This window comes from Thermoanaerobacter uzonensis DSM 18761 (assembly GCF_900129115.1).
GTDB classification, from domain to species: domain Bacteria; phylum Bacillota; class Thermoanaerobacteria; order Thermoanaerobacterales; family Thermoanaerobacteraceae; genus Thermoanaerobacter; species Thermoanaerobacter uzonensis.
On sequence record NZ_FQUR01000008.1, the window covers coordinates 115343 to 173013 of the forward strand.

A 57671-nucleotide genomic window follows, 5' to 3' on the forward strand; every position below is an offset into this window, starting at 1 on the left:
GAGGTCCCGGTAGAAGGGAAATTGGTCATGGAGCTTTAGCAGAAAGGGCTTTAGAACCGGTGATTCCTTCTGAAGAGGAATTTCCCTATACTATAAGATTAGTGTCAGAAGTTTTAAGTTCCAATGGTTCTACTTCTCAAGCTAGTGTTTGTGGAAGTACTTTAGCTTTAATGGATGCAGGAGTTCCAATAAAAGCTCCAGTTGCAGGAGTAGCTATGGGGCTTATCAAGGAAGGAGATGTAGTTTCTGTACTCACTGATATACAAGGAATTGAAGACTTTTTAGGGGATATGGACTTCAAAGTAGCAGGCACAGAATATGGGATCACAGCGATACAAATGGATATAAAAATTCCTGGAATTGACAAAGAAATTTTAAAAATGGCTTTAGAAAAGGCCCGAAATGGGAGACTATATATTCTTAGCAAAATGTTAGAAGTTATAAAAGAGCCAAGAAAACAGTTATCAGTATACGCACCTCGTGTTATAAGGATGATAGTTGACCCTGAAAAAATTAGAGAAATAATCGGACCTGGTGGCAAAACCATAAGTAAAATTATTGCAGAAACGGGAGTAAAAATTGATATTGAAGAAGACGGTAGGTTATATATTACTGCTTCTGATTTGAGATCTGGCGAAAGAGCTAAGCAAATGATTGAGGCTATAACAAAAGATATAGCAGTAGGAGAAATTTATTTAGGAAAAGTGCTTAGAATAACACCCTTTGGAGCTTTTGTAGAAATTGCTCCTGGTAAAGAAGGACTTGTCCACATTTCTAAGCTATCAAAAAAACGGGTACAAAAAGTAGAAGATGTAGTAAAGGTTGGCGATGACATATTGGTAAAAGTCACAGAAATAGATAAACTAGGAAGAATAAGCCTTTCAAGAAAAGACGCATTGCCTGATGAAGAGGAAGAAGAAAGAAACTAAAGGCATAAACCGACCCACGGTTTATGTTTTTTATTTTTTAGTAATATATTTGCCGCCTGTTTGAATAAAATTAAAGTGAGAATATCAACGGGTGGTGTTATAATGAAAATATTTTATATAAAATATCCTAAAAAAAGCTTTTGGATTATTTTTTCTTTAGCAATATTATTGCTCATCTTTTTAATTTACATAATTACACGCAGTGTTTCTGTTTTTAACAGCAATGAACCTATTTATAAAGGAGATACAAAGGAAAAAAAGATTGCCTTTGCTTGCAACGTCGCATGGGGAGATGAGTACATACCTAAAATGTTAGATATTTTTAAAGATAACAATATCCATATTACATTTTTTTTTGAAGGAAAATGGGCAGAAAAAAATCCTAATGTTGTAAAAGATATTTATCAAAAAGGCCATGAAATCGGAAGTCATGGATACACACATGTAAAATATACAAATTTAAGTAGGCAACAATATGAAGAAGATATTAAAAAAAGTAGTGAAATTTTAGAGAAAATTACAGGAACAAAGCCTACCCTTTTTGCACCACCGTATGGTGATTTCAATGATGAAGTAGTAAAAGTAGCAGAACAATTAGGATATAAAGTTATTCTATGGAGTTTGGACACCATAGATTGGAATAATCCAAGTCCTCAAACAATTGTAGATAGAGTTATGACTAAATATCACAACGGTGCTATTGTGTTAATGCACCCTACTCAAAATACTGTGGAAGCATTGCCCCAGATAATAAAACAACTTAAAGAAAAAGGTTATAAAATAACTAAAGTATCGGAAGTAATTGTAGATAACAATTAAATTTGCTATAATAATAATTAAATTTGCAAAGGAGGATAAAATGTACGAACAAAAGATTATTGAAGGAGTAAAAGTTGTAACTTGTAAGATTCCTCACGCATATTCTGTATACATAGGGATATGGATTAAAGCAGGCTCTATGTACGAACATAAAACTATAAATGGAATATCTCATTTTATAGAACACATGGTTTTTAAAGGTTCTAAGCTAAGAAGCGCAAAGCAAATTGCGGAAGAAACGGATAGTATTGGTGGACAGTTAAACGGCTTTACTGAAAAAGAAAGTACCTGTTTTTATATAAAAGTCTTAAATACTCACGTAAAACAAGGTCTTGATATACTTTTTGATATGGTATTTCACCCTGCCTTTAAGGAAGAAGACATAGAAAAGGAAAAGCAAGTCATCTTTGAAGAAATATTGACAGAATTAGATTCTCCTGAAGACGTAGCTTACAACCTTTTAGCGAAAACAATATGGAAGGGACATCCCTTGTCTTTTCCTGTACTTGGTACTTTTTCTACTGTTAAAAAGATAAACAAAAAACAAATTGTAGATTATTATAATTCTCATTATGACAAAGATAACATAGTCATCTCGATAGCTGGAAATTTTGACGATGATATCTATGAAATACTGCAAAAATATTTATCGAAAATTCAAAAAACTAATGTTATTTCTCAATTGACTTCTCCAATTTGGCATAGAAACAAAACTTTTTATGAAAAAGATTTTGAACAGGTAAATTTATGTATTGGTTTGCCTGGGATAACTTACGACTTAAGGAAAATATATGCTTTAGCTATCATTAATAATACTTTTGGTGGAGGAATGAGTTCAAGACTATTTCAAAAAATAAGAGAAGATAAGGGATTGGTTTACTCGATTTATTCTTATCCTTCTACCTATCACCATGCTGGGGTCTTTTCTATTTTTGCTAGTATGAACGCTAATAATTTTAAGAAGGTATATGACTTAATTTTAAAAGAAATGGAAGAAGTGCATTCAAAAGGTTTAGCAAAAGAAGAGATTAATAAATTTAAAGAACAACTTCGCATAAACGTGTTAATGGATTTAGACAGTATAAGCAGTAGAATGAGCACAATAGGAAAATCCATGCTTTTATTTAATAAAGTGCATACTGTAGAGGAAATACTTCAAACAATAGATAACTTAACTTACGAGGAAATAAATGACTTAGCTAAAAAAATTATAAATCCTGATGACATGAGCATAGCCGTGGTTGGAAAACTAAACAAAAGAGATAAAGGATGGTTAGAAAATGTCCATAATACTTAAGATTAAAAAAACTGATGATGCTAAAGACTTACCTTTGCCTGCTTATATGAGTGAAGGAGCCGCTGGCATGGATTTATATGCTAATGTTAAAGAGGAAGTCATATTACAACCTGGCGAAATAAAACTAATTCCAACAGGTATACAAATTGAACTTCCTCCAAATTTTGAGGCCCAAATAAGGCCAAGAAGCGGCCTAGCTTTAAACTACGGAATAACTCTTTTAAATACTCCTGGCACAATTGATTCTGATTACAGAGGAGAAATAAAATTGATAGTCATTAATTTAGGAAAAGAAGCAGTCAAAATCGCAAGGGGACAAAGAATTGCTCAAATGGTAATCAATCAAATAGTAAGACCAACAATAGTAGAGGCAGAAATCCTTTCAGAAACTAAAAGAGATGAAGGAGGATTTGGCCATACCGGTATATAAGGAGGGGTTCTATGCGGTTAAGCGAATTTGGAAGTAAAGAAATTGTAAATTTAACAGATGGGAGAAGATGGGGATTAGTAGAAGATTCAGATTTAGTTATTGATGAAGAAACAGGAAGGATTCATTCAATAATAGTATATGAATCAAAAGGTTTATTTAGAGGAAAGACAAACTATATTGAAATAAGTTGGGACTCTATAAGAAAAATTGGTGACGATATGATTATTGTGGAATTCGAAGAAAAGAAAAGACGGTTTTATTAAAAATATTACTTTTCTTTATCACTTTAATGAAGTATAATAATATAAAATGTCTCAACTTAGATACCTTCAAAAGGAAAGGATGAGAACGTGAAAATATTGGTACAAAAATTTGGTGGAACTTCTGTATCAACACCTGAGAGAAGAGAAATGGCTACATCAAAAGTAATTGAGGCAGTTAAAAACGGTTTTAGCGTTGTAGTAGTAGTTTCTGCAATGGGAAGAGATGGAGACCCTTATGCCACAGACACTCTAATAAACATGGTTAAATCAATAGATAGCAATATTTCAAAACGAGAATTAGATTTATTGATGAATTGTGGTGAAATAATCTCCAGTGTGACTTTTGCTGCAACCCTATCAAAGAAGGGTTATAAAGCAAAAGTATTTACCGGAGGACAAGCAGGCATTATAACAGATGATAATTTTGGCAATGCGGAAATTATAAAAGTAGAACCAACAAGGCTTTTAGAAAGTTTAAAAGAGGGAATTATTCCTGTAGTAGCAGGTTTTCAAGGTATCACAGAAGAAGGAGATTTAACTACGTTAGGACGAGGAGGCAGTGATACAACTGCTGCTCTTTTAGGTGAAGCTCTAAAAGCTTCTGCCGTAGAAATATATACAGATGTAGATGGAATAATGACAGCAGATCCTCGCATCGTTTCAAAAGCTCATATTTTGAAAAAAATAAGTTATAATGAGGTGTTCCAATTTGCAGAACAAGGAGCAAAGGTAGTACATCCTAGAGCGGTAGAAATAGCAATGAGAGGTAATATACCCCTTGTTATAAAAAATACCATGTCAGACAGTCCAGGTACTATTATAACTCAATATAATGAGGCTTACGATAATATTTACGATATAGATAAATTAGTCACTGGAGTTGCCAATATGGACCATAGAGTTCAAATCGTGCTAGAGAACAGCGAAAATACAGAAAGTATATTCGAAAAAATTGCAGAAGAAAAAATAAGCATTGACCTTATCAATATTTTTCCTGAAAAACAAGTTTTTACAATATCGGAGATGGATTTTAAAAAGTTACAAAGACTTCTTGAAGAAAACAATATAAAATATTCCTACAGAACTAATTGCTCAAAAGTCTCTATAATTGGTAATAGAATAAGAGGCGTTCCAGGAGTAATGGCAAGAGTAATAAAGGCATTATCAAGCCATAATATAGAAATTTATCAAACAGCTGACTCTCATAATACTATTTCTTGCCTTGTAAGTCAAGATAAAGCTGAAGAAGCAGTTAGAGTTTTGCATGACGAATTTAATCTTTAAAAAGGAAGCGTATACTATTGCGCTTCAGCTTGTTGACGAAGTCAAAAATTTTAAAAAAGGATATTTTGCATCGTCACTCCGATGTTCCAAAGCGACAAAACTAAAGCTCGACCTTCGGGCTCCGGCAGGGTACCGGGCACATTCGACATCCTTGTCTTAGTGCCCGCCTCCGCCATCCGTGGCTACGGCCCTGCCTCCACCCTCGGTCTTACTAAGTTTTGTTGCCGCTTTGTCACAAGTCGCACCGATTGCAAAATATCCTTTTTCTATAGTTTGTCTACAGTCTGAAGCGCATACTATTGCGCTTTTTTTTTATACTAATTATTAGGAGCGTGATAAAGATGAACAATTTTTTAAAAAATGAAGAAACAGAACAACCTCAGATTTTACCACCTGTTCAGGAGAATTTAAAAAATTTAGGACAGACAAACGTACCTAATTTTGAAAGCAATATTCATTGTCTTACTATAATAGGGCAAATTGAAGGACACATGATATTGCCTCCACAAAATAAAACCACAAAGTATGAACACATAATACCACAATTGGTAGCAATAGAAGAAAACCCTAATATAAAAGGAGTTTTGATTTTATTAAATACTGTAGGAGGAGATGTGGAAGCAGGTCTTGCTATTGCAGAAATGATAGCAAGCCTTTCTAAGCCTACTGTATCTATAGTATTAGGTGGAGGTCACAGTATAGGGGTTCCTTTAGCAGTTTCAGCAAATTATTCTTACATAGTGCCAAGTGCTACTATGACAATACACCCTATCAGAATGACAGGATTAATAGTAGGAGTTCCCCAAACTTTTGATTATTTCAACAAAATGCAAGATAGAATAGTAGAATTTATTGTGCGAAATTCAAAAATAAAAAGAGAAACTTTTATGGGGCTTATGCTTAAAACTGGAGAATTAGCCAACGATATAGGAACAATTTTAGTTGGAAAAGAAGCAGTAGATTACGGTTTGATTGACGAAATAGGGGGTATCAAAGAAGCTTTAAAGAGGTTACACAATATGATAGAAGAAAGAGAAAAAAAGAAAGGTGAAGAATAATGCTATATACAATAATTCCATATGAATTAATTTTTGAAAAAAGAGAAGATATACCCACCAATTACATAGAATTGAAGATGGGAAACAAGCAGTTAGTAGTAGAAAAACTCTCAAATGGAAATTATATAATTCAAAGAATGTATTCTACTAATCCTTTTGATTATCTAGACGCAAAATATTCTCCAGGAAGCATGATAAGTATTTATTAGAAAAATTTTTGTGTTATAATAGATGTGTTTAAAAAATTAGCACATCTATTTTTTTGTTGCTATTTTACATAATTAATACTAAAATTTTTATAGAAGAAATTATAAACAGGTGGTATATATGATTGATAAAAAACAAAATTCTCTCAAAAACGAAGTCATTGGAATTATATTTTTGGCTTTTACACTTATTTCTTTTTTAAGTCTTTATACAGATACAACTGGTGCTATAGGTAAAAACATAAGAATTTTTTTAAAAGGTTCTTTTGGGATAGGTTCTTATGTTGTATCTGCTTTACTTTTAGTATTTGCATTGATGTTTCTCTTTAATAATCGAGATTTTATAAAATTACATAAAGCTGCAGCACTTTTTGGACTTTTTCTAACCCTCATAAGTTTAGATCATTTGTATTATTTTCCTTCTAATGAGGGATTAAAAAATTATATTTTAGCCGCTTACACTCATGGTATAGACAATATGGGTGGAGGAGTTGTTGCTGCTTTACTGGTATATTTTTTAGTAAAACTTTTAGGTATCACAGGAAGCTACATATTATTATTTTCTTTTTTGGCAATTTTTATAGTGCTTATTACAAATGTATCTATCGTAAACCTGATGGAATCTTCCTATCAGAAGTTTAAGCAACGTAAAAAAAAGATAAAAAAAACAGACCATGAGAAGGAAGTAATTGCTACTTCTACTTTTCAAGAAGACTTCACACCTTTAGAAGAAAATATAATAGAAAAAAATAGAACAATTGATATAATTGAACAAGTAGAAGAAGAAAGAAAAATCTATGAAAAAGGTACAAAAGATAAAGAAGAGGTTATAGAAAGCGAGTATCTTCCTCCTCCTATAACTCTTTTAAAAGAGGCAATTCCCTCACCAAAAATAAAAAATGAAGTGTTAATGGAGAAAGTAAAAAAAATAGAAGACACCCTTAAAAACTTCGGAGTTGATGCAAAAGTTATCCAAGTGACAAAAGGTCCTGCAATTACTCGTTTTGAATTGCAACCTAGTGCAGGAGTCAAAGTTAGCAGAATCGTAAGCCTAACGGATGACATTGCTTTAAGTCTAGCTGCACCTTCTGTGAGAATAGAAGCGCCGATTCCTGGTAAATCTGCTATTGGAATAGAAGTCCCAAATGATAAAATAGCTCCAGTATATTTGAGAGAAGTAATAGATAGCAAAAAGTTTAGAAATTTTAAATCAGGCTTAGCAATTGGGTTAGGAAAGGATATCGCTGGTAATATTGTCATAGCAGATTTATCTAAAATGCCTCATTTGCTCATTGCAGGTGCGACAGGTTCTGGTAAAAGTGTTTGCATAAATTCTCTTATAGTCAGTTTGTTATACAAAGCCCCTCCACAACAGGTGAAAATGATATTGATAGATCCAAAAGTAGTAGAACTTAATATTTACAACGGCATTCCTCATCTCTTAACTCCTGTTGTCACAGACCCTAAAAAGGCAGCCGGTGTCTTAAATTGGGCAGTACAAGAAATGACCAGACGTTACAACTTATTTGCCCAATATGGAGTTAGAGATATAGACAGCTATAACGAAAAATACAAAGAAAACAACTTATACAAAATTGTAATCATAATTGATGAGCTTTCTGACTTAATGATGGTCTCTCCTGCAGAAGTAGAAGAATATATATTTAGGTTAGCTCAAATGGCAAGAGCGGCTGGCATTCATTTGGTCATTGCTACCCAAAGACCCTCTGTTGATGTAATAACGGGAGTTATTAAAGCTAATATTCCTTCAAGGATTTCTTTTGCTGTATCTTCTCAAATTGACTCAAGAACAATCTTGGATATGGCAGGTGCAGAAAAACTTTTAGGAAAAGGCGATATGCTTTTTAACCCTATAGGAGCAGCAAAACCTATGCGAATTCAAGGGGCTTTTATCTCTGAAGAAGAAGTAGAAGCTGTAGTAACTTTTTTAAAAAATCATTCTAAGCCTCAGTACGAAGAAATAGAAATTGAGGAAAAGACAAATGGAAAAATTTTTGAGCAACAAGAGGATGAATTATTAGAAGATGCTATTTCTGTAATTTTAGAAACAGGGCAGGCTTCTATTTCAATGTTACAAAGAAGATTAAGGATTGGGTATGCAAGAGCTGCTCGAATTATAGATCAATTAGAGCAAAAAGGTATTATAAGTGGTTATGATGGTTCTAAGCCAAGGCAAATTCTTGTATCAAAAGAGGAAATAAAAAAAATATTAGAAGAATCTTAAAATAGAAAGGAAATGCAGATGAAAAATGTAGGAATTATATCCCTTGGATGTCCCAAAAACACAATTGATTCAGAAAAAATGTTAGCAATTTTAAAAGAAAAAGGTTATAACATAGTAAATGATGAACATAAAGCTGACATACTCATTATAAATACTTGTGGCTTTATAGAGGATGCAAAAAGAGAGTCGATAGAGTACATCATTGAGATGGGAAAACTCAAAAACCGCAGGCTAAAATACCTTATTGCAACTGGTTGCTTGTCTGAAAGATATAATAAAGAATTATTAAAAGAACTTCCCGAATTAGATGCAGTAATTGGCACTGGAGATTTCCCCAAAATTGCAGAAGTAATAGAAGAAATAGAAAAAGGAAAAACTGTTTTAGAATATGGACACGCTAATTTACTAAATGATGAAGGAATACAGCGCATTTTAACTACGCCAAATTATTACGCTTATTTAAAAATCGCAGAAGGTTGCAGTAATGCTTGCTCTTTTTGCATAATTCCAAAGATTAGGGGAAGATACAGAAGTCGCAAAATGGAGGACATACTTAGAGAAGCCGAGGAACTCGTCAAAAAAGGTGCAAAAGAACTTATACTCATTGCTCAAGACACTACAAAATATGGAATAGACGTTTATAAAAAATTTATGCTGCCCCAACTTTTAAAAGGAATCTCTAAGATTGATGGTTTAAAGTGGATTAGGTTACTTTATGCATATCCTGATAGCGTAACAGAAGAACTTGTTGAAGAGATAAAAAACAATGAAAAAATAGTAAAATATATTGATATTCCCTTACAACATTCTCATGATGAAGTCCTAAAAAGAATGAATAGAAATACTAATAGACAAAAAATAGAAAAGGTTATAAGTAGGTTGCGTAGCATTCCAAACATGGTAATACGTACTACTTTTATGGTAGGTTTTCCTGGAGAGACGGAAGAAGAATTTGAGGATTTAAAACAGTTCATAAAAGAAAAAAGATTTGAGAGAGTAGGAGTTTTCACATATTCTCGAGAAGAGGGAACTAAATCGTATTATATGAAGCCTCAAATAAAAAAGAGTGTCAAAATTGAAAGACAACAAGAGCTGATGGAGATACAAAAAGAAATTTCTTACCAGCATAATCTTTCAAAAGTGGGGAAGCAGTTAGAGGTACTAATTGAAGGTTTTGAAGATGGAATATATTATGGCAGAAGTTATATGGATGCCCCTGAGATTGATGGTGTTGTTTATGTAAAAAGCAACAAAAAACTCAAAGCTGGAGATTTTGTGGTAGCAACTATAACAGATGCCTATGAGTACGATTTGGTGGGGGAATATTAATGAATTTAGCAAACAAACTTACAATGTTAAGACTTTTTTTAATACCTATTTTTATGTTTTTTATGTTTGTCAGAGGTCCCTACAACGATTTTATAGCTGCAGGAATATTTTCACTTGCAGCATTGACCGACAAATTTGATGGATATGTGGCAAGAAAGTTTAATCAAATAACTAATTTTGGGAAATTTATGGACCCACTGGTAGACAAAATAATGGTTTCTTCTGCTCTAATAGCCTTAGTGCAAATGGGACGCATTCAAAGTTGGATTGTAGTAGTTATATTAGCAAGGGAATTTTTAATAACAGGTATTAGGACAGTTGCTGCTGATAAGGGAATTGTCATTGCTGCCAGCAATTACGGTAAATACAAAACTACTTTTCAAATGATAGCAGTAATTGCACTGATGCTTAATAATTACCCTTTTAGCCTTATAAATTTTCCTTTTGACACTATAATGGTGTATATAGCTTTAATTTTGACAATTTATTCGGGTGTAGATTATATCATAAAATCTAAAAATTTATTCAAAGATTAAAGAGGTGTTTTAATTGAGAGGAGAAATTATTTCTGTTGGCACAGAGCTTTTATTAGGACAAATTTTAAATACTAACGCTAAATATTTATCTGAAAAATTGGCTCTTTTAGGTATAGATATATATTTCCATACTAACGTTGGAGATAACGAAGAAAGATTAAAAGAATGTTTAAATATCGCTTTTAACCGCTCTGACCTTATAATAACAACAGGTGGATTAGGTCCTACTGTTGATGACATTACAAAAGAGACAGTGGCTTCTTTTTTAGGTCTTCCTCTTGTAGAAAACATAGAAGCAAAAGAAGAGATAATAAGATTTTTTGAAAAAATAGGACAAACACCTACTATGAACAATTTCAAACAAGCTTTTTTCCCAGAAGGCGCAAAGATTATACCAAATAAAAATGGAACAGCTCCTGGCTGTATAATAGAAAAAAATAACAAAACCATCATAATTTTGCCTGGTCCACCTTCTGAGCTAATTCCGATGTTTGAGGAATCTGTATATTCTTATCTTAAAAGCAAAACTAATGAAACTATAAAATCACGCGTAATCAAAATATTTGGCCTAGGTGAATCAAAAGTAGAGGAAATGGTAAAACCTCTTTTATTTAATTCTAATCCTACTGTTGCTCCTTTAGTAGGTGATGGATACGTAACTTTGAGAATAACTGCAAAAGGACATGATGACAAAGAAATTTTAGAAATGATTGAGGATATGGAATCAAGGATTAGGGGTATCATAGGTGACTATATATACGCTGTAGATGAGGAAGAAATGGAAGAAGTCGTGATAAAATTACTACAGAAAAACAAATTAACTCTTGCTGTCTCTGAATCTTGTACAGGTGGTTTATTGGCAAAAAAGATAACAGATGTATCAGGGGCTTCAAAAGTCTTTAATTTAGGTGTTGTTTCTTACAGTAATGAAGCCAAAGAAAAAATTTTAGGGGTTAGAAAATCTACTTTAGAGTCTTATGGAGCAGTAAGCCATGAGACAGCAAAAGAAATGGCAGAAAATATAAGAAAATTGGCCAATGCTGATTTTGGTTTGTCTACTACTGGAATTGCAGGACCTACAGGTGGAACGCCTGAAAAGCCCGTAGGATTAGTGTATGTGGGTTTTGCTACCAATGAAAAAGTCTATGTAAAAAAACTAATGTTAAGTGGTGATAGAAGTAAAATAAGGACAAGGACAGTACTACATGCTTTAGACATTGTAAGAAGATATCTTCTGGGAATAAAAATTGACTAGTTATGTCCATTAATATATAATTAATTTAATACAATACCTTGTATCCTTGGGAGGTAAATAATAAATGATAGAAAAACAAAAGGCTTTAGAAATGGCTATAAGTCAGATAGAGAGGCAGTTTGGCAAGGGCTCTATCATGAGATTGGGAGATACTGCAAAATTGAATGTAGAAGTAATACCTACAGGTTCTCTTGAATTAGACATTGCTTTAGGTGTCGGAGGAGTTCCAAGGGGAAGAATAATAGAAATTTTTGGCCCTGAGTCTTCAGGAAAAACCACCTTAGCGCTACATATGATAGCAGAAGCACAAAAAATGGGAGGAACGGGTGCTTTTATAGATGCAGAACATGCTCTGGATCCTGTATATGCAAAAAACCTTGGGGTCAATATTGAGGACTTATTGGTGGCGCAGCCTGATACGGGCGAACAAGCCTTAGAAATTGCAGAAGCCCTTGTTAGAAGTGGTGCTGTTGATATAATTGTGATAGACTCTGTTGCTGCTTTAGTACCTAAAGCGGAGATTGATGGTGAAATGGGAGATAGCCATGTAGGGCTTCAAGCGAGACTGATGTCTCAAGCTTTGAGAAAATTAGCAGGGGTTACTAGTAAGTCTAAAACTATTGTGGTCTTTATAAACCAGCTTAGAGAAAAAGTAGGTGTTATGTTTGGAAATCCTGAAACAACTCCTGGAGGAAGAGCACTGAAATTTTATGCCACAATAAGACTAGATGTGAGAAAAATAGATGCAATAAAACAAGGGAATGAAATAATCGGAAGTAGAACCCGTGTCAAAGTTGTAAAAAATAAAATTGCTCCACCTTTTAAACAAGCAGAATTCGATATAATGTATGGAGAAGGTATTTCAAGAGAAGGAAGCATTTTGGATATTGGCGCAAGTATAGACATAATTGAAAAAAGTGGTGCTTGGTATTCCTATGGAGATATACGATTAGGACAAGGAAGAGAAAACGCAAAGCAATTTTTAAAGGAAAACAAAGAAATTGCTGATGAAATTGAAAGAAAAATTAGAGAAAATTTCAATCTAGCTTATAATAAAATAAAATCCTCTCCTGATCCAGTAGAATGACCCCTTATTTCTGGGGTTATTTTATTACAAAAGGAGAAATTAAACATGATAATCACTACTATAGAAAAGCAGAAAAAAAATAAAACGCAATATAATGTTTACATAGACGAAGAATATGCCTTCAGTTGCAATTTAGAAGATTTAAGCCATTTAGGCATAGAGGAAGGAAGAGAAATAGATAAAGAACAGTATAATTATTATGTAAACTATATCGCAACAAGACAAGCGAGTGACTACGCATTTAAACTCTTATCAAGAAAAATGTTAACAGAAAAAGAACTTTCTCAAAAGCTTGAAATGAAAGGTTTTGAGGAGAATATTATAAAAAGTGTTATTGAAAAGCTGAAAAACTATAACTATATTAATGACGAAGTTTATACCAAATTATTTATAGAACAAAAAATAAACCAATTGTATAGCAGGCGGAAAATTTATTACGAACTTGTAAAAAAAGGAATTAGCAAAGAATTGATCCAAGAAAGTTTAAACAATTTTTATCCTGAAGAAAAAGAGGTTGAAATAATAAAAAAAATAATTGAAAAAAAATTAAAATCCCAAGAAGAAACTAAAAAGTTAAAAAACTATCTTTACAACAATGGTTTTCAAGTTGAGAACATTAGCGATGCCTTGAAAGAAAAGGATTTATAACTTGACATAATTTTGAAAAGGGTCTAAAATAAAATATGAATAATTACTAAGGAGGTGTAAGAGTATTAGCTATGTTCAATTGATAATCACAGCACTTATTGCAATAGTAGTCGGCTTTCTAATTGGTTATTTGTCAAGAAAAATTATTGCAGAATCCAAAATAAAAAGCGCAGAAGATTTAGCGCGGACCATATTAGAAAGTGCAAAAAGAGACGCTGAAAATAAAAAAAGAGAGCTCTTATTAGAAGCTAAAGAAGAAATTCACCGCATGCGAACCGATTTAGAAAAAGAAATAAGAGATCGCAGAGGTGAATTACAGCGTTTAGAAAAAAGACTCCTTCAAAAAGAAGAAACCCTGGATAAAAGAGCTGAAACTTTAGAACAAAAAGAAAATCTTCTAGAAGAAAAACAAAAAGAAATTCAACAATTGGAAGAACAGATTTATTTACTTCATCAAAAAGAGATAGAAGAATTAGAAAGAATTTCGGGACTAAGCCGTGAAGAAGCAAAAGCCATTTTATTAGAAAGTGTTCAAAAAGATATACAACATGAAATGGCTGTAATGATTAAAGAAATGGAAAACAAAGCCAAAGAAGAAGCAGAAATGAAAGCAAGGGAAATAATTAGCAATGCCATTCAACGTTGTGCGGCTGACCATGCTGCAGAAACAACTGTGTCTGTTGTTACCCTTCCTAATGATGAAATGAAAGGTCGCATAATAGGTAGGGAAGGTAGAAATATAAGGACAATAGAGACATTGACAGGAATTGACCTTATAATAGATGATACTCCTGAGGCTGTTGTTATTTCAGGCTTTGACCCTATACGAAGAGAAGTTGCGCGGATTGCGTTGGAAAAATTAATCGAAGATGGGCGAATACATCCTGCAAGAATAGAGGAAATGGTAGAAAAGGCTAAAAAAGAAGTAGACAACATGATAATCAAAGCAGGAGAAGAAGCGGCTTTTGAAGTAGGAATTCACGGTTTACATCCCGAGCTAATTAAGTTATTAGGAAGACTTAAGTTTAGAACTAGTTACGGTCAAAATGTGTTGAAACACTCAATCGAAGTAGCTCATTTGGCAGGACTTATGGCTTATGAATTGGGTGCAGATGCCATAGTTGCTAAAAGAGCAGGACTTTTACACGATATAGGTAAGGCCGTAGACCATGAGGTGGAAGGCCCTCATGTCATGATAGGTGCAGAACTGGCTAAAAGATATCATGAATCTGATGTTGTTATTCATGCTATAATGGCTCATCATAATGATGTAGAGCCTCAGACTGTTGAAGCAGTATTAGTCCAAGCAGCAGATGCTATTTCTGCTGCAAGGCCAGGTGCAAGACGAGAAGCATTAGAGGCCTATATTAAGCGTTTAGATAAGTTAGAACAAATTGCTAATTCTTTTGAAGGTGTAGAAAAGTCTTATGCTATACAAGCAGGAAGAGAAATCAGAATAATGGTAAAACCTGAAATTGTCAATGATGATGATATTGTCATTTTAGCGCGAAACATAAGCAAAAAAATTGAAGAAGAAGTTGAATATCCAGGTCAAATCAAAGTGACTGTCATAAGAGAGACAGTAGCTGTAGATTATGCAAAATAAAGGATTGAAAAAAAGCGTGCGATGAGCACGCTTTAAAAGTTTCATCATAAATTTTCATTAGCTATTGTTTTAATACATAGGTTTGTGTAATAATAAGTTTAAGAAAATTATTTTTGGAGGTTAAGAATGAAGATACTTATCATTGGTGATATAGTTGGAAGACCAGGTAGAGACATATTAAAAGAGCATTTGCAAGAATTAATATCAGAATGTAATATTGACATAGTTTTAGCTAATGGAGAAAATGCTGCTGGAGGCAATGGATTGACTCGCAAAGTTGCTGATGAACTTTTTGAAATGGGAATTTCTGCATTAACAATGGGAAATCACGTGTGGGATCAAAAAGAAATATTAAAATTTATTGATGAAGAAGTGCGAATTATAAGACCTGCCAATTATTTAGAGGAAACACCTGGCAGAGGTTCTATAGTACTTAGTTTTAAAAACACGAAAATCGGTATTATAAATTTACAGGGGACTACTTTTATGCCTTGCAATAGAAATCCTTTTTTTGTAGCTTTAGAAGAAGTAGAAAAACTAAAAAAAGAGACGAATATAATCCTTGTAGATTTTCACGCAGAAGCTACTTCTGAAAAAATAGCAATGGGATATTTTTTAGATGGAAAAGTAAGTTGTGTGTTTGGCACTCATACTCACGTACAAACGGCGGATGAGAAAGTATTACAAAATGGGACAGCTTATATAACTGATGTGGGTATGACAGGTCCTAGTGATTCTATATTGGGAATAGATAAAGAATTAATAATTAAAAGATTTACATCTTCTGTACCTGTACGCTTTGAAGTCGCAAAAAAGGGTCCTGCCCAAATAAATGCCATTGTAATTTCTGTTAATGAAGTAACAGGAAAATGCTATAGCATAGAACGCATTAATAAAATTTATGCATAAAAAGGAGGATTTTTAAAACAAATGTAGAATATTAACAAGGAGAAAATCATTTGTCTTTAAGGGGGAAAAACAATGGAAGTGTTAAAAGTTTCAGCAAAATCTAATCCAAATGCTGTAGCAGGAGCGTTGGCAGGGGTGTTAAGGGAGCGTGGAGGTGCAGAAGTACAAGCGATAGGTGCAGGTGCAATAAATCAAGCTGTAAAAGCTATTGCAATTGCAAGAGGGTTTGTAGCTCCCAGCGGAATTGACTTAATTTGCATTCCTGCTTTTACAGACATTGAAATAGACGGTGAAGAAAGGACAGCAATAAAGTTAATTGTAGAACCACGATAAAAAATAACCTGCATTTTGCAGGTTATTTTAAATTATAAAAGTAAAATTTAGAAGAAAGGTTGGGATATAATGTTTGCAGACCTTCACATGCATTCAAAAGCTTCTGATGGAACTAATTCACCTTCTGAAGTAGTTCGATTGGCAAAAGAACATGGACTTAGTTGTATTTCTTTGACAGATCATGATACAGTTGATGGGCTTGAAGAAGCCATGGAAGCTTCTTCTAAATATGAGATCGAAGTTATTCCTGGAATTGAGTTTAATTGCTATTATCAAAATCAAGAAGTTCATATTTTGGGTTATTTTATAAATTACAAAGATAAAAATTTTTTTGAAAAGCTGGAGGAAATGAAAAAGTTGAGAAATGATAGAGCCAAAGCAATTTTAAAAAAATTAAATGAATTAGGGATTAGTATTTCTATAGAAGACGTATTGGAATTCACAAGTGAAAAATTCATAGGAAGACCTCATATAGCAAGAGCCATGGTAAAAAAGGATTATGTAGAAAGTGTAAAAGAAGCCTTTGAAAAATACATAGGAGTGGGTGCTCCTGCTTATGTAGAAAGATACAGAATCACTCCTTTTGAAGCAATAAACCTTATTTTAGAAAATGGAGGTGTTCCTGTTTTAGCTCATCCCGGGTTACTTCAAGATGACAGTATTATTGAGGAATTAGCTCTAAAAGGTTTAATCGGAATAGAAATTTACCATTCAAAACATACTATTGAAGATGTAAAAAAGTATTTAAATAAAGCTAAAAAATACAAGTTAATCGTAACTGGAGGCTCAGATTTTCACGGTATAGAAGTAGATGGCAGAGACCTTTTAGGAACCATAAAGTTAGACTATGAATATGTAAAAATATTGAAAAGTAAAGCTAAAAATTTTGTAGAAATATCAAAATAATTAAGTTAAAATAATATTGTGATTCATATAACGAAATCCTCTGGAGGTGTAAAAATTGGATTTATCCCAAAATGCCTTACAAATTACCCCTTCTATGACATTAGAAATAACGGCAAAGGCAAAACAGCTAAAAGCTCAAGGCGTAGACGTTATAGACTTTGGAGTAGGAGAGCCAGATTTTGATACACCTGATTACATAAAAGAAGCTGCAATTGACGCTATAAAAAAAGGCTACACCAAATACACCCCTTCTTCGGGCATTTCTGAATTAAAAAAAGCAGTATGCGACAAGCTTTTAAAAGATAACGGCCTTAAATACCAACTAGACCAAATTGTCATATCAAACGGCGCTAAACACTCTATATATAACGCTCTTTGTGCAATTTTAAATCCTGGTGACGAAGTTATAATTCCTGTACCTTATTGGTTAAGCTATCCTGAGATGGTAAGGCTGGCTTACGGAAAGCCTGTCTTTGTAAAAACAAAAGCAGAAAATGACTTTAAAATTACAGCCGAAGAATTAAAAAATGCTATTACCTCTAAGACAAAAGCTTTAATTTTAAATACACCCAACAATCCAACTGGCTCAGTGTATACTAAAGAAGAGTTAAAAGAACTTGTAGAAATTATTGAAGAAGCAAATATTTTTGTCATTTCAGATGAAATATACGAAAAATTAATTTACGAAGGCAGTCACATCAGTATCGCCTCTTTAAATGAAAAAATCAAAGAACTGACAATTTTGGTAAACGGTATGTCTAAAGCTTATGCCATGACGGGATGGAGAATAGGTTATACCGCTTCTTCTTTAGAAGTTGCAAAGGTGATGTCAAACATTCAAAGTCATACTACCTCAAATCCCAATTCAATTGCTCAATATGCCAGTGTAGCTGCTTTATCAGGTGATGAAACTGTTATTAAAAGAATGGTAGAAGAATTCAATAAACGAAGAATTTATATGGTAGAAAGGATAAATAAAATAAAGGGATTGAAATCAAATAAACCTCAAGGGGCTTTTTACGTAATGGTAAATATAGACGAATACATTGGGAAAGAGTTAAAAGGAAAAATTATTAGAGGTTCCATAGATTTTGCAAATGCCTTAATTGAAAGAGCAAATGTAGCAGTTGTTCCTGCTTTGCCCTTTGGAATGGACAATTACATTAGGATTTCTTATGCTACTTCCATTGAAAATATTGAAAAAGGCTTAAATAGAATCGAAGAATTTTTAAATAAAGCATAATGAGGAGGTAAATATGCGAAATACTTATCAGAATCCGTTAATAACAAGATATGCTAGCAAAGAAATGGCCCAAATCTTCTCTGACGACGAAAAATTTAAAACTTGGCGAAGATTATGGGTAGCCTTGGCAAAAAGCCAAAAAGAATTAGGGCTTAATATTACAGATGAACAGATTAAAGAAATGGAAGAAAATATAGACAACATAAACTATGAAGATGCGGAAAAATTCGAAAGAGAATTTCGACATGATGTTATGGCTCACATACATGCCTATGGTCTTTTGTGCCCTAAAGCAAAACCTATAATTCATTTAGGAGCCACCTCTGCTTTTGTAGATGACAATACAGACATTATTTTGATGGATAAGGCTTTTAAGCTAATTGAAAAGAAGCTTCTTAAAGTAATAAAAATTCTATCCGAATTTGCTTTAAAATATAAAGATTTACCTACTTTAGGTTATACTCACTTTCAACCAGCTCAACTTACTACGGTTGGTAAAAGAGCATGCCTTTGGATACAAGATTTAATTCTCGATTTACAAGATTTAAGATATAGAAGAGAAAACATAATGTTAAGAGGAGTAAAAGGAACCACTGGTACACAAGCAAGTTTTATGGAACTTTTTGGTGGTGATGAAGAAAAAGTAAAAGAGCTAGACAGATTAGTAGTAGAAAAAATGGGATATAAAAAGTCCTTCCCCGTGACAGGGCAAACTTATACGAGAAAATATGACTTTATGCTCTTGTCTGTATTGAGCGGTATTGCTCAAAGTGCTCACAAATTCAGCAATGATCTAAGGCTTTTACAACATTTGAGAGAAATTGAAGAGCCCTTTGAAGAAAAACAAATAGGTTCCTCTGCAATGGCTTATAAAAGAAATCCTATGAGAAGCGAGAGAATGGCAGCTTTAAGTAGGTATGTTATTGTCACACTTTTAAATGCATCTATTACTTCTTCTGCTCAATGGTTTGAAAGAACTTTAGATGATTCAGCTAACAGACGAATTGTAATACCCGAAATGTTCCTTGCCACAGATGCTATATTAAATCTTTATATAAACATTGCGTCTGGTTTAAAAGTAAACAAAAAAGTAATTGAAAAAAATGTGATGAAGGAATTGCCTTTTATGGCTACAGAAAAGATTTTAATGGAAGCTGTGCTTAAAGGTGGGGACAGACAAGAGTTACATGAAGCTATAAGAGTATACTCCTTAAAAGCGGCAGAAGAAGTTAAAAATGGAGAAGAAAATAGGTTGCTAGATTATATACAAAATGACCAAAGATTTAAACTTTCCCAAGAAGAAATTAAAGAATTAGTTGACCCTATAAAATTTACCGGAAGAGCTGTAAGCCAGACTGAAGAATACATTAAGGAAATTGTAAACCCTATTTTAGCAGATTTTAAAGAAGATGTAGAAGCAAAAGTAGAAGTGTAAAATTTGTTCACTTTCCACATCCCAATATCATAGAATAACAATAAAATTGGTATTGGGATGTGGTGGTAGATGGGAATATGGCCAGTTTTCTTTGAAGGATATAAAATAGAAAAAAAGTTAGAAGATAAACCTAAAGAAGTTACAACAACTGTAGATGATAAAAAATTACAAGAAGAAGCTTTAAAAGAGCTAAATTCTTTGATAGGCCTTAATAAAGTGAAAGAAATTATACAAGAAATTTACGCTTTCTCACAACTGCAAATAAAGCGTAAAAAGGAAGGATTAGCCACTGAACCTATAGTATTACATATGATATTTAAAGGTAATCCAGGAACAGGCAAAACTACTGTAGCAAGGATATTAGGAAAACTTTTAAAAAGTATAGGAGTTTTAGAAAAAGGCCATGTAGTTGAAGTAGAGAGAGCTGATCTGGTAGGAGAATACATAGGACATACTGCTCACAGAGTCCGTGAAAATGTAAAAAAAGCTTTGGGAGGAATTTTGTTTGTAGATGAAGCTTATTCTTTGGCAAGGGGTGGAGAAAAAGACTTTGGCAAAGAAGCTATTGATACTCTTGTCAAAGAAATGGAAGATAATAGGAATAAATTTATACTTATATTAGCAGGGTACAAACACGAAATGGAATATTTTTTAAATACCAATCCCGGACTTCGCTCCAGGTTTCCAATCCAGATAGATTTTCCTGATTATACTATAGATGAACTTCTTCAGATTGCGGAAGTCATGGTAGAAAACAGGCAATATAAGCTTACAGAAAGTGCAAAGAGAAAATTAATGAAAATATTGATTCGTGACGACAATTCAAGAGAAATAGGAAACGCGCGCCTTGTAAGGAATATTATAGAAAGAGCAATTAGAAAACAGGCTGTAAGAGTTTTAAGCAAAATAAATATAACCAAAGAAGATTTAATAACAATAGACAGTATAGACATTAGAGAGGACTGAGAAAATGGACACAAAAAAATTTTTGCAGAACAATTTCCATATAAACTCAAAGATAATCGAAGTTATAGAAAAAGCAGAAAAAGATTGTTATCCTGTATTTAGAAAGATTGATAAGACTGTAGAGTACAATCAGTATAAGGTCATATATCATTTCCAAAAGAACAAATTAAGCGATATTCATTTTAATGGCACAACTGGCTATGGATATGGTGACATCGGGCGAGAGACAATCGAAAAAATATATGCAGGAATATTTGCCGCAGAAGACGCTTTAGTAAGGCCTCAAATCGTATCTGGAACTCATGCTATAGCATTATGTCTATTTGGCAATTTAAAACCAAATGAAGAGCTAATTTCGGCTTGTGGGAGGCCTTATGATACGTTAGAAGAAGTAATAGGGATAAAAGGGGAGGGGAGGGGAAGTTTAAAAGAATACGGAGTTATATATAAAGAAATTCCCCTCCTTAATGATGGAAAAATAGATATAGAAAGTGTAAAAAAAGCAATAACCTCAAAAACTAAAATGGTGATGATTCAACGATCAAAAGGGTATGACTATAGAAAGTCTTTGAAGATAGAAGATATAGAAAAGGCAATTAGTGAAATTAAAAAGGTAAAAGAAGATGTAATTATATTTGTAGATAATTGCTATGGAGAATTTACTGAGATAAAAGAACCAACAGAAGTAGGAGCCGACATTATAGCAGGTTCTCTTATAAAAAACATAGGTGGGGGAATTGCTCCTACAGGTGGATATGTAGTAGGAAAAAAGGGATTAGTTGAAAATGCTTCTTATAGGCTATATGCCCCTGGCATAGGAAAAGAGGTAGGTCCTTCTTTAGATTTAAATAGATTGATTTTACAAGGGTTATTTTTTGCACCTCAAGTGGTAGGACAAGCTTTAAAAGGAGCTGCTCTTTTAGCGAAAATTATGTCAGACTTAGGCTATGAAGTTACTCCAAAATATGACGAAGAGAGAACTGACATAGTTCAAGCTATCAAATTTAAAACTTCTAAAGAGTTGATATCTTTCATCCAGGGAATACAAATGGGATCCCCAGTAGACTCTCATGTAATTCCTGAGCCGTGGGACATGCCAGGATATCAGGATAAAGTCATAATGGCAGCAGGAGGATTTATACAAGGATCTTCTATAGAGTTAAGTGCAGATGCACCTATAAGAGAACCTTATATCGCATACGTGCAAGGTGGTCTTACTTATCCTCAAGTAAAATTGGCAATAGCTATTGCTTTAAATAATATTTACAAGTAAAATAAAGTCCGAAAGGAAGAAATTTCTTCTTTTCGGACTTTATTTTAATCTTCTTTTTGTGATAAAGGATTTTTATTTACAGCTTCTTTTAATTGCGAATCATCCACATGGGTATAAATTTGCGTCGTAGACACGTTAGAATGCCCTAGGAGCTTTTGTAAAGTCCTTATATCTACATTACCATATCTGTACATCAAAGTCGCGGCTGTATGGCGCAATTTATGGGCAGAATATTTTTTTCCTTCTAAATTAGCATTTTTTAAATGTTTTTTTACGGTATATTGCACAGTTTTAACACTTATGCGTTTAAGCCTTTTGCTCAAAAACAAAGCCTTTTTATCTTTGACTCCTTCTTTTGGCCTTACTTCTAAATATGTATTTATTGCATTAATACAGGCATCATTTAAATAAACTGTTCTTTGTTTATTTCCTTTTCCTATAACAGTTAGTTTATCATCTTTTATGTCGTCTAGATTTATAGTCACCAGTTCAGAAACTCTGAGCCCACAGTTTAAAAACAAAGTGATAATAGCGTAATCTCTTTCTTTAAAGGGCCCATCTATAGAATTTAAAAGCTTCTTGCTCTCATCAAGGGTGAGGTAAATAGGCTGTCTTACAGAAAGTTTTGGCGACTCTAATTCTTGAGTAGGATTTTTGCTTAGCACTTTAGCTTTTTTGTAAAGATAATTATAAAAAGACCTTAAACTTGCTACTTTTCGAGCACGAGCAGGGGGAGTATTAGACCTTTCGTTAGTTACAAAGTTAAGGTAGGCGTATAAGTCGTTTAAATCAACAGATTCTATCAAATCAACATCTACATCAGAAATATCTATTTCATCAAATTCTACATTGGGACTAGTTTTTCCGCGCCTTTGCTTTAAAAAGCGCAAAAACAAAACTAAATCATAAGCATAAGCTTTTACAGTATTATAAGAACGGGCTTTTACAGTTGAGAAGTAGTTTAAAAATTCTTCAAGAAGAGGGGGATATTTAATAGAACCATTATTAGAAGTATTTTCATCATTAGACATTTTCAAAACTCCTTTCTATTTTTTATAATTCTAATTATACGAAATAACTATTTCGTATAATTACTTATATATTATAATACCATAAATATAATACTTAAATCAAGCTACTTTAGAGACTGGCGCTCAAAATTATTAAAAAGCTCAAGGAATCTTAGTTTAGCAAGATTCCTTGAGCTTAAAACTCTTATAACTTTTTAGTGTTTCTTTTTATTTGCTCTGTAGCCAGTCTATCACATAAATTGTTGTATTCACTATCTGCATGACCTTTTACTTTAATCCAATTGATTTGATGTCTTTTTGAAACCTCTAAAAGCTCTTTCCATAACTCTTGATTTTCTACTGGAGTTTTATCTGATTTTAGCCAATTGTTTTTCTGCCACTTTTCAAGCCAGCCTTCTTTAAAGGCATTTATTACATAACTACTGTCACTATATAAATTAACTTTACAAGGCCTTTTTAAGGCTTTCAAAGCTTCTATTACTGCTTTTAATTCCATTCTATTGTTTGTAGTATTTTCTTCAAATCCTGATATTTCTTTTTTTGTTCCTTTGTACAGTAAAACTGCTGCCCAGCCACCTGGACCAGGATTACCACTACAAGCTCCATCTGTGTATATTTCAACAGCATCGATATTATTTGACATTTCTACTTCAATCCTTTTGTTTTTTGATATGCTGCAGCCACTGCTTCAATTACCGCACTTCTCATTGCATTTTTTTCCAAAATCCTTATACCTTCAATAGTTGTACCACCTGGAGATGTTACCATGTCTTTTAATTGGCCAGGATGAAAACCTGTTTTTAATACCATGTTACCTGCACCAGCTACAGCCTTTGAGGCTAATTTATACGCAACATCTCTTGGTAATCCCAATAGTACACCACCATCTGCCAATGCTTCAATAAACATGTACACAAATGCTGGACTACAACTAGAGACAGCCATTGCAGCATCAATCAACTTTTCTTCTACTTCTACAATTTCCCCACAGGTTTTAAAAATCTTCTCCACAATTTCTTTATCCTCTTGTTGTATCTCTTGCGAGTAACTTATAGCAGTAACACCTTCTCCTATTAAAGCAGGAGTATTAGGTATTGTTCTTATTATTTTTCCTGTTTTTAAAATATCTTTGACATGACTTATAGTTATACCCGGAGCTATAGTAATTATTATTTTTTTATCAGTTACTTTTACTTTTATTTCTTCTAATACAGCATCGTAAATATTAGGTTTTACTGCTAAAATGATAATATCTGACTTTTCAGTTAAGTCAATATTGTCTTTTGCAACAATAACACCAAATTCTTTTTCTAATCCCGCTGTTTTTTCTTTCACTGGATCATAAAGAATTAAATCTTCAGCGTCTATAAAATCTGCCTTTAATATGCCCTTTATAAGAGCAAGTCCCATATTGCCGACTCCTATAAAACCAATCTTCATCTTGAAAAACTCCCCTACTTTGTTATTTCAAAAAAACAGTATTAGTTACCCTAATACTGTTTTTTTGTTTTTACTCTTCTTTCTTCTCATCCTTATCAGAACCAGAGAAGATTACAGGCTTTTGGGGTGTAATTGTCGAAATTGCATGCTTATAGATAAGAAGTTGTTGTTTATTCTCTGACTCCAACACCACTGTAAAATTATCAAATCCTTTCACCAAACCCTTTAATTGGAATCCGTTGATTAAGTAAATAGTTACTGGTACATGCTCTTTTCTCACTTGATTTAAAAAGATATCCTGTAAATTAATAGCTGCTTTTGAACTTGCCATCTTTATCCCCCTTCTTTAATATGTATCATTAGTTATATTCTATCAAAAATTTAATTTTCCTGCTAAATATTTAATAATATTTTTCTTGAGTTCTTCATAATTTTCATAGTCATCTACAAAAAACCATTTGATAAAGTCATAACCCTTAAACCATGTGATCTGTCTTTTTGCATACCTCCTTGTCCCTTTTTTAATCTTTTCAACAGCTTCTTCTAAAGAAATCTCTCCTTTTAAATACTCGACAATTTCTTTATATCCTAAAGCCTGCATAGCAGTACTGTCTTTATTATACCCGATTTTTAGCAAGTTTACCACTTCTTCAACCAAATTATTTTTTATCATTTCATCTACTCTTTGATTAATTCTATCGTATAAAATTTGTCTGTCTCTGAAATTAAGCCCTATCATTATAGGCTGATACTCTAGATTTAAACGCATACCACTCATTTTTTGATAGTAAGAAATAGGTTTGCCTGTAAATTCATAAACTTCTAAAGCTCTGATGATTCTTCTAATATCATTTGAATGTATTTTTTTTGCTGCCTCTGGGTCCACACTTTTTAACTTCTCATAAAGATATTGACTGCCATAAGTATTTGCTAATTCTTTCATTTTCTCTCTAAATTCTTTGCTTCCTTCAAAATCAGAAAAGTGCATGATGTAAATTATTGAATTGATATATAAACCAGTTCCCCCTACAATTATAGGAAGTTTCCCTCTTTTGTAAATATCCTTTATAATCTCTTTCGCTCTTTTTTCATATTCTGCTACACTAAACTCTTGATTTGGATCTACAATATCTATCAAATAATGAGGGATGCCTTGCATTTCTTCCTTTGTAATTTTTGCTGTACCAACATTCATGTACTTATAAACTTGCATAGAGTCAGCAGAAATGATTTCTCCATTAAATTCTTTTGCCACGTCTACTGCTAATTTAGACTTGCCAGAGGCTGTGGGCCCAACAATAAGTACAATTTGTATAGCCATCCCATCACCCTTATATTACATAATTCTTTTAAACATCTTTTCTAACTGAGTTTTTGTTATAGCGATTATAACAGGTCTTCCGTGAGGACAAGTATAAGGATTTTCTGTAATTTTTAATTCATCAAAAAGTTTATGAATTTCTTTTTCAGATAAATTATCCATAGCTTTTACTGCAGCTTTACAAGCCATCATTATAATATTTTCTTCTTTTAAGGATATTTTATTTATAAGTTCCTTATCTTTAAGTTTTTCCACTATATCTATAAATAACTGCCTTGCTTCTGGATGTCCTAAAATTACAGGCACTTCTCTTAATATTATAGAATTGTTCCCAAATTCTTCAAATGCATAACCTAATTTATTTAAAAGCTCTTTTTCTTGATTAACAAGTTCTAAATCTCCTGGTTGTAACTCTACTACAATAGGAAATGTTACTTGCCTTGTTTGAATTTTTTCATATTGGAAAGTAAATTTTTCATATAAAATCCTTTCATGGGCAGCATGTTGGTCAATTATATAGAATACATCTTCCTTTTCTACGATTATATAAGTAGAAAATAATGTGCCCACTATTCTTATATCACTTATTTTTTTAGCAAGGTCATTTTTATTTACTTCTTCTTTTTCATGTTCATATTCCTCATAAATTGCCAAATGGTTATCTAAACTATTATTTTTACTATTTTCTTTTAATACATTATCTTTTAAAAAAACATTCTTACCTTTAAATTCATTGTCAAGTTTCTTTTTTCCCTCTTCTAATTCTTTATCAGAAGAAGTCAAGTATAATTTTGTCTGCTCAGCTAAAATAGTTGGAGTTTCAATTTCAAAGATATTTTTCTTTTCTTCAATTTTTACTTCTGGTATCAAGTTGTATTTATGAAGGCTATCCTTTATAGTTTTATAAACAGCTTCAAAAATTCTTCTTTCATCTGAAAATTTTATCTCTAATTTTGAAGGATGTATATTCACATCAATCTGCCTTGGGTCTATTTCCATGTACAAAAAAACAGCAGGATATCGGTTTACAGGTATATAAGTCTTAAAAGCTTCATCGATAGCAGCTGTAAGGGTCTTATTTTTTACATATCTTCCATTTACATAGAAAAATTGCATATTCCTATTTGAATAATTTAAAGAATTTTTACCTGCTAAAATCTTTAATTTCAAATCTTCACTTTCAAAAGAAGCTGACATAAGAGAAGAGTAGACTTCATTTCCAAAAAGCCTTAATATTACATCTTCTATATTTCCATTGCCTGATGTTATAAACTGCAATTTCTTGTCTTTTACATATTTAAAAGAAACTTCAGGATGGGAAAGACACAATTTAGTTACAACATCGGTTATGTACATAGCTTCTGTTGAAGGACGTTTCAAAAACTTCCTTCGTGCCGGCGTATTAAAAAACACATCTCTTACTTCAATACTACTTCCTTTTGCACAACCACAAGTAGTTTTTTCTATTACCTTTCCACCTTCCACAACAACTTTAGTACCAAATAAAGCTCCTTCTTCTTTAGTCTGTAAAGTTACATGGGAAACTGCCGCAATACTAGCTAAGGCCTCTCCTCTGAAACCTAATGTCCCTATACTGTAAAGGTCATTGTCAGATTTTATCTTGCTGGTGGCGTGCCTTTCAAAAGCTAAAATAGCGTCTATTTCATTCATTCCACAACCGTCGTCAGATACCTTTATATAAGGAATGCCACCTTCTAAAATTTCCACTGTAATATTTTTGCTTCCAGCGTCAATAGAATTTTCAATTAATTCTTTCACTATAGAAGCAGGTCTTTCAACAACTTCTCCTGCAGAAATTTTATTTATTGTATTTTCATCTAAAAGATGAATTTTATTCATAATATTCCACTCCTCAAGGAGATTGCCTTCTCCTTTAATTCATATAAATAATTTAGAGCTTGAATAGGAGTCATGTTGTTCACATCGCAATTGGCTATATCATCAATTAGCGAATCCTTTGCCGTAGAAAAAATATCTATTTGAGTAAAGGCAAGTTGCTGTGATGCATTTTCTAATTCGGGCTTTATGACCTTATCATTTTCCAAACTGTTCAATATCTCTTTTGCTCTTTCAACAATGCTATAAGGTAGTCCTGCTAATTTTGAAACTTGTATTCCATAGCTTTTATCAGCGCCACCAGGTACTATTTTCCGTAAAAATATTATGTCATCTTCTCTTTCCTCTACTGAAACATTATAATTCCTTACTCCCTTCATCTTGCCTTCAAGTTTTGTCAATTCATGATAGTGAGTAGCGAACAAAGTTTTAGCCTTTATCTTTTCATGAATATATTCAATAACTGCATGAGCTATACTCATACCATCATAAGTGCTTGTACCTCTCCCTACCTCATCTAGTATTATCAAACTTTTACTAGTAGCAGATTTTAATATATTTGCCACTTCAGACATTTCCACCATAAAGGTACTCTGTCCTGCAAAGATGTCGTCGGATGCTCCTACTCTTGTAAAGATTTTATCTACAATCCCAATTTTAGCGTAAGAAGCAGGGACAAAAGAGCCTATCTGCGCCATCAGTACAATTAAAGCAACCTGTCTCATGTAAGTAGATTTACCAGCCATATTAGGCCCCGTTATTATCATGATAGGATTTTCAGGACCAATATCTATATCATTTGCTACAAAAGATTCATCAGAAATAGTCTCTATTACTGGATGTCTCCCTTCCTTGATGACTATTCTGTCACTATAATCTACTATCGGTTTTATATATCTATTTGTTTCCGCAACTTCTGCAAAGGAAATGAGTACATCTATTGTGGCTATATATTTTGCTGTGTTTTGTATTCTTACAATTTGTAGTTCTACTTTTTCTCTTATTTCGTTAAAAAGCTGATATTCAAGCTCAATTAATTTTTCTTCTGCTCCTAATATAGTCTCTTCTACTTCTTTAAGCTCAGGTGTCACATACCTTTCTGCATTTGCCAAAGTTTGTTTTCGTATGAATCTTTCAGGAACCTGTGGTATATTAGATTTTGTAACTTCAATATAATAGCCAAAAACTTTGTTGTAACCTATTCTCAAGTTCTTAATGCCTGTTTTTTCTCTTTCTTCAGCCTCAAGATTTGCGATCCAATTTTTCCCGTCTGTTGAAGCCTTTCTTAGCTTATCCACTGTTTCATTATATCCATCTTTTATGATGTTTCCTTCTTTTAATTGAGTTGAGGGGTCGTCTTTTATTGACTTATCTATTAATTCGTATATATCTTGTAAAGTATCAAATTTCTCGCATATCTCTTTCAAAAGCCTTGAATTGAACTTTTCTAATATTTTTTTTATGTAAGGCAAATTTTGCAGAGATAACTTTATGGAAATAAAATCTTTTGGATTAATACTCTGGTAGACAATTTTGCTGGCCAATCTTTCTAAATCGTATATTTTGTTTAAAAGTTGTTTTAAATCTTGGCGATTTTTATAATCATTAGAAAGTTCTTCTACTGCTTGCAACCGAGTATCAATATGCTCTTTGTTAAGCAAAGGCTCTTCTAGCCATTTTTTTAAAAGCCTTCCTCCCATAGGAGTTACAGTTTTATCTAAAACTCCTAATAAAGAGCCTTTTTTTGACTTGTTTCTATTAGACTCTAATATTTCTAAATTTTTTATTGCATTGCTGTCTAATCCCATATAGGAGTTATCTTCATATATAAGCAATTTGTTTATATGCTTTAAAGCAGTTTTTTGTAATTCTTGTAAATAGCTAAAAAGAGCCGCTAACGAATTAGCCATATAAGGCTTATCTTTTATACCTAATTCTTCGGATTTTTTATTAAATTGAGTTTCTATTAATTTAATTTTTTCTTCATAGTCAAGCTGATTTTCACAGATATTTACAACACAGTTATTATTCTTGAAAATTTTTATATATTTATTATTTTTTAGAAAATTTTCATTAGCGATTATTTCTGAAGGGGCATACTTTGTTATTTCATCATAAATTTTTTTAATGTCTTTACAATTTTTAAGCTCTGTAGCGTATAATTCTCCCGTTGTTACATCAACAGCACAAATTCCATAATTGTCCCTTTCTTTAAAAACAGACACAAGGTAGTTATTTGTTTTTTCATCCATTGATTCAGGATTTATTATTGTCCCTGGAGTATATATTCTTACTACATCTCTTTTTACTAATCCTTTTGCTTTTGCAGGGTCTTCTAATTGCTCACAAATAGCAACTTTATATCCTTTTTTTATCAACTTGTCTATATAAAAGTCTGCTGCATGGTAAGGAACACCAGCCATTGGGGCTCTTTCTTCCGTTCCTGCGTCTCTCCCTGTCAAAGCTATTTCAAGCTCTTTAGCAGCAATTTCCGCATCTTCGTAAAACATCTCATAAAAATCTCCTAGGCGGAAAAAGAGTATTGCATCTTTATATTTTTCTTTTATTTTAAGGTATTGTTCCATCATTGGAGTGACGGCCATTTTTTTGCACCTCCGACTCCTCTTTATTATATCATAAAAATTAGCGCCCATATAGGCGCAGTTTTATCTTATAACTTCTACTAATTCTCCCTGCATTGTCCAAGCCTTTGTTTCAGTTATTTTAACATTAGCAAGTTTGCCGATAAGGCTTTTATCTCCCACAAAGTGGACTACTTTATTGGTTCGAGTTCGAGAGGTCAATTTATTACTGTCTCTTTTACTAATTCCTTCTATCAATACTTCCACAATTTTTCCTCTTAATTCAGCACTTTTTTCTAAGCTGATTTTGTTTTGCAGCTCTATAAGTCTTTCTAAACGCTCATGTTTTACAGCATCATCTACTTGGTCTGGCATATTTGCCGCAACAGTGCCCGCTCTTTTGGAGTAAATAAAAGTATAAGCAGCATCAAATCGCACTCTTTCTACTAAATCCAACGTCTCTAAAAAATCCTCTTCTGTTTCACCTGGAAAACCTACGATTATATCTGTTGTTATCGAAATTTCTGGAATGTTACTTCTTACTTTGTCAATAATTTCTAAATAGTGTTCTTTGGTATATTTTCTATTCATCTTTTTTAAAATCTTGTTACTACCAGCTTGTACAGGTAAATGCAAATGTTCACAAACTTTATCTAGATCTCTCATGGCATATATTAATTCATCGGAAATATCTTTAGGATGAGAAGTCATAAACCTTATTCTCTCAATTCCTTCAATATCATTTAGCCTATAAAGTAGTTTTGCAAATGTTATATCTTCATCAAGGTCTTTTCCGTAAGAATTTACATTTTGTCCCAATAAAGTGATTTCCTTATACCCTTTTTGGGCTAATTCTTTTACTTCTGCTATTATATCTTCTGGCTTTCTGCTCTTTTCTCTGCCTCTCGTATATGGCACTATGCAATAGGTGCAAAAATTATTGCAACCATAAATAATATTAACCCATGCCTTTAAATTGCTGTCTCTTTTGACAGGTAACTCTTCAATTACATTTTTTGTATCTTCTATAATATCTATAACTATATCTTGAGAGTTCAAAGCCTCCCATAAAAGCTGTGGAAATTTATATATATTATGAGTGCCAAAAACAATGTCTATATAGGAATATTTTTCTTTAATAGCTTCTACTACATTTTTTTCTTGCATCATACAACCAGATACACCAATAATTAAATTAGGATTTCTAGCCTTCAATTCTTTCATTTGTGATACTCTTCCCAATACTCTTATTTCAGCATGTTCTCTTACAGCACAAGTGTTAAAAAGTAAAACATCAGCTTGTTCCAGATTTTCAGTATATTTATATCCCATCTCTTCTAACATACCTGCCAGTTTTTCTGAATCATGGACATTCATTTGGCAACCGTAAGTTTCAATGTGATAATAAAGGTTTTTACCCTTATTTTCTTCTGCAATTTCTTTCATTATTTTTTCTTGTTTTTTTAATTCTTCTTCAGTCACATAAACATTGGTAGGCATTATTATTACCACCTCTTTTATCCCTGTGGAATAATTTTTTTATAGAAAAAAGTTTTAATTGGTTCAAAATTGTATCTATATGGCAATATTATTTGCTCTGTGCTACCTACAAAAAATATACCACTATCATTTAAAGACTCATAAAATTTTTTATATATTTTATCTTTAGCTGTATCATTAAAATATATTAACACATTTCTACAAATTAATAAATCTATATTTTTAGGATATTCATCTTTTAGCAAGTCATGTTTTTCAAATTGTACACTTTTTCTAATATCTTCACTTATCTGATAACTTTTGTCATCAATTTTTCTCAAGAATTTTTTTAAAAATTCTTGAGGTACTTTTTTAACAGTCTCAGCCGAATATATACCTTTTTTAGCTTTTTCTAATACTCTTCCATCTATGTCTGTAGCAATAATTGTCACATCTTTTAAATCTATAAACTTCGTTAAAAGCATGGCTACAGAATAAGGTTCTTCCCCAGTAGAACAAGCTGCACTCCACACTCTAAAACCTTTTTTTATAATGTTAGGTAAAATGTCTTTCTCTAAGATTTCCCACTGTGAAGGGTTTCTAAAAAATTCTGTTACATTAATAGTAATATAATTTAGAAACTCTTCATATAATGTTTTATTGACAGTAAGTTCATTAAAATATTCCTCATAAGAGCTAAATTTGTGACTAGTGATTAAAGATTCTAATCTTCTTTTCATTTGCTTTTCTTTGTATGAAGACAAATCTATTCCAGTTAATTTATGTATTTTTTCAACAAAGTCCTCATAACCTACCATAAATATGTTCACCCCTAATTATAGAAAAAAGTGGCTTTAAAAGCCACAAAGGAATCAAAACCTTCATACTATCTATGGAATTTAATCAGTAGTTAACCACCTTCACTGGTTTTTCAAAGACTCCACGTTTCACCTCTGTTGCAGTCATGTTTTGTGCTCTTAACATTTTCGCTATATAGTTACAGGCATCCCACGGATTGACATCATCACCACAAGTAAATACGTCAACCGCGGCATAACCCAGTTCTGGCCAAGTATGGATAGTTATATGAGATTCTGATATGACCACTACTCCGCTTACGCCCTGGGGATTAAATTTATGGAAAGCTACTTCCCGTATCTCTGCGCCTGTCACTATTGCAGACTGAACCATTATGTCTTCGATTAATTCCAAGTTGTCTAAAATATTGCTATCGCACCCATAAATTTCTGCCAAAATATGGCGACCCAAAGCATTCATTTTGTATCGTGCCTCCTTTACTAAAATAATGTATACATTCAATGATTTTAATTTTATCAGATTTTTTTCTTTTGTCAAGGTTTTTTACATGACAGTTTAAAAATTTTTATTAAATATTTCTCCCAAGGTGATTCTAAGCTCTTGATGCTCTATTTCTACAATATCTTCTTCCAGAGGCACTTCTTTAAGATTTATTTTTTTGTCTTGTTGATTTATGTTCAATATTTCTACTCCTATAATATCATTCATTTTATATGCTTTGATATTATTTTCTAAATTATTTTTATGAACCAATCCTTCTATTCCTGCTTCTAGCTGCACAAATACCCCAAAAGGCGTAATGTTAGTGATAGTTCCCTTTAGCACGTCTCCTTCGTGATATTTTGCTTCTGCATTCTCCCACGGATCTGGCAACACTCTTCTCAGGCTCAAAGTAATTTTTTCATTTTTTTCATCTACATTTAATATATAAACCGAGACTTTATCTCCAATTTCCAATACTTCTCGCGGATTTTTAATTCTTTCCCAGCTAATTTCACTTAGAGGGATAAAACCATCAAAACCTCCTATGTCTACAAAAGCTCCCTTATCTATTATGTTTTTTACTTTTCCTTCTACTATATCTCCTTCTTTCAAATTTGATAAAAGCGCTTTTTTAGCCTTTTCTCTTTCTAGTTTCATTACTTCTTTTTGCGATCCAACAATCTTCTTGCCAGGAATATACTCAATTATTCGAAGCCGTAAAGTTTTACCTAAATATTCATTTAATTTGTCGACATAATGTAATTCCAGTTGAGAAGCAGGAACAAAAACCTTAGCTCCTAGTGAGTAGGCAATCACTCCGCCTTTTACAACCTCAATAACTTCTCCTTCAATTATCTCTTTATTTTTATAGGCTTTTTCAATTTTTTCTCTGCTCAGCTTATCATCAGCCATAACTTTAGAGGCTAATACATTTCCTTCATCATTTTCCACACTTATTATATATAAATCTAACTCATCCTCAACATTGAAGGTCTTTTTTACATCAAAATTAGGATTTAAAGAAAGTTCATTTTTAGGCACAAAAGCATCTGATTTATAGCCAATATTTGCAATAATCCCCTCATCAGAAACTTTTATCACTTTTCCCCTGACAATCTCTCCAGGTCGCAACGTCTTAAAAGTATAACCTTCTAAAAAATCATTCATTCCCATCTTCCCCTTTTAAGAATCTAATTTTCTCTATCACGTCCTCTATCACATAATCGGGGGTTGAAGCTCCTGCTGTTACTCCTATAATCTCATGGTCTTTTACCATTTCAAGAGTCAATTCCTCTGCATCTTCTATATGAAAAGTGTTTTTACAATTTTTTTCACATATCTTTTTTAGTTTTTGAGTATTAGAGCTATGTTTCCCTCCAATTACAAACATTACATCTACCTTTTTTGAAAGCTCATCAGCAGCATCTTGTCTTTTTTGTGTAGCATCACATATAGTATTAAAAAAAATAAGGTCTTTAACTTTTAGCTTTATTACTTCTAAAATATCTTTCCAATGCTTTTCAATGAGAGTAGTTTGAGCAACTGCACATGCCTTTTCTAATTGAGGTAATTCATAAGCTTCTTCAATTGAATTTACCACATAAGCAGTGTCATCACACCATCCGTTTACTCCTATTACTTCTGGATGATTTCTATCTCCTACAATGATAATAGAGTAGCCCTTGTGGTAGTACTCATAAACTATATTTTGGACCTTTTTTACAAATGGGCAGGTAACATCTATGACTTCAATTCCTTTTTTAGCGAGAAAATCGTATAATTTTTTAGACACCCCATGACTTCGGATAATTAATTTATCGCCCTCAGTTAATTTATCCAGCTCTTCTTCTTCAATAACATTAACCCCTTTTTTCGATAAGTCCGATATAACTTGTGGATTATGAATAATTTCACCTAGAGTATATATTTTTTTTCCATCACCTTTTTCAATTTCCTGATATGCAGTTTCAATAGCTCTTTTTACTCCAAAGCAGAAACCTGCATACTCAGCAATCAATATTTTCATTCTTTACCTCCTACAGCAATTTTGCAATTTCTTGCATTATTTCCTCTCCAATAGCAGAAAGTCTCTCAGAGGAAAGTTTAAAATTAGCATATTTTTCAAAAGTTATTGGTTTACCGATATTTATAATAATCTTAGAAAAAAGGCGATATTTCCCTTTAATTCCTATAGGTACTACAGGAGCATTTCCTTTAATTGCTAACATAGCAACTCCTGGCTCAGCCTTTTGAAGCTGACCAGTTTTACTTCTTGTACCTTCAGGGAAAATTCCAATTGCTCTTCCTTTTTTTAAGTAAGATAAAGCAGTCTTGATAGCTGATAAATCAGCTGTACCTCTTTTGACAGGAAAAGCTCCTAAGCCTGTCCCTAAGAGAAGCTTTAAAAAAGGATTTTTAAAAAGTTCCTCTTTTGCCATAAAATATATTCGCCTGTTTAAAAGTGCTCCTATGACAGGAGGATCTAAAAGACTTATATGGTTAGGGCATATGATTACTGGGCCTTTTTTGGGAATATTTTCAAGTCCTCTTACTTCTATTCTAAATATCACTTTTATAATTACTAATACTATAACTTTAGCAATATAATAAAACATACTTAAATTTCCCCTTTTAATCCTTCCTTTATGATATTATACAGTTTTTCTAAAACTTCCTCTTCTGAAAGATATGTAGTATCAATGACAATAGAATCTTCAGCAATTTTTAGAGGAGATGTATCTCTCTGTGAATCTATAGTGTCACGATTTTCTATTTCTTTTAACACCTCATAATAACTCACATTTACATTTTTAGTTTTAAACTCGCTATATCGCCGTTTTGCTCTTTCTTCTAAAGAAGCGGTCAAATAAAATTTAAACTGTGCATCAGGCAGCACAACCGTTCCTATGTCTCTTCCATCCATTACTACATTTTTGCCTTCAGCAATTTTCCTTTGTTTTTGCACTAAAATTTCTCTCACTTTAGGTATTTTAGATACCAATGATACTTTTTCAGAAACCTCTGGTTTTCTTATTTCTTCAGAAATATCTTTTCCATCTAAAAAAATTTTTTCTCCTTCTAAGATGATATCAGCACTTTGCACAATATCAGCTATTTTGTTTTCTTCAGTAAGATTTATCCCCTGTTGTATGGTCTTATATGTAATGGCTCTATACATAGCACCTGTATCGATATAGGTATAATTTAAAAGCTTAGCTAATTTTTTTGCAACAGTGCTCTTGCCGGCTCCCGCCGGCCCATCTATTGCTATTTTTACAGTCAATACCATCACCTCAAACTAAGTCTGGACGCAGTTTTTTTGCTTCTTTCAAATAAACGTGTCTAACTTCTTTATCTTCACTTAAATTTGTAAAAACCGCAACTCTTATGCAATGGCTGAGACTGCCTTTTACCTCCATTTCTTGTAGACACATCATAGGTATTGAGGTCATACCCATATTCCTAACTGCTTCGGCAGGGTAAACCGCATCTAAATCACAAGTTGCACTAAAAAAAATAGAAATTATGTTTTCCTCTTCTAATTCATTTGCTTTAATAATTTCTTCAATGAGAATAGTAGTATCCTTTAAAATATCTTCTTTTGTATTTTTTGAAGTTATAGCACCTCTTATGACTTTTATAGAGCATTCTCCTCTCCTATCATCTTTTGTCTTTTTTTATATTATAGCATAATTACCCTTTACAAATAAATCATTTCAGCCTAATCATACATATTTTTTGTATATTCTTATCTACTTTAACTACAGTGGTATTTTGCGGTTCAATTACATTCTCACTAACTGCTACCACCTTAAAATGAAGAGATTCCTTTTCTCTTGTGCCATCTATTTCTAAAATTTGATTGGGCCTTACTGTAATAGTAATAGACTTAGTAGGAAAATTTGTAACTGGTTCTCCGTCTAGCAATACAAAGGAATTTAATGTTTTATCCTTTTCTACAACCTCAATTGTCACTTTACCTTCTTGCGAAAGATTAGAATTTAAATTAATTCCTTCTAATCTTTGTGTAGAACTTAAAAAAACTTTCATATTGTCATTTGTCATCAAAAGTTGAGTTATAGCTATACTTAAAAGCCCTAACATTATCAATATTACAAGAATACTTTCACTGTCAATATATCTGTATTTTTTCCTTTTGACTCTTTTTCCCATATTTATCCTCCTTTTCTTATTATATCTTATGCAAAATAAATAAAAAAATGCGGTTTCCCGCATTTCACATTCACGCATTGATTCCTGCCAGATATCCCGTAGAAAAGGCGATTTGCAAGTTGAATCCACCAGTAAATCCATCCACATCTATAATTTCACCTGCAAAAAATAAGCCTTTTATTATTTTAGACTCCATTGTAGAGGGATTTATTTCTTTTATACTTACTCCACCACCTGTAACAATAGCTTCTCTTATAGGTCTTAGGTCTTTTACCTTGAAAGTAAGATTTTTTAAGCTATTGACCAATTTTTTTCTTTCATTTTTGGTTATTTCCCTGACTTTTTTATCAGGATCTATATTTGCTCTTTTTATAACATATAGGATTAATGAATGAGGCAATAAATCTTCCAAGGCATTTTTCAGATTTTTATTTTGATACTTATTAAAATCTCTTAATACTCTTTCCTCCAGCCTTTCAATATTAAGTCCCGGCTTTAAGTCAATTTTTATTACTACTTTTCCCTTACCTAAGTAATCATGTAAAAACCTGCTTAAGGTGAGTATTACAGGGCCTGACAACCCAAAATGGGTAAAAAGCATTTCTCCAAACTCTTCTCTTATTAATTTCTCTTCAAAAAAAGCAGAAACTTTGACATTTTTAAGAGTAAGTCCCATCAATTCTCTTACATTTTCATATGTAACAATCGGCACTAAGGAAGGAAATGGCTCTATAATTGTGTGTCCCAATTTCTTAGCAATTTCATACCCATCACCAGTAGAGCCAGTCGTAGGATATGACATTCCTCCTGATGCTAATATTACACTATCGCAGTTTAAAACACTATCATCAACACTTATGCCCTTTACGTGTTTATTTTCCACTATCACATCACTTACTCTGCAGTTATAATTTATCTTTACTCCATATTTTTTAAGCATCTTCACAAAAAAATCTCTCACTTCTATTGATTTATCTGAAACCGGAAAAACCCTTAAGCCTCTTTCTACTTTAGTTTTAAGCCCATTTTTATTTAAAAACTCTATTAAATCCTTATTAGAAAACTTGCTAAAAGCGCTATATAAAAATTTACTATTCCCTGGAATATTCTCGAAAAATTCTTCTTTGTCAGCAAAATTAGTAATATTACACCTTCCATTACCTGTAACTAATAATTTTTTACCTAAAATGTTATTCCTCTCAAATATACTTACTTCTTTTCCCATCATAGCTGCTGATAAAGCTGCCATCATTCCTGCTGGGCCGCCGCCTACTACAAATATTTTTTTCATATTATTTTTTCATCTCTCCTCAAATGACAAGTATCGTTAAATAGCACCAGAACAGTTTTCCCATCTTCTTTAATATCTACTATATTAAGAGAAGTATTATCAAGTCTAAATCTAGGATAAAAACTTAAGTCAATTCCTAAAAGCCCTAAAATCAGTGCTTTTATAGAAGTCCCATGAGAAACAATCAATATATTTTTACCATTATTTTCTCCAACTATTTCCAATGTCTTTTTTAACACTCTCTTTTGAACTTCTTCTAAAGTTTCTCCTTTTTCTATATTAGCTTTAACAGGATTTATTTTCCATAGTGTATATATTTCTTTATACAATTCATTGATTTCTTCCGATGTAAGCCCTTCCCATATACCAAAAGACATTTCTCTAAACTCAGGAATTTTTTGAACTTCTAATCCAAATTCTTTTGCAATTATTTGTGCAGTTATATACGCTCTTTTTAAATCGCTTGAATATATACAATCTATTTTCTCATTTTTTAATCGACTCGCCAATAGTTCAGCCTGTTTTAAACCTGTAGGTGTCAAATCAATATCCTGCACACCTTGCATTTTATTGTGTAAATTCCACTCTGATTGCCCGTGACGTGCTATATATAGTCGTGTAGTCATACAATTCCTCCTTAAATTTTATGCGAAATTAAGGTAAAAGATTTGATCTGCGTAAGAAAGCTTTGACACCTCCCACTTTCTCTCTTTTATTGCAATTTTCTTAAAAAGCAAGCCTAACTCATTTATAAATTTTTCAAATCGCTCATCCAGCCAAGGAGGTGTCCAAATACCCGACCTACAAATATGTATAACCCCTATCAAATTCTCTTTTGGTAATTCTTTTACAGATTTATAATACTGTATATTGTAAAGATTGTTAAAGTCCTCAAAATCTGAAGGCTTTTCAAAGGTGTAAGGGCTATATACAATGTTGGCTCTTTTTACTATACCTTCTTTTAAAAGTTTACCTAGCCAATTAGCACAATTTAATTCAAAATCCAGTGAAGGTAGTCCACCATATCCTAAATCAGAATGGGCATCAAAAGAAATTACTTCAGAACATTCAAAATTTTTTGCTAAATAATAAGCAACTTTATGGGATTCGGAAACAAAAACTTTAATGTTTTTATTAAACTCAAACTGTGTCTTTATTTTATCCCAAAAGCCTTTTATGACTTTACCTACTTTTATAGTATTTTCTAAATCTTCTCCCTCTAATTTCCCTTTTATATATCTTTTATACCACAGTTGAGTCAAATTTTTATCATTTTCTATATAAGAGAAAAACCACTCTTTTTTAGAAGGTATAAAATAATCCCAATCTACAGTTAGAAGACTCCTTACCATAAAGAAGCCTCCTCTCTCAACTTTTTATAATATTTTACCATATAAAAAAAAGACCTTCAATTGAAGGCCTTTAAAACCAACCTCTAATTTTCATAGCTTCATAGACTCGTTTAATCGATATCATGTAAGCTGCTGTCCTCATATCAACTTTGTACTGCTGCACTAATTCATATATAGCGTTAAAAGCATTTACCATCATAAGTTCTTGTCTTTCTTCTACTTCTTTTTCTGTCCAATAATAATTCATGAGATTTTGTACCCATTCAAAATATGAGACTATTACTCCTCCTGAATTAGCTAAAATATCTGGAACTACAAACACGCCTTTTTCTGCTAAAATTTTATCTGCTTCTGGAGTTGTAGGACCATTTGCTCCTTCGCAAATTATTTTTGCCTTTACATCTGGCGCATTTGCAGAAGTTATCTGATTTTCTAAAGCTGCTAAAGCTAAAATATCTACATCCATTGTTAAAAGCTCTTCATTTGTTATACTGATTGTTCCTTCAAAATTGCACACTGTTCCCGTCTTATTTACATGCTCTACTAATTTTTCGACATCAATTCCATCTTTATTGTATATACCTCCATACACATCACTTATTGCTATAATTTTAGCGCCTAATCTTTGAAGGTTTAAAGCGGTGTAACTTCCAACATTTCCAAAGCCTTGTACAGCCGCTGTACAATTTTTGAAATCCATCTGTAAACGTTTTACAGCTTCTCGAGCCATTAATGCAACTCCATATCCAGTTGCAGCAGTTCTTCCTTTGGATCCACCATATATCAAAGGTTTTCCTGTAATGACAGCAGGACTATTGTAACCTATAATTTTGTTGTACTCATCTACCATCCAAGCCATAATTTGACTATTTGTATTTACATCTGGTGCAGGTATATCTTTATTAGGACCTATTATACTGGTTATTGCTCTTATATAGCCCCTGCTTAACCTCTGTAGCTCATCGTTAGATAATTCTTTTGGATTTACCACTACTCCGCCTTTTGCTCCCCCGTAAGGAAGTCCTACTACCCCACATTTAAATGTCATCCACATGGATAAGGCTTTTACTTCATCTAATGTAACGTCAGGATGAAATCTTATTCCACCTTTTGTGGGTCCTAATACGTCATTGTGTTGGGACCTATAACCTTTAAAGACTTTTACTGTACCATCATCCATCTGCACAGGAATGGAAACTTCTAATACTCGCATAGGTTCCTTTAAAAGTTCGTAAACAGATTCTTCTAACCCCAGCAAATCACAAGCATTTTTAATCTGTTTTTGCGCAATAATCAAAGGATTTAATGACTCTTTTGACATTTTAACCCACATCCTTTCGCTTTGCTCAAGCACAAATTGTAATGAAAGTGTGTTATTGAGCGATATTTTTGATATAATTTCTTTAAAATATATAGATATACTACAAAGCACGGAGGAGGGAGTGGAATTATTTTTACCACTCATTGGACTCAAGTCCGCATTTTAACATGTGTAGAATATCCTCTCAAGCACAAATAAGTGTGACTTTGATCACGTACACTAATCATTGTATAAGCAATTCCTTAGTGTTTTTGTGCTGGATATTCAGTCAATGTCTATATATTTTAATTTTTATCTCTTTTGGAGGGTTGTTTATGTTAAAAATTGTTCACCCTATCTGCTGCGGCATAGATGTCCACAAAAAATTCCTAGTTGCTGCTATTGCTATTACTGATTCTAATAATGTTACTACTTACGTTAAGAGACGCTTTTCTACCTTTAACTCTGACCTTATTAAGTTAAGGGATTGGCTTCTTAGTTACAATTGTTTCGAAGTCTGCATGGAATCCACTGGTAAGTATTGGATTCCAATCTTTAATGTCCTTGAAAAATCCTGTCATGTTGTTATTGCTAATCCTAAGTATCTCCGTGCCATTAAAGGTCAAAAAACCGATGATAAGGATGCTACTTGGATTGCCGATTTGTTTAAATTCGATATCGTCCCTTCTAGTTTTATTCCCCCTGAAGATATCCGCATGTTACGTGAACTTGTTCGCTATCGTTTTAAACTTATTGGACATCGTTCCAGTGAAAAAAACAGGCTTCAAAATGCCCTCACCGTATCCAACATCGCTTTAGCCTCCGTCGTGAGTGATTCTTTCGGTAAATCTGCTTCTTCTATCATTGAATATATTTTAACTTGCGATACTTTTGACCCTGAATACTGCAAGTCTCTTCTACACAAAAGGCTTTATAAAAAGGCTGACGAAGTCATTCAGTCGATTATTGGATACGAATTGAGGGTTGATCAATCAGTCAAGATGAAGGTTTGTAGAAAACACTATGATTTTATCAATCTTTGTGTTTCTGAGTTGGATAAAGCTATCTCTCAATTAGCCAAACCTTATCATGACTTGATTGATATCGCTGTTACTCTCCCTGGCATAACCGAAAAATCGGCAACTTATATCATCGCTGAAATCGGCACGGATATGTCAGTTTTTAAATCTGACAAGCACCTTTGCTCTTGGGCTGGTCTTGCTCCCCAAAACAATGAAAGTGCAGGTAAGAAAAAATCTGTCCATGTCTCAAGAGCAGGTGTTTATTTAAAACCTCTCTTAATACAGTGTGCCAATGCAGCAATTAGGGATAAAAAGAATCCTTATTTTAGGCTTAAATATGAACGTATTAAAAAGCGCCGCGGTCATAAACGGGCAATTGTTGCTATTGCTCGTATGATCCTCACTTGTCTCTATCATATGCTTTTGAAAAGGGAACCTTTTAATCCTTCTGACGCCGATTATACTAATATGCCAGAAAAACTTTATCAAAAGCATAAGCAACAATATATTAAGAAAGCTATTAAACTTTTAGAAAAAGAAGGCTGTACTATTATCCCTCCAAAAATTACTTAACATTATATATTACCATTATTTGGCTTTGGGCAGCTTTATTTGGTGCCCTTTTTGGCATGCCCAAATTTAACTATTTTTCTTTCACACTATTATCCTCCTAATTTTAAAATTTTGAAGCAAATAAATCGATTTCTAAATTATATATTCTACAAATTTTTTAATAATCCTTCAAAAATTTTATTATTAATTTGGCTTTGAGAAATATACTCCATATTCATCCCAAATACTTTCCAATTTTTCGAATGTATCGGCTATCTTTTCCTTTTCTTTAAGGCCCACAGCTACAACAAGAGCATTGACAAGACTTAAAGGTGCCACTAATGAATCCACAAAAGAAGCCATGTTGCTTTTCGCAATTAATATCTCATCAGCAACAGAGGTAAGGGGAGAAATCAAACTATCTGTTATTGTAACGATTTTTGCATTCTGAGATTTTGCATATTTCAGCACATCTAATGTTCTTTTTGAATATCTCGGAAAACCAATTCCTATCACTAAATCATTTTCACTAACTCTGAGAATTTGCTCGAAAACATCTGATACGCCGGCTTTAACGACTGATACATTTTCCCGTATTAAATTTAAATAAAATCCCAAATATTCTGCAATGACAATAGAACTTCTGGAACCTATTATATAAATTTTTGTAGCATTGATGATATCTGAAACGACTCTTTTAAAGTCATCCTTATTTATTTCATTTATGGTCTCTTTTATGTTTTCTATGTCGGCTTTTAGTACATTATTCAATATAGCAATTTCATCTGTCTCTTCTGTCATTTCTAACCTTTGGACTGTTGTAAGTTTATTTTTTATAAGCTCTTGCAGTGCATTTTGAAGTTCTGGATATCCATTATAGCCTAAAGTATTAGCAAATCTTACAACAGTTGATTCACTTATATTTATGCTGGCTCCCAATTTTGCAGCTGTCATAAAAGCTGCCTTATCATAATGATTTATAATGTACTCTGCTATTATCTTTTGGCTTTTGCTTAATTTTGTATAATTATCTTGTATCCTTTTTATCAAATCATCTGTTTTTGCCATATTTCACTACCCCTCATTTTTACAAGATTATAGCCTTCTTTTAATGCTCTTTTGTTAATCTCTTCTGTGGCTGGAGGTACTCTATTTAAAACAGCTCTTTCTAAAGATTCCTTTGTTACCACATTAGTTAACTCTGCTATTACACCTAAAGATATTATATTCGCTACAAAAGCTCTTCCAATTACCTCTTGCGCAGTTTTTATTATAGGAAGTCGGACAACTTTTTGTGTATCTTCATTATTAGGAATTATTGATTCGTCTATTATAATTATTCCATTTTCTTTCATGTCATTTTTATAGCATAAATAGGCAGAAGGGGCAAGAGTAAGTAATATGTCTGGCTTTAACACCTTAGGATACGTTATATATTCATTACTTATTATTACTTCTGCTTTGCTGGACCCTCCTCTTGCCTCAGGACCATAGGATTGACTTTGAACACTATTTTTACCATCCAATATTGCAGCTTCCGCTAAAATTATTCCCGCAAGTATTAAACCTTGCCCACCTGAACCACTTAATCTTATCTCTATTGAACTCATTTGTAATTCACCTTCAAATTATTTAACATTTTTTGATATTCTTCTGCAAATTCAGGCTCATCAATATTTAAAAGCTCCCCAATAATAAATTTGTTATGAAGTTCTTCAGGGTCTATTTTACTAGCTTGTTTTATATCTACCGCATGGTCTTTTAACCACTTTAGCATATCTGCAGGTGTTCCTTTTTTATTTTTTCTTCCATAGTAAGTAGGACATATGCTCAAAGCTTCAATGAAGGAAAAACCCTTATGGGAAATTCCTCTTTCAATTAGTTTTGTCAATTGCTGAACATGGTAAGCAGTACCCCTAGCTACGTAAGTCGCACCTGCTCCAATAGCCAATTTACAAATATCAAAATACCTATCAATATTTCCGTAAGGTGCAGTAGTAGCTCTGTCAAACCGCGGAGTCGTTGGAGAATATTGTCCTCCTGTCATTCCATAAATATGGTTGTTGTACATCACTACAGTTAAGTCTATATTTCTTCTGCAAGCATGAATAAAGTGATTACCTCCAATAGCCGCATTATCTCCATCTCCAGTAATAACTATTACTGTAAGCTCAGGATTAGCAAATTTAATACCTGTTGCAAAAGCAATAGCTCTCCCATGGGTAGTGTGCAAAGTATTAAAATCTAAATATCCTGATGCCCTTGAAGAACAACCAATTCCAGATACAATACATACCTTATCTTGGTCAAGTCCTAAGTTGTCAATTGCTCTTACAATAGCTGACGTTACTGTTCCATTGCTACAACCTGGACACCAAATATTTGGTAATGTTTCCTTCCTAAAATACCTTTCTACTAACTCAGAAGCCATTTTAAAAACTCTCCTTTATCTTCTCTACAATATCAAAAGGAGTAAAAAACTCTCCATTATATTTGTTAATTTTCCCTACATAGGTATTCCCTTTGATAATTCTATCTACTTCATAGTAAAGTTGCCCTGTATTCATTTCAACTACAAACACTTTCTTAAATCTAGGATATATTTCCCTCAATTTTTCATCAGGGAAAGGCCATATGGTTATAGGTCTAAAAAGTCCAACTTTTATTCCTTCTTTTTTAAGTTCTTCCATTGCCGATTCACAAGCTCTAGCAGAAGAACCAAAGGAGATAAGAAGTATATCTCCACCTTCAGTATCTTTTTCTTCAAACATCAGTATGTCTTTTTTATTGTTTTCAATTTTTCCCATCAATCTTTTTATCAATTTTTCTGTTACTTTAGGGTCATTTGTAGGTAATCCTTTTTCATTGTGGGCAAGTCCTGTTACATGAAATCTAAAACCTTTACCAAAGGGTGCTAAAGGTGCAACTCCATTTTCTATATACTGGTAAGGTAAGTAATTCTCTTTGTCTTGGGGCATGGGTCGTTCAAAAATTTCTACATCTTTATATTCATCCAAATTAACTGCTTCTCTTAGATGACCTATAACTTCATCCATAAGTAAAATTACAGGTGTCCTGTATTTTTCAGAAAGATTAAAAGCTTGAATAGTAATATAGTAAACTTCCTTTACAGAAGATGGTGATAAAACGATTATAGGATGGTCTCCATGAGTTCCCCATCTGGATTGCATTACATCTCCTTGTGCAGGGGAAGTAGGCATTCCTGTGCTCGGACCCATTCGTTGAACATCTACGATAACACATGGAATTTCTGCCATAGCAGCGAAGCCTATGTTTTCTTGTTTTAAAGAAAACCCAGGACCCGATGTAGCAGTCATTGCTTTTAATCCAGTAAGGGAAGCTCCTATAACTGCTGCAATGCTGGCGATTTCATCTTCCATTTGAATAAATTTCCCACCTACAAAAGGAAGTTTTTCGGCACAAAGTTCAGCAATCTCAGTAGAGGGAGTTATTGGATATCCTGCATAAAATTTTAGTCCAGCATCTATAGCTCCTGCCACTACCGCTTCATTTCCTTGCATCAATACCATAGGCATCATTCTTTCACCTCTAAATATATGGCAAAATCAGGACACCGTAGCTCGCAAAGGCCGCATTTAGTGCATTTATCCGCATCTGTTAGTCTAACTCTACCATTTTTTAGTTCTAATATTTTAACAGGACAAAATTCTACACAAATGCCGCAGCCTTTGCACCATTCTTCTATTATTACGAGCTCTTTATTTTTTACCAATTTATCACCCTCATTAAATTTTGTTTGCAATATATAATATTCTATACAAAAATAAAAAATCCTCCATAAAATGAATAATAAATTTCATGAATATTTTTGATACAATTCTTGTATCATATAGAATATTACAAATATTTATTCTATTTTTATATCCCAGGAGTTTAAAATATTTATCATGTTGTACTCTGTTAAATCAAAATGAATTGGAGTAATAGAAATATAACCTTCTTTCACAGAAACAATGTCTGTCCTTTCATCCTTTTCTATTTCCGAAATTTTACCTGCCATCCAATAGTACTCTTTCCCTCTTGGGTCATAATTTTTTTGAAAAGTCTCAATATAGATTCTCTTGCCGAGTATTGTAGCTTTTACGCCCTTTATTCCCTTCTTAAAATCGGGTATATTTACATTCAATAATGTGTTTTTAGGTAATCCTTTTTCTAAAACTTTTTCTATTAAATTCTCCAAAAATTTATATATACGCCTATCTTCAATATCAGCGGTTTCTGCAAGAGAAACTGCAATAGCAGGAATGCCGTAAATTGCAGCTTCTATAGCCGCAGAAACAGTACCAGAATAAAGTATATCTGTCCCTAAATTTAAACCTTCATTAATCCCAGAAATTATAATATCGGGTTTTTCTTCCAGCACCACTTCAATTCCTAATTTGACACAATCGGAGGGCGTACCATTTACCGCATATATTTTCAAACTATCCTCTTCCTTCACTTTTTTAAGCCTTAAAGGTTTATGTAAAGTTATAGCATGGCTTATAGCACTTCTTTCTTTTTCAGGAGCTACTACCGTCACCTTATACTTATCTTTGAGATATTCTGCTAATTTTAGCATCCCTAATCCTTGTACTCCATCGTCATTAGTAAGAAGTATTTCCATTTTCTACCTCCTCTAATTAATAACGTATAATTACTTTGATTTTATTACAAAATTTATATATAGGCAAGGAGTGATACAGTGATACAAATAGACGACGCGGGAAGTGGAAGTTTAGTAGGTGGAACGTGTATTGGGGCTATGAGAGTAGAAACCGGAGAATTTTTCTGTGATGTAATTCCCATAGAATATTATAACGAAGAAAACTTTAAAAATAAATTGTATTTACAAAAAGCCTGTGAAATCGGGAAAAAACTTTTAGAAAATCTTAAAGTAAGCAAAACTGAAAAAATACAAATTTGTAGAGGTTACATGTTTGATTCATTGAGAAAGTGGTTAGAACAAGAAGAATATAATTGGGAAAGTACCCAAATATTAAATCCTCTTCAGGATATAATAGAAAATTCTTTTGAAAATTACGCTTTATCCTTAGGATTGCCAGAAAAGTTTTTGAGGTACACAAAATATCCTTTTCATTTTCACCGATTACTAAGATGGGTATATGCTGATTATGAAAACAGAGTCAAATTATGCAAAACTGGGTGGAATAGCTGGAAAAAATACGGAAAATTAGAGGTGGAAATAAGCTACACTTATTTACAAGAAAACAAAAATTACCTATGCTTAAAATGTGGGAAAAATATTCAACCAGGGACTGCAAAAGTTATAAAATATACAAGCAATTATCCTAATACTATATATCTTCACATTAATTGTTAAGGCACCTTAAAAGGTGCCTTCAGACTGTAGACAAACTTTCGTAAAGGGGATATTTTGTATAAGGAGCGACTTGTTACAAAGAGTTAACAAAACTTAGCAAGACCGAGGGTGGAGGCAGGGCCGAAGCCAAGAATGGCGGAGGCGGGCACCTTAAGGCATGGATGCCGATTGTGCCCGGTACTCTGCCGGAACCTGAAGGTCGAGTTTTAGTTTTGTCGCTTTGGAACATCGGAGCGACGATACAAAATATCTCCTTTTGAATATTTTTTTACTTTGTCAACAAACTGTAATTGTTAAGGCACCTTAAAAGGTGCCTTAACAATTAAATATTTAGGCAGAAGGTATACATATTTGTTGCCCTGGATATATCAAATTAGGATCTGGTATTTGTGGATTTGCTCTTATTAATGCATCAAGACTTACGCCAAACATATTAGCTATTGACCACATACTGTCTCCCGGTTTTACTGTGTATATTGTTTTACAGGTCTCTGGAGATACTGGTGGACAATAGAAAGGTATGCAAATTTGTTGTCCTGGATATATCAAATTAGGATCCGATATCTGAGGATTAGCTCTTATTAAGCAGTCAAGACTTATTCCAAACATATTCGCTATAGACCACATGCTATCTCCCGGTTTTACTGTGTATATTGTTTTGCAGGTCTCCGGAGATACTGGTGGACAATAGAAAGGTATGCAAATTTGTTGTCCTGGATATATCAAATTAGGATCCGATATCTGAGGATTAGCTCTTATTAAGCAGTCAAGACTTATTCCAAACATGTTCGCTATAGACCACATAGTATCTCCTGGCTGCACTGTATAAAAAGTCTTACAATGTCCCGGATGAGGATGATGTGGATAATAGGGATGATGGTAAGGATACTTAGGATAGTTGGGATTGTAATAGGATCCATCTATTGTCATCTTATTTCCCTCCTTTTAAACTTAAACTTTCTACTACATGTTATGAAGGATAAAAATATATGTTACAGGAGGGATTTTTAAATATAAAAAAACAGGGAAGATTATTTCCCTGTCAGACTGGATATGTCATATATTCCATATTAAGAAGAGTTGCATCTATTTGATATTTTTTGGCCCTTCTGTATTCAAAAAATTTCTTTGCTACTTGTGGGAAAAGAGCATAAGATAAAACATCTTCTTCTTGTTCATAATACTCTTTAATCTCTTCTTTAATCGCTTCAAATTGCGGTTTTAAAAGATCTGCTGGTCTAACATCTATTACCTCTTCATCTCCTATTATTTTCTTCTTTATTTCTTCTGAAATTGGCGCTGGTGGTCTACCATACAGTCCTTTCACATAATCTTTTACTTCTTTTGGTACCATTTTATACCTTTCTCCAGTTATTACATTCAAGACGGCTTGAGTCCCTACCATCTGACTCATAGGAGTAACAAGAGGTGGGTATCCTAATTCTTCTCTGACTTTAGGAATTTCTTTTAAAACCTCCGGGTACTTATCTAAAGCATTTTGTTGTTTCAATTGGGAAATCAAATTTGATAGCATTCCTCCTGGAACTTGATAAATTAATACATCTGTATCTACACCCATAACCATAGATAAATCTATTTCTTTATTGTGATTTTGCTTTACTTCTTTAAAGTATGAAGCAATCTCTGATAATAACTCCATATCCAAACCAGTATCGTATTGAGTGCCTTTTAAAGCTGCCACCATTGTTTCCGTAGCAGGTTGAGAAGTTCCTAATGCCAAAGGTGAAATAGCAGTGTCTATTATATCTACTCCTGCTTCTATTGCTTTTAAATAGGTCATAGAAGCCATTCCACTCGTATAATGGCTGTGCAACTGTATAGGAACATTTACTGTATCTTTAAGGCTTTTTACTAACTCATAAGCAATATAAGGAGTTAATATTCCTGACATATCTTTTATGCATATGGAATCTACTCCTAATTCTGTCAGCTCTTTTGCTACTTTAATATAATGGTCAATGTTGTGAACAGGACTTATAGTATAAACAAGGGTACCTTGAGCGTGAGCTCCTGCTTTTTTAGTAGTTTTTATAGCAACTTCAAGATTTCGTACATCATTTAAAGCATCAAAAATTCTTATTATATCTATTCCATTGTAAACAGCCTTCTCAATAAATCTTTCTACTATATCATCAGGATAATGCCTATATCCTAATAGATTTTGTCCTCTCAAAAGCATTTGAAGAGGCGTATTTTTTATCCTTTTCTTTAATCTTCTTAATCTTTCCCAAGGGTCTTCGTCAAGAAATCTCATACAAGCATCAAAGGTAGCTCCTCCCCACGCTTCAATAGAATAATATCCTACTGCATCCAATTTTTCTGCAATTGGGAGCATTTCTTCCGTCGACATTCGAGTAGCCAAGAGTGACTGATGGGCATCTCTTAATACAGTTTCTGTAATTTTAATTTTATTGCTCATATTAATACCTCCTCATAATATATTATACTATTTTTTCAAAAGAAACAAAATAAAAAAAGAGCCAAAAGGCTCAAAATTTTAGAAGAAGGAAAGGATAGATTCCCTTATAAGTTTAGCTGCTAAAATAGAGGTTATACCAGCTATATCGTGAGAAGGCGAGACTTCCACCAAATCCATCCCAACTACATTTAAATCTTTTAAAATATGAATAGCCTCTAATGCCTCTTTTGTAGTTATTCCCCCTGGTTCTGGTGTACCAGTGCCTGGTGCAAAAGCAGGGTCTACAACATCTATATCCCAGCTAATATAAATTGGATAATCTTTTATATCATCAATTACACCTTTCAAAGGCTCAACTACTTCGTACAAAAACATATGGGTATTTTTTTCTGCAAACTCAAATTCTTCTTTTTCACCTGACCTTATCCCAAAATTATACATTTTAATACCCTTAGCAATATCCCATACTTTTCTCATCACTGTAGCGTGAGAATATGCCTCACCAAAAAATTCTTCTCTTAAATCAGTATGGGCATCAAAATGAAGGATTACAAGGTTATCCCCATATTTTTTTAAGTACTCTTTTAAAATTCCATAAGTCACTAAATGTTCTCCACCCAAGAACAATCCTTTTTTTCTACTTTTCAAAATGTCTTCTGTAGCTTTTGAGATTAAATCTAAACTCTTTTCCACATTCCCATAAGGAAGTACTAAATCTCCTAAATCATAAAATTTCTTATCTTCCAGCCTCCTATCTAAATACACACTATAACATTCTAAACCGTAAGAGGCTTGCCTTATGGCAGCAGGTCCAAAGCGGCTTCCTGCTTTGAAACTCACTGTGTAATCCATAGGCAAACCTACTATAACTACCTTTGCCTTTTCATAATCTTCAGTAGCCCCTAAAAACTTTCCCGGATCAACAAAGTATTTTCCTTCTATCATATTACACCTCATCAAAAATATCCTTCACAAATTTGGGCAATACAAAGGCCGCTTTGTGAATTTCAGGTGTATAGTATTTAGTATCTATTCTTGGAATAGAATTTATGTCCACTTCTTCAGGGTCATATTTTTTTGAACCCATGGTAAAAGTCCACAAACTTCCTGGATAAGTCGGTATTGTTGCTATATATGCTTTTGTAATAGGATATATTTCTTTGAACATTTTGCTGAGTTTGTTTATCAATTTTCCATAAATAAAAGGTGATTCTGTCTGAGCCACAATAATACCGTCTTCTTTCAAGCATTCATATACGGCTTTATAAAAATCAGAAGTAAAAAGCCCTACAGCTGGCCCAAGTGGGTCAGTAGAATCCACTATTACCACATCAAATTCATTTTTGTGTTCATTAACATATTTAATTCCATCTCCAATCATTATTTCTACTCTTGGGTCATCTAATGCCTGACTTATTGTAGGAAGATATTTTTTAGAATTTCTCACTACTGCCTCGTCAATTTCTGCCAAAACTACTCTTTCTACAGAAGGGTGCTTTAAAACCTCTCTTACTGAGCCTCCATCTCCCCCTCCAACAACTAATACGCTTTTTGGATTTTTATGAGTAAAAAGAGGTACATGTACTATCATCTCATGATATATAAATTCATCTTTTTCAGTGGTTTGAAGTATGCCATCTAAAGCTAATACTTTTCCAAATTGATATGTATCGAGTATTGCTAAGTGCTGATAAGGAGTTTTTTCTACCACCAATGTTTCCTTAACTTTCAAAGAAAATCTCAAATTTTCATCTTGATTTTCTGTAAACCATAATTCCATTGAAAACACCTCCAAGATTTTTAATAATATATTAAAAAAAATATCTCACTCTCTAAAAAACTCTTTTAATTTAACTATCTGAAAATCGCCTTTTTCTTTAAAACCTAATTTACAAAAAAAATCTCTATAAAAAGGTATATTGACACAAGCATTTTCTAACCCCATATCTAGTGCATGATTAAGTACTACTCTTACCATTAAATTTTCAAACCCTTTATCCCTGTGGGAAGGCAAAATTGCCAGATTAGTTATTGTGGCATTATTATTTTCTACTTTCATAGAAATAAAACCAAAAGGTCTGTCTTCTCTTGCAATCATGAAAATTTCTTCTAAAAAATCTAAAGTTTTATTTAAATTACACTTATTAGCAATTTTTTTGATAGTTTCAAAATCCTCCGCTTTGGCAAACTTAACTGAAAACATACTTCACCTCAAACTTTTTAAATAATCTATTTCTTTTTGTATCAGATACCTCCACTCTCCTGGTTTTAACCCTTCTAAAGATAACTCACCAATTTTAGATCTTGTAAGAGAAATAACAGGATGTCCAATAGCCTCACACATTCTTCTAACTTGTCTATTTTTCCCTTCATGAATTTTTATTTCTACAACACTTGTCCTATTTTTAACTGCTAAAATCTCTATTTCTGCTTTGGAAGTCAAATAATCTCCTATCAAAAGTCCATTTCTAAACCTTTCCAACTCTTCTTGTGTTGGAATCCCTTTGATTTTTGCAATATACGTCTTCATAATTTCATGTCGAGGATGCATTAAGATATTGGCTATCTCCCCATCATTTGTGAGTAATAAAAGCCCTGATGTATCATAATCTAAGCGGCCAACAGGATATATTCTCTCCTTAACTTTAACTAAGTCCATCACTGTAGGCCTGCCAAACTGGTCTTTTACAGAAGTAATATATCCTGTTGGCTTATTTAACATAATATAAACTTTTTTCTCTTCTCTTCTCACAATTTTATCATCAAATTCAATTATGTCAACATCAGGATTAATTTTTACTCCCAACTCTTTTACTACTTTTCCATTTACTTTTACACGGCCTTGTAAAATATACTCTTCGCACTTTCTTCGTGAGGCTATTCCACATTCTGCTAAGTATTTTTGCAACCTTTCCATTTGTGTTCACCCATTTTTTGTTTATACAAGTTTTTCGTCATAAATTTTTAATAAATTATTTCTCATGACCCTTTCTTTTATCAAGTTGGTATCAGTAATATAAAGACCTAATTGTTTCATCCTTTCAAAATATTCTGCCCCTGCAAAAGTATACCTCTTTTTCAAACCTTCTTTCGTCTTTATGCTTTCATTTGCATATGCTATCAAATCACCAGAAGCTAAATTCCTTGGTAACTCCAAAAGAGGCATGCCAAGAGCTAATCTTACGCTGTTATGTCCAGCAAGACATCCTGTCACCATTGCCTCAGTATGCCCAGTAAACAAGCCAGACTTCTCCCCTGCACATAATAAATTCTCTAAACCTATAACTTTCATTGTATTATCTCGCGGTGCCATTGACAAATATCTTACAGAATTAGCTTTTCCTCCAGAATAGGGGTCATCATAACGTGCTCTTTCTAGGCCAGGAATTTTTCTAAGTTTTTCTAATGGATAAAAAGGAGTCATGAGTTTTACATAACCAGTATCTAATAGTATAACATTTTCTGCGTATTCTGGCAATGCATATTGTTGACACACCTTCAAATTCAATTTTTCCATGTTAATATCTTCTTTAGGCACAGGCAATACTACTACTCCATCTCTTTCCAACTTTTCTCTTATCTCTTTGCTTAAAGATTCTTTATTTAATTTACATGAACCACTAAAGGCACCATAAACTTCATCTGCCCTCATTCCTAAAAGGTCTTCTACACCTGCTCTATAACTTATGCTAATTCGAGGACCAAAAGAAGGGCACCTTAAAATACACATAGCACATCCGTTTCCATATCTTAGGCAGTTACCCATTGGTCCCGTTGAACCAGTAGTCTCTATAAAAACATCTCCATACTCTATAGTATCATCTGCTAAAACTATTCCTTTTATTCTTTTGCTGTTTTCCATTACCACATCTGTAGCCCTCGCCATCAATTTAATAGTAACACCTTTTTCAAGTAACATCTCTCTAATCATTGGTTCTACCATTGTCACATCATACAGATTTGCATGAGCATGACCAGGGAAGTTTACATTTACATGTCTTGCTGCCGTGTCTGTTATTTCAATAAGTTCATTTCCTCCTAAATATATAAGTTCTTCTGCAGCAGTATATCTGCCGTTATTTCTCATTATACCTCCTACAAGTCCGCATCCCAAAAGCATATCAGTCTTTTCTAAAAGCACTACTTCTGCTCCTGCTTTTCGAGCCGTTAAAGCAGCTGCACAACCAGCCCAACCTCCACCTATTACAACAACCTTAACCATGTAACATCTTCCTTTCTAAAGCTTTTCTAATATCCACTTGAACCTTACAGGTTCTTATTTTTTGGTCTCCTATCTGAACTTCACAACTACCGCAAATTCCTTCACCACAGCATATGGTATTATTGTTCGAAACTGCTAAATAAGCTTCTTGATTATATAAGTCCAAATAATTTAAAATATTCACATGCTGTTCATCAGAACCTCCACTGTAAACAACCGTTATTTCTTTGTCTTTAATTAACTCTTTTAAAATTCTTTGTCCTTCCTCACTTAAAAGGTCTGTTTCAATTGTCGTTATATTAAACTCTTTCAAATAGTCATTTATAAAATTCACTCCTACTTTCCCCTTGTCTACAATAGTTATAACTTTGTTTTTGTTGTTTAGTAGTTTTGAAATAACAATTACCCCTGGAGCTTGTGCAATTCCTCTCAAAACAACTAAAGCTTTAGAATTGTGAGTTCCTTTAATATACCTATGGCCTAAAAGTCCATTCCAATAAGGCCCTCTTAAATAGACCTCTTCTCCTTCCTCGGCTTTTTGAATTAATTTTGTCTTTGGACCGCTTACTTGTATAGCTATCTTGATTATTCCCTCAAGCTCATCTGCATACATTACTGACATTGGAGTATCAAAAAAAGGTGGACTTGAAATTCCTCTTAAAAAAACAAAAGAACCTGGTTCATTCAAGTCTCGTGCCATCTTATTTGGTACTTTAAGAGTCAAAATTATAATTTCTTCATTAATTTCTTCCCTTTTTAACACTTTAGAAAAAATCGTGCTGCGGGTAGCTTTAGCCTTGTATCCTGCCCAAACAAATTCCTGAAAGATACAAACTCCTCGCCAATTACAATCGCAAAAATTTTTCCCCTGAAGTTGTGAACATACTATGCACTCATTTAATTCAGCCAAATAGCAAGGACAATAATCAGTACCAGCGTCAATGCATTCTAATCTATTTGCCAATTTATCTCACCTCCAATTTCACACTAATAAAATATTCTTCAAACTTAAAAACTATTACAAAACAAATAACCCTCTTGAGTCATATTCAAGAGGGATTTAGTACCTTTAACCAATTTTTTATTATCTTTTGAAAATTGTAACCAAAATCTTCTTGTTCTATCTTCTTTAAGGCTACACAATTTACATCACAAACTTTTTCTTCTCCTATTTTTACTGTCACATAGCCTATTTTTTCACCCTTTTCAACAGGAGCTTTGACACTTTCGGGGAAATGAAATTCTAAATTCACATTCTGCTTCTCCTCTTCTAATGCTGGAATAACACATTCTTTCTCACTTACAACTGATACAGTATTCTCTTTCCCACCTTCTACTTTTACCTTCTTAATTAACTTCCCTTTTTCTAAAACTTTATAGGGTTTGTAGTTTGAAAAAGCATAGTCTAATATTTTCATGGAATCTTCCCACATAGGAGGACTATTTAAAACAACTGCAATAAATCTCCTTCCATCTCTTGTAGCAGAAGATACAAGACACCTACCTGCTTTATTAGTAAATCCAGTTTTTACCCCATCAGCTCCTTCGTATATCCATAAGAGCTTATTTTTATTCCTCAAATATCTATCCCATTTTTTCCCTTCCCAAGGAATTGTCTTTTCTTTTGTTGATACAATCTCTGCAAATTTAGGATATCTAAAAGCATATCTTGTTATTAAAGCTAAATCATAAGCAGTAGTATAATGGTCATCAATACCAATGTCTAAACCAGAAGGTGTTACAAAATGGGTGTTATATGCTCCTATTTCTTTTGCTTTTTGGTTCATAATTTCGACAAAACTTTCTACACTACCAGCTATATGTTCCGCAATAGCTGTGGCAGCATCGTTCCCTGAGTTTAGCATGAGTCCATAAAGCAAGCTTTCCATATCAATTTTTTCTCCTGGCGAAAGCCAAATAGACGAACCCCCAACACTTGCAGCCCTTCTACTGACAGTTACAATATCATTTAAATTACCTTTTTCTAATGCCACCAATAAAGTCATTATTTTTGTAGTGCTTGCCATTGGCAGCTTTTCATGAGAATTTTTTTCATATAACACTCTCCCTGTCTCTTGGTCCATTACAATTGCTGCTTTAGCAGAGATAGAAGGATAGCTTTCAGCATACACTTTTACAGAAGACATAAAATACAACAGAATAAATATATAAAGCACAAATTTTTTCACACTATGCCTCCTTTATATACAAAAAAGTGGGATTCCCCACTTTTTAAATATCAGCATTGTTATTCATTGTTGGATTTTGTACCTTCTTTGTCGACTTACCTTTATTGAACAAGTTTTGTATTTCTTCTATCAATTTAGGCGTCAAGTCTATTATTCTCTCTAGCATAGCACTTTGAGTAACTGGCAAGAGTCTGATTTGCCCTTGTCCAACTACCATAAAGGCAACAGGTTGTACAGAAACCCCTGCACCACTGCCACCTGCAAAGGGCATACTTTGAGATGAATCTTGTTCTGTACCTTTTTTGTCATTTTTGGGCAAGTTAATTTCACCGCCTCCAGCAGCAAAGCCAAATGTCACACGAGAGATAGGGATTATTATAGTTCCATCAGGAGTTTCTACAGCATCTCCTACTATTGTATTAACATCTATCATGTCTTTTAAGCTTTCCATGGTCGTTTTCATCAATGCATCGATTGGGTGATCACTCATTTATTTTCACCTCCCCTTTAAATTACCCAAAAACTTTATTCCATTAATAATAATATTACCACAGGTTATTTTAAATATGCAAATTAAATTTCCTTCTAACTTATTCTGACCATAGTAAGGTGTGATATAAACCTCCGGTGCATTAGTAAAAGTAGCATTATTATATATCGGCATAAGAGCTGTATATATTATTCCCCATAAAGAGC

The 57671-nt window shown here is 33.0% G+C and carries 61 protein-coding genes (2 of these 61 running past the window's edge); 24 read left to right on the forward strand and 37 right to left on the reverse strand.

The window, feature by feature from the left end; genetic code table 11:
• From BUB32_RS03840 to BUB32_RS03945, 22 genes are all read left to right on the forward strand, one after another.
• Positions 1–929, forward strand: partial view of a polyribonucleotide nucleotidyltransferase gene (locus BUB32_RS03840; RefSeq protein ID WP_072967617.1) — the 3' end only. The gene continues 1174 nt to the left of window position 1, outside the view; the window shows 929 of its 2103 coding nt (coding positions 1175–2103); the start codon falls outside the window, past its left edge; the stop codon is at positions 927–929.
• Positions 930–1031: 102 nt separating this feature from the next.
• Complete coding sequence (locus BUB32_RS03845; RefSeq protein ID WP_072967619.1) at positions 1032–1748, forward strand: polysaccharide deacetylase family protein; 717 nt, start codon at positions 1032–1034, stop codon at positions 1746–1748.
• A gap of 40 nt (positions 1749–1788) precedes the next feature.
• On the forward strand, positions 1789–3045 hold the full coding sequence (locus BUB32_RS03850) for a M16 family metallopeptidase (RefSeq protein WP_072967621.1): 1257 nt from the start codon (positions 1789–1791) through the stop codon (positions 3043–3045).
• Positions 3029–3475: a dUTP diphosphatase gene (gene dut / locus BUB32_RS03855; RefSeq protein ID WP_003869126.1), complete on the forward strand. Its 447-nt coding sequence runs from the start codon at positions 3029–3031 to the stop codon at positions 3473–3475. Before BUB32_RS03850 ends, dut begins: the two co-directional genes overlap by 17 nt.
• A gap of 11 nt (positions 3476–3486) precedes the next feature.
• A complete protein-coding gene (locus tag BUB32_RS03860) occupies positions 3487–3738 on the forward strand; it encodes a YlmC/YmxH family sporulation protein (protein ID WP_072967623.1) in 252 nt (83 codons plus the stop codon).
• 87 nt (positions 3739–3825) lie between these two features.
• Positions 3826–5022, forward strand: coding sequence for an aspartate kinase (gene dapG, locus BUB32_RS03865; RefSeq protein WP_072967625.1), 1197 nt, complete (start codon positions 3826–3828; stop codon positions 5020–5022).
• Between the two features lie 341 nt (positions 5023–5363).
• Positions 5364–6080, forward strand: a complete 717-nt coding sequence (locus BUB32_RS03870) for a ClpP family protease (RefSeq protein ID WP_072967627.1) — start codon at positions 5364–5366, stop codon at positions 6078–6080.
• Entirely contained in the window at positions 6080–6289 is a 210-nt protein-coding gene (locus BUB32_RS03875; RefSeq protein WP_009052388.1) for a YlzJ-like family protein, read from the forward strand. Before BUB32_RS03870 ends, BUB32_RS03875 begins: the two co-directional genes overlap by 1 nt.
• A gap of 118 nt (positions 6290–6407) precedes the next feature.
• Positions 6408–8531, forward strand: coding sequence for an FtsK/SpoIIIE family DNA translocase (locus tag BUB32_RS03880; RefSeq protein WP_072967628.1), 2124 nt, complete (start codon positions 6408–6410; stop codon positions 8529–8531).
• An 18-nt stretch (positions 8532–8549) separates the two neighbouring features.
• Positions 8550–9860, forward strand: a complete 1311-nt coding sequence (gene rimO, locus BUB32_RS03885; RefSeq protein WP_072967630.1) for a 30S ribosomal protein S12 methylthiotransferase RimO — start codon at positions 8550–8552, stop codon at positions 9858–9860.
• The gene (gene pgsA / locus BUB32_RS03890) at positions 9860–10396 is read left to right on the forward strand and encodes a CDP-diacylglycerol--glycerol-3-phosphate 3-phosphatidyltransferase (protein ID WP_072967632.1); all 537 of its coding nucleotides are present in this window, start codon (positions 9860–9862) and stop codon (positions 10394–10396) included. The genes rimO and pgsA overlap by 1 nt, the downstream gene beginning before the upstream one ends.
• A gap of 13 nt (positions 10397–10409) precedes the next feature.
• Entirely contained in the window at positions 10410–11651 is a 1242-nt protein-coding gene (locus BUB32_RS03895) for a competence/damage-inducible protein A (RefSeq protein WP_072967633.1), read from the forward strand.
• Between the two features lie 64 nt (positions 11652–11715).
• Positions 11716–12738 (forward strand): recombinase RecA, encoded by a 1023-nt coding sequence (recA, locus tag BUB32_RS03900; protein WP_072967635.1) that lies wholly within the window; start codon positions 11716–11718, stop codon positions 12736–12738.
• Between the two features lie 45 nt (positions 12739–12783).
• Positions 12784–13386: a regulatory protein RecX gene (locus BUB32_RS03905; protein WP_072967637.1), complete on the forward strand. Its 603-nt coding sequence runs from the start codon at positions 12784–12786 to the stop codon at positions 13384–13386.
• Between the two features lie 79 nt (positions 13387–13465).
• Positions 13466–14992 (forward strand): ribonuclease Y, encoded by a 1527-nt coding sequence (gene rny, locus BUB32_RS03910; protein ID WP_072967639.1) that lies wholly within the window; start codon positions 13466–13468, stop codon positions 14990–14992.
• A gap of 126 nt (positions 14993–15118) precedes the next feature.
• Positions 15119–15901 carry a TIGR00282 family metallophosphoesterase gene (locus BUB32_RS03915; protein ID WP_072967640.1) on the forward strand — a complete coding sequence of 261 codons (783 nt, stop codon included), beginning with the start codon at positions 15119–15121 and terminating at the stop codon, positions 15899–15901.
• Positions 15902–15973: 72 nt separating this feature from the next.
• Complete coding sequence (locus BUB32_RS03920; protein ID WP_042833038.1) at positions 15974–16234, forward strand: stage V sporulation protein S; 261 nt, start codon at positions 15974–15976, stop codon at positions 16232–16234.
• Positions 16235–16303: 69 nt separating this feature from the next.
• Positions 16304–17140: a PHP domain-containing protein gene (locus BUB32_RS03925; RefSeq protein ID WP_072967642.1), complete on the forward strand. Its 837-nt coding sequence runs from the start codon at positions 16304–16306 to the stop codon at positions 17138–17140.
• A 55-nt stretch (positions 17141–17195) separates the two neighbouring features.
• Positions 17196–18383, forward strand: coding sequence for a pyridoxal phosphate-dependent aminotransferase (locus BUB32_RS03930; RefSeq protein ID WP_072967644.1), 1188 nt, complete (start codon positions 17196–17198; stop codon positions 18381–18383).
• 13 nt (positions 18384–18396) lie between these two features.
• Positions 18397–19818 (forward strand): adenylosuccinate lyase, encoded by a 1422-nt coding sequence (purB, locus tag BUB32_RS03935; RefSeq protein ID WP_072967645.1) that lies wholly within the window; start codon positions 18397–18399, stop codon positions 19816–19818.
• A 69-nt stretch (positions 19819–19887) separates the two neighbouring features.
• Entirely contained in the window at positions 19888–20784 is an 897-nt protein-coding gene (gene spoVK, locus BUB32_RS03940; protein WP_072967647.1) for a stage V sporulation protein K, read from the forward strand.
• A gap of 4 nt (positions 20785–20788) precedes the next feature.
• Positions 20789–22057 carry a methionine gamma-lyase family protein gene (locus BUB32_RS03945; RefSeq protein ID WP_072967649.1) on the forward strand — a complete coding sequence of 423 codons (1269 nt, stop codon included), beginning with the start codon at positions 20789–20791 and terminating at the stop codon, positions 22055–22057.
• Positions 22058–22101: 44 nt separating this feature from the next.
• Here BUB32_RS03945 and BUB32_RS03950 read toward each other — a convergent pair whose 3' ends face one another.
• The 20 genes from BUB32_RS03950 to BUB32_RS04045 all read right to left on the reverse strand — a co-directional run bounded on the left by BUB32_RS03950 (position 22102) and on the right by BUB32_RS04045 (position 41206).
• On the reverse strand, positions 22102–23088 hold the full coding sequence (locus BUB32_RS03950; protein ID WP_072967650.1) for a tyrosine recombinase XerC: 987 nt from the start codon (positions 23086–23088) through the stop codon (positions 22102–22104).
• Between the two features lie 184 nt (positions 23089–23272).
• On the reverse strand, positions 23273–23731 hold the full coding sequence (gene rnhA, locus BUB32_RS03955) for a ribonuclease HI (protein ID WP_072967652.1): 459 nt from the start codon (positions 23729–23731) through the stop codon (positions 23273–23275).
• Positions 23732–23733: 2 nt separating this feature from the next.
• Positions 23734–24528: a pyrroline-5-carboxylate reductase gene (proC, locus tag BUB32_RS03960; RefSeq protein ID WP_072967653.1), complete on the reverse strand. Its 795-nt coding sequence runs from the start codon at positions 24526–24528 to the stop codon at positions 23734–23736.
• 70 nt (positions 24529–24598) lie between these two features.
• Positions 24599–24859 carry an RNA chaperone Hfq gene (hfq, locus tag BUB32_RS03965; RefSeq protein WP_042833028.1) on the reverse strand — a complete coding sequence of 87 codons (261 nt, stop codon included), beginning with the start codon at positions 24857–24859 and terminating at the stop codon, positions 24599–24601.
• Between the two features lie 42 nt (positions 24860–24901).
• A complete protein-coding gene (gene miaA / locus BUB32_RS03970) occupies positions 24902–25849 on the reverse strand; it encodes a tRNA (adenosine(37)-N6)-dimethylallyltransferase MiaA (RefSeq protein WP_042833027.1) in 948 nt (315 codons plus the stop codon).
• A gap of 15 nt (positions 25850–25864) precedes the next feature.
• Entirely contained in the window at positions 25865–27709 is a 1845-nt protein-coding gene (mutL, locus tag BUB32_RS03975) for a DNA mismatch repair endonuclease MutL (protein ID WP_072967655.1), read from the reverse strand.
• Positions 27706–30309, reverse strand: coding sequence for a DNA mismatch repair protein MutS (gene mutS / locus BUB32_RS03980; RefSeq protein WP_072967657.1), 2604 nt, complete (start codon positions 30307–30309; stop codon positions 27706–27708). Before mutS ends, mutL begins: the two co-directional genes overlap by 4 nt.
• A 63-nt stretch (positions 30310–30372) precedes the next feature.
• Positions 30373–31788 (reverse strand): tRNA (N6-isopentenyl adenosine(37)-C2)-methylthiotransferase MiaB, encoded by a 1416-nt coding sequence (miaB, locus tag BUB32_RS03985; protein WP_072967659.1) that lies wholly within the window; start codon positions 31786–31788, stop codon positions 30373–30375.
• Positions 31789–31805: 17 nt separating this feature from the next.
• A complete protein-coding gene (locus BUB32_RS03990; RefSeq protein WP_072967660.1) occupies positions 31806–32585 on the reverse strand; it encodes a CheR family methyltransferase in 780 nt (259 codons plus the stop codon).
• Positions 32586–32670: 85 nt separating this feature from the next.
• Positions 32671–33045, reverse strand: coding sequence for an adenosylmethionine decarboxylase (gene speD, locus BUB32_RS03995; protein WP_003866794.1), 375 nt, complete (start codon positions 33043–33045; stop codon positions 32671–32673).
• Between the two features lie 96 nt (positions 33046–33141).
• Positions 33142–34242, reverse strand: a complete 1101-nt coding sequence (locus tag BUB32_RS04000) for a 30S ribosomal protein S1 (RefSeq protein ID WP_084726977.1) — start codon at positions 34240–34242, stop codon at positions 33142–33144.
• On the reverse strand, positions 34229–35095 hold the full coding sequence (locus BUB32_RS04005) for a 4-hydroxy-3-methylbut-2-enyl diphosphate reductase (RefSeq protein WP_072967663.1): 867 nt from the start codon (positions 35093–35095) through the stop codon (positions 34229–34231). The genes BUB32_RS04000 and BUB32_RS04005 overlap by 14 nt, the downstream gene beginning before the upstream one ends.
• Positions 35096–35105: 10 nt before the next feature.
• Entirely contained in the window at positions 35106–35684 is a 579-nt protein-coding gene (locus BUB32_RS04010) for a lysophospholipid acyltransferase family protein (RefSeq protein WP_072967665.1), read from the reverse strand.
• 2 nt (positions 35685–35686) lie between these two features.
• Positions 35687–36352, reverse strand: a complete 666-nt coding sequence (gene cmk, locus BUB32_RS04015; RefSeq protein WP_072967667.1) for a (d)CMP kinase — start codon at positions 36350–36352, stop codon at positions 35687–35689.
• A 10-nt stretch (positions 36353–36362) separates the two neighbouring features.
• Positions 36363–36710, reverse strand: coding sequence for a chorismate mutase (gene aroH, locus BUB32_RS04020; protein WP_072967669.1), 348 nt, complete (start codon positions 36708–36710; stop codon positions 36363–36365).
• A 70-nt stretch (positions 36711–36780) separates the two neighbouring features.
• Positions 36781–37242 carry a hypothetical protein gene (locus BUB32_RS04025; protein WP_072967671.1) on the reverse strand — a complete coding sequence of 154 codons (462 nt, stop codon included), beginning with the start codon at positions 37240–37242 and terminating at the stop codon, positions 36781–36783.
• A gap of 70 nt (positions 37243–37312) precedes the next feature.
• Positions 37313–38533 (reverse strand): BaiN/RdsA family NAD(P)/FAD-dependent oxidoreductase, encoded by a 1221-nt coding sequence (locus tag BUB32_RS04030; protein ID WP_072967673.1) that lies wholly within the window; start codon positions 38531–38533, stop codon positions 37313–37315.
• The gene (locus tag BUB32_RS04035) at positions 38530–39159 is read right to left on the reverse strand and encodes a histidine phosphatase family protein (protein WP_072967675.1); all 630 of its coding nucleotides are present in this window, start codon (positions 39157–39159) and stop codon (positions 38530–38532) included. Before BUB32_RS04035 ends, BUB32_RS04030 begins: the two co-directional genes overlap by 4 nt.
• Before the next feature lie 18 nt (positions 39160–39177).
• A complete protein-coding gene (locus BUB32_RS04040) occupies positions 39178–39885 on the reverse strand; it encodes an arginase (RefSeq protein WP_072967676.1) in 708 nt (235 codons plus the stop codon).
• Positions 39886–39955: 70 nt separating this feature from the next.
• Positions 39956–41206, reverse strand: a complete 1251-nt coding sequence (locus tag BUB32_RS04045; RefSeq protein ID WP_072967678.1) for a Glu/Leu/Phe/Val family dehydrogenase — start codon at positions 41204–41206, stop codon at positions 39956–39958.
• Between the two features lie 314 nt (positions 41207–41520).
• Here BUB32_RS04045 and BUB32_RS04050 point away from each other — a divergent pair, with 314 nt between their 5' ends.
• Positions 41521–42780: an IS110 family RNA-guided transposase gene (locus tag BUB32_RS04050; RefSeq protein WP_072967680.1), complete on the forward strand. Its 1260-nt coding sequence runs from the start codon at positions 41521–41523 to the stop codon at positions 42778–42780.
• 183 nt (positions 42781–42963) lie between these two features.
• On the opposite strand, the gene BUB32_RS04055 is transcribed toward BUB32_RS04050, so the two are convergent.
• From BUB32_RS04055 to surE, 6 genes are all read right to left on the reverse strand, one after another.
• Positions 42964–43827, reverse strand: a complete 864-nt coding sequence (locus BUB32_RS04055) for a MurR/RpiR family transcriptional regulator (RefSeq protein ID WP_042833012.1) — start codon at positions 43825–43827, stop codon at positions 42964–42966.
• Positions 43806–44369: a 2-oxoacid:acceptor oxidoreductase family protein gene (locus BUB32_RS04060; protein WP_072967682.1), complete on the reverse strand. Its 564-nt coding sequence runs from the start codon at positions 44367–44369 to the stop codon at positions 43806–43808. The genes BUB32_RS04055 and BUB32_RS04060 overlap by 22 nt, the downstream gene beginning before the upstream one ends.
• Positions 44366–45190 carry a 2-oxoacid:ferredoxin oxidoreductase subunit beta gene (locus BUB32_RS04065; protein WP_042833271.1) on the reverse strand — a complete coding sequence of 275 codons (825 nt, stop codon included), beginning with the start codon at positions 45188–45190 and terminating at the stop codon, positions 44366–44368. The genes BUB32_RS04060 and BUB32_RS04065 overlap by 4 nt, the downstream gene beginning before the upstream one ends.
• Position 45191: 1 nt before the next feature.
• Positions 45192–46319 (reverse strand): 2-oxoacid:acceptor oxidoreductase subunit alpha, encoded by a 1128-nt coding sequence (locus BUB32_RS04070; RefSeq protein ID WP_072967684.1) that lies wholly within the window; start codon positions 46317–46319, stop codon positions 45192–45194.
• On the reverse strand, positions 46316–46513 hold the full coding sequence (locus BUB32_RS04075) for a 4Fe-4S dicluster domain-containing protein (RefSeq protein ID WP_072967878.1): 198 nt from the start codon (positions 46511–46513) through the stop codon (positions 46316–46318). The genes BUB32_RS04070 and BUB32_RS04075 overlap by 4 nt, the downstream gene beginning before the upstream one ends.
• A 135-nt stretch (positions 46514–46648) precedes the next feature.
• A complete protein-coding gene (gene surE / locus BUB32_RS04080) occupies positions 46649–47407 on the reverse strand; it encodes a 5'/3'-nucleotidase SurE (protein ID WP_072967686.1) in 759 nt (252 codons plus the stop codon).
• Between the two features lie 78 nt (positions 47408–47485).
• Here surE and BUB32_RS04085 point away from each other — a divergent pair, with 78 nt between their 5' ends.
• A complete protein-coding gene (locus tag BUB32_RS04085; RefSeq protein WP_072967688.1) occupies positions 47486–48124 on the forward strand; it encodes a hypothetical protein in 639 nt (212 codons plus the stop codon).
• A gap of 330 nt (positions 48125–48454) precedes the next feature.
• Here BUB32_RS04085 and safA read toward each other — a convergent pair whose 3' ends face one another.
• The 11 genes from safA to BUB32_RS04145 form a co-directional block, all read right to left on the reverse strand.
• Positions 48455–49054 (reverse strand): SafA/ExsA family spore coat assembly protein, encoded by a 600-nt coding sequence (gene safA, locus BUB32_RS04095; protein WP_006570433.1) that lies wholly within the window; start codon positions 49052–49054, stop codon positions 48455–48457.
• Positions 49055–49166: 112 nt separating this feature from the next.
• The gene (locus BUB32_RS04100; protein ID WP_072967690.1) at positions 49167–50564 is read right to left on the reverse strand and encodes an oxaloacetate decarboxylase subunit alpha; all 1398 of its coding nucleotides are present in this window, start codon (positions 50562–50564) and stop codon (positions 49167–49169) included.
• A gap of 78 nt (positions 50565–50642) precedes the next feature.
• Complete coding sequence (speB, locus tag BUB32_RS04105; RefSeq protein ID WP_072967692.1) at positions 50643–51509, reverse strand: agmatinase; 867 nt, start codon at positions 51507–51509, stop codon at positions 50643–50645.
• Position 51510: 1 nt separating this feature from the next.
• The gene (gene speE, locus BUB32_RS04110; protein ID WP_072967694.1) at positions 51511–52344 is read right to left on the reverse strand and encodes a polyamine aminopropyltransferase; all 834 of its coding nucleotides are present in this window, start codon (positions 52342–52344) and stop codon (positions 51511–51513) included.
• Between the two features lie 45 nt (positions 52345–52389).
• Complete coding sequence (locus tag BUB32_RS04115; RefSeq protein WP_072967695.1) at positions 52390–52767, reverse strand: GNAT family N-acetyltransferase; 378 nt, start codon at positions 52765–52767, stop codon at positions 52390–52392.
• Between the two features lie 3 nt (positions 52768–52770).
• A complete protein-coding gene (locus tag BUB32_RS04120; RefSeq protein ID WP_072967697.1) occupies positions 52771–53481 on the reverse strand; it encodes a pseudouridine synthase in 711 nt (236 codons plus the stop codon).
• A 21-nt stretch (positions 53482–53502) separates the two neighbouring features.
• A complete protein-coding gene (locus tag BUB32_RS04125; RefSeq protein WP_042832998.1) occupies positions 53503–54786 on the reverse strand; it encodes an FAD-dependent oxidoreductase in 1284 nt (427 codons plus the stop codon).
• Positions 54779–55750: a sulfide/dihydroorotate dehydrogenase-like FAD/NAD-binding protein gene (locus tag BUB32_RS04130; protein WP_072967699.1), complete on the reverse strand. Its 972-nt coding sequence runs from the start codon at positions 55748–55750 to the stop codon at positions 54779–54781. The genes BUB32_RS04125 and BUB32_RS04130 overlap by 8 nt, the downstream gene beginning before the upstream one ends.
• Positions 55751–55835: 85 nt before the next feature.
• Positions 55836–56975 carry a D-alanyl-D-alanine carboxypeptidase family protein gene (locus tag BUB32_RS04135; RefSeq protein ID WP_072967701.1) on the reverse strand — a complete coding sequence of 380 codons (1140 nt, stop codon included), beginning with the start codon at positions 56973–56975 and terminating at the stop codon, positions 55836–55838.
• Positions 56976–57018: 43 nt separating this feature from the next.
• Positions 57019–57465: a GerW family sporulation protein gene (ytfJ, locus tag BUB32_RS04140; RefSeq protein ID WP_042832995.1), complete on the reverse strand. Its 447-nt coding sequence runs from the start codon at positions 57463–57465 to the stop codon at positions 57019–57021.
• A 6-nt stretch (positions 57466–57471) separates the two neighbouring features.
• On the reverse strand, positions 57472–57671 hold the 3' end of the coding sequence (locus tag BUB32_RS04145; RefSeq protein ID WP_072967703.1) for a DUF2953 domain-containing protein. 409 nt of this gene lie beyond the right edge of the window; 200 of the gene's 609 nt are visible here — the last part of the coding sequence; its start codon lies off the right edge, out of view; its stop codon occupies positions 57472–57474.

Bases quoted from the DNA above. Each gene is read 5' to 3' on its own strand.
- BUB32_RS03845 (WP_072967619.1), top strand. From the start codon at position 1,032: ATGAAAATATTTTATATAAAATATCCTAAAAAAAGCTTTTGGATTATT.
- BUB32_RS03850 (WP_072967621.1), top strand. From the start codon at position 1,789: ATGTACGAACAAAAGATTATTGAAGGAGTAAAAGTTGTAACTTGTAAG.
- dut (WP_003869126.1), top strand. From the start codon at position 3,029: ATGTCCATAATACTTAAGATTAAAAAAACTGATGATGCTAAAGACTTA.
- BUB32_RS03860 (WP_072967623.1), top strand. From the start codon at position 3,487: ATGCGGTTAAGCGAATTTGGAAGTAAAGAAATTGTAAATTTAACAGAT.
- BUB32_RS03870 (WP_072967627.1), top strand. From the start codon at position 5,364: ATGAACAATTTTTTAAAAAATGAAGAAACAGAACAACCTCAGATTTTA.
- BUB32_RS03875 (WP_009052388.1), top strand. From the start codon at position 6,080: ATGCTATATACAATAATTCCATATGAATTAATTTTTGAAAAAAGAGAA.
- BUB32_RS03880 (WP_072967628.1), top strand. From the start codon at position 6,408: ATGATTGATAAAAAACAAAATTCTCTCAAAAACGAAGTCATTGGAATT.
- rimO (WP_072967630.1), top strand. From the start codon at position 8,550: ATGAAAAATGTAGGAATTATATCCCTTGGATGTCCCAAAAACACAATT.
- pgsA (WP_072967632.1), top strand. From the start codon at position 9,860: ATGAATTTAGCAAACAAACTTACAATGTTAAGACTTTTTTTAATACCT.
- recA (WP_072967635.1), top strand. From the start codon at position 11,716: ATGATAGAAAAACAAAAGGCTTTAGAAATGGCTATAAGTCAGATAGAG.
- BUB32_RS03905 (WP_072967637.1), top strand. From the start codon at position 12,784: ATGATAATCACTACTATAGAAAAGCAGAAAAAAAATAAAACGCAATAT.
- BUB32_RS03915 (WP_072967640.1), top strand. From the start codon at position 15,119: ATGAAGATACTTATCATTGGTGATATAGTTGGAAGACCAGGTAGAGAC.
- BUB32_RS03920 (WP_042833038.1), top strand. From the start codon at position 15,974: ATGGAAGTGTTAAAAGTTTCAGCAAAATCTAATCCAAATGCTGTAGCA.
- BUB32_RS03925 (WP_072967642.1), top strand. From the start codon at position 16,304: ATGTTTGCAGACCTTCACATGCATTCAAAAGCTTCTGATGGAACTAAT.
- purB (WP_072967645.1), top strand. From the start codon at position 18,397: ATGCGAAATACTTATCAGAATCCGTTAATAACAAGATATGCTAGCAAA.
- spoVK (WP_072967647.1), top strand. From the start codon at position 19,888: ATGGGAATATGGCCAGTTTTCTTTGAAGGATATAAAATAGAAAAAAAG.
- BUB32_RS03945 (WP_072967649.1), top strand. From the start codon at position 20,789: ATGGACACAAAAAAATTTTTGCAGAACAATTTCCATATAAACTCAAAG.
- BUB32_RS03950 (WP_072967650.1), bottom strand. From the start codon at position 23,088: ATGTCTAATGATGAAAATACTTCTAATAATGGTTCTATTAAATATCCC.
- rnhA (WP_072967652.1), bottom strand. From the start codon at position 23,731: ATGTCAAATAATATCGATGCTGTTGAAATATACACAGATGGAGCTTGT.
- proC (WP_072967653.1), bottom strand. From the start codon at position 24,528: ATGAAGATTGGTTTTATAGGAGTCGGCAATATGGGACTTGCTCTTATA.
- hfq (WP_042833028.1), bottom strand. From the start codon at position 24,859: ATGGCAAGTTCAAAAGCAGCTATTAATTTACAGGATATCTTTTTAAAT.
- miaA (WP_042833027.1), bottom strand. From the start codon at position 25,849: ATGGCTATACAAATTGTACTTATTGTTGGGCCCACAGCCTCTGGCAAG.
- mutL (WP_072967655.1), bottom strand. From the start codon at position 27,709: ATGAATAAAATTCATCTTTTAGATGAAAATACAATAAATAAAATTTCT.
- mutS (WP_072967657.1), bottom strand. From the start codon at position 30,309: ATGGCCGTCACTCCAATGATGGAACAATACCTTAAAATAAAAGAAAAA.
- miaB (WP_072967659.1), bottom strand. From the start codon at position 31,788: ATGCCTACCAATGTTTATGTGACTGAAGAAGAATTAAAAAAACAAGAA.
- BUB32_RS03990 (WP_072967660.1), bottom strand. From the start codon at position 32,585: ATGGTAGGTTATGAGGACTTTGTTGAAAAAATACATAAATTAACTGGA.
- speD (WP_003866794.1), bottom strand. From the start codon at position 33,045: ATGAATGCTTTGGGTCGCCATATTTTGGCAGAAATTTATGGGTGCGAT.
- BUB32_RS04000 (WP_084726977.1), bottom strand. From the start codon at position 34,242: ATGGGAATGAATGATTTTTTAGAAGGTTATACTTTTAAGACGTTGCGA.
- BUB32_RS04005 (WP_072967663.1), bottom strand. From the start codon at position 35,095: ATGAAAATATTGATTGCTGAGTATGCAGGTTTCTGCTTTGGAGTAAAA.
- BUB32_RS04010 (WP_072967665.1), bottom strand. From the start codon at position 35,684: ATGTTTTATTATATTGCTAAAGTTATAGTATTAGTAATTATAAAAGTG.
- BUB32_RS04025 (WP_072967671.1), bottom strand. From the start codon at position 37,242: ATGGGAAAAAGAGTCAAAAGGAAAAAATACAGATATATTGACAGTGAA.
- BUB32_RS04030 (WP_072967673.1), bottom strand. From the start codon at position 38,533: ATGAAAAAAATATTTGTAGTAGGCGGCGGCCCAGCAGGAATGATGGCA.
- BUB32_RS04035 (WP_072967675.1), bottom strand. From the start codon at position 39,159: ATGACTACACGACTATATATAGCACGTCACGGGCAATCAGAGTGGAAT.
- BUB32_RS04040 (WP_072967676.1), bottom strand. From the start codon at position 39,885: ATGGTAAGGAGTCTTCTAACTGTAGATTGGGATTATTTTATACCTTCT.
- BUB32_RS04045 (WP_072967678.1), bottom strand. From the start codon at position 41,206: ATGTCAAAAGAGTCATTAAATCCTTTGATTATTGCGCAAAAACAGATT.
- BUB32_RS04050 (WP_072967680.1), top strand. From the start codon at position 41,521: ATGTTAAAAATTGTTCACCCTATCTGCTGCGGCATAGATGTCCACAAA.
- BUB32_RS04055 (WP_042833012.1), bottom strand. From the start codon at position 43,827: ATGGCAAAAACAGATGATTTGATAAAAAGGATACAAGATAATTATACA.
- BUB32_RS04060 (WP_072967682.1), bottom strand. From the start codon at position 44,369: ATGAGTTCAATAGAGATAAGATTAAGTGGTTCAGGTGGGCAAGGTTTA.
- BUB32_RS04065 (WP_042833271.1), bottom strand. From the start codon at position 45,190: ATGGCTTCTGAGTTAGTAGAAAGGTATTTTAGGAAGGAAACATTACCA.
- BUB32_RS04070 (WP_072967684.1), bottom strand. From the start codon at position 46,319: ATGATGCCTATGGTATTGATGCAAGGAAATGAAGCGGTAGTGGCAGGA.
- surE (WP_072967686.1), bottom strand. From the start codon at position 47,407: ATGGAAATACTTCTTACTAATGACGATGGAGTACAAGGATTAGGGATG.
- safA (WP_006570433.1), bottom strand. From the start codon at position 49,054: ATGACAATAGATGGATCCTATTACAATCCCAACTATCCTAAGTATCCT.
- BUB32_RS04100 (WP_072967690.1), bottom strand. From the start codon at position 50,564: ATGAGCAATAAAATTAAAATTACAGAAACTGTATTAAGAGATGCCCAT.
- speB (WP_072967692.1), bottom strand. From the start codon at position 51,509: ATGATAGAAGGAAAATACTTTGTTGATCCGGGAAAGTTTTTAGGGGCT.
- speE (WP_072967694.1), bottom strand. From the start codon at position 52,344: ATGGAATTATGGTTTACAGAAAATCAAGATGAAAATTTGAGATTTTCT.
- BUB32_RS04115 (WP_072967695.1), bottom strand. From the start codon at position 52,767: ATGTTTTCAGTTAAGTTTGCCAAAGCGGAGGATTTTGAAACTATCAAA.
- BUB32_RS04120 (WP_072967697.1), bottom strand. From the start codon at position 53,481: ATGGAAAGGTTGCAAAAATACTTAGCAGAATGTGGAATAGCCTCACGA.
- BUB32_RS04125 (WP_042832998.1), bottom strand. From the start codon at position 54,786: ATGGTTAAGGTTGTTGTAATAGGTGGAGGTTGGGCTGGTTGTGCAGCT.
- ytfJ (WP_042832995.1), bottom strand. From the start codon at position 57,465: ATGAGTGATCACCCAATCGATGCATTGATGAAAACGACCATGGAAAGC.